General features: G+C 62.3%; 54 protein-coding genes and 1 pseudogene (1 of these 55 only partly in view). 28 read left to right on the forward strand and 27 right to left on the reverse strand.

Translation table 11 applies throughout. The annotated features are described in order from the left end of the window. Positions 1-119: 119 nt before the first annotated feature. From NKJ67_RS29760 to NKJ67_RS29785, 6 genes are all read right to left on the reverse strand, one after another. Positions 120-884 carry a YbaY family lipoprotein gene (locus tag NKJ67_RS29760; RefSeq protein ID WP_128310011.1) on the reverse strand — a complete coding sequence of 255 codons (765 nt, stop codon included), beginning with the start codon at positions 882-884 and terminating at the stop codon, positions 120-122. 110 nt (positions 885-994) lie between these two features. Next, positions 995-1,471, reverse strand: a complete 477-nt coding sequence (locus tag NKJ67_RS29765) for a molybdenum cofactor biosynthesis protein MoaE (RefSeq protein WP_127267617.1) — start codon at positions 1,469-1,471, stop codon at positions 995-997. A 1-nt stretch (position 1,472) separates the two neighbouring features. Beyond that, positions 1,473-1,730: a molybdopterin converting factor subunit 1 gene (gene moaD / locus NKJ67_RS29770; protein ID WP_127267618.1), complete on the reverse strand. Its 258-nt coding sequence runs from the start codon at positions 1,728-1,730 to the stop codon at positions 1,473-1,475. 1 nt (position 1,731) lies between these two features. Next, the gene (gene pgsA / locus NKJ67_RS29775; RefSeq protein WP_127331833.1) at positions 1,732-2,328 is read right to left on the reverse strand and encodes a CDP-diacylglycerol--glycerol-3-phosphate 3-phosphatidyltransferase; all 597 of its coding nucleotides are present in this window, start codon (positions 2,326-2,328) and stop codon (positions 1,732-1,734) included. Between the two features lie 97 nt (positions 2,329-2,425). Then, positions 2,426-4,489, reverse strand: coding sequence for an excinuclease ABC subunit UvrC (gene uvrC / locus NKJ67_RS29780; RefSeq protein ID WP_127267619.1), 2,064 nt, complete (start codon positions 4,487-4,489; stop codon positions 2,426-2,428). After that, entirely contained in the window at positions 4,486-5,250 is a 765-nt protein-coding gene (locus NKJ67_RS29785) for an SDR family oxidoreductase (RefSeq protein WP_127319023.1), read from the reverse strand. Before NKJ67_RS29785 ends, uvrC begins: the two co-directional genes overlap by 4 nt. A gap of 413 nt (positions 5,251-5,663) precedes the next feature. Here NKJ67_RS29785 and NKJ67_RS29790 point away from each other — a divergent pair, with 413 nt between their 5' ends. After that, complete coding sequence (locus tag NKJ67_RS29790) at positions 5,664-6,320, forward strand: outer membrane protein (protein WP_023812630.1); 657 nt, start codon at positions 5,664-5,666, stop codon at positions 6,318-6,320. A gap of 117 nt (positions 6,321-6,437) precedes the next feature. On the opposite strand, the gene NKJ67_RS29795 is transcribed toward NKJ67_RS29790, so the two are convergent. Beyond that, positions 6,438-7,034, reverse strand: a complete 597-nt coding sequence (locus tag NKJ67_RS29795; RefSeq protein ID WP_127319025.1) for a glutathione S-transferase family protein — start codon at positions 7,032-7,034, stop codon at positions 6,438-6,440. A gap of 418 nt (positions 7,035-7,452) precedes the next feature. On the opposite strand from NKJ67_RS29795, the gene NKJ67_RS29800 reads away from it, so the two are divergent. Then, positions 7,453-8,034, forward strand: a complete 582-nt coding sequence (locus NKJ67_RS29800; RefSeq protein ID WP_256745626.1) for a hypothetical protein — start codon at positions 7,453-7,455, stop codon at positions 8,032-8,034. Between the two features lie 465 nt (positions 8,035-8,499). Beyond that, complete coding sequence (locus tag NKJ67_RS29805; protein WP_127319031.1) at positions 8,500-8,805, forward strand: transcriptional regulator; 306 nt, start codon at positions 8,500-8,502, stop codon at positions 8,803-8,805. A 21-nt stretch (positions 8,806-8,826) separates the two neighbouring features. Here the strand turns inward: NKJ67_RS29805 and NKJ67_RS29810 are convergent. The 6 genes and pseudogenes from NKJ67_RS29810 to NKJ67_RS29835 form a co-directional block, all read right to left on the reverse strand. Further along, positions 8,827-9,140: pseudogene (locus tag NKJ67_RS29810) on the reverse strand (LysE family translocator); the annotation flags it as partial. A gap of 31 nt (positions 9,141-9,171) precedes the next feature. Continuing rightward, a complete protein-coding gene (locus NKJ67_RS29815; protein WP_352584835.1) occupies positions 9,172-10,008 on the reverse strand; it encodes an EamA family transporter in 837 nt (278 codons plus the stop codon). Further along, positions 10,005-10,586 (reverse strand): TetR/AcrR family transcriptional regulator, encoded by a 582-nt coding sequence (locus tag NKJ67_RS29820; RefSeq protein ID WP_127268685.1) that lies wholly within the window; start codon positions 10,584-10,586, stop codon positions 10,005-10,007. Before NKJ67_RS29820 ends, NKJ67_RS29815 begins: the two co-directional genes overlap by 4 nt. Before the next feature lie 133 nt (positions 10,587-10,719). Next, positions 10,720-11,172: a hypothetical protein gene (locus NKJ67_RS29825; protein ID WP_023813788.1), complete on the reverse strand. Its 453-nt coding sequence runs from the start codon at positions 11,170-11,172 to the stop codon at positions 10,720-10,722. A 193-nt stretch (positions 11,173-11,365) separates the two neighbouring features. Further along, positions 11,366-12,220, reverse strand: a complete 855-nt coding sequence (locus NKJ67_RS29830; RefSeq protein ID WP_256745630.1) for a 23S rRNA (adenine(2030)-N(6))-methyltransferase RlmJ — start codon at positions 12,218-12,220, stop codon at positions 11,366-11,368. 62 nt (positions 12,221-12,282) lie between these two features. Beyond that, entirely contained in the window at positions 12,283-12,888 is a 606-nt protein-coding gene (locus NKJ67_RS29835; protein ID WP_352584837.1) for a hypothetical protein, read from the reverse strand. A gap of 706 nt (positions 12,889-13,594) precedes the next feature. Here NKJ67_RS29835 and NKJ67_RS29840 point away from each other — a divergent pair. Then, positions 13,595-14,632 carry a UDP-glucuronic acid decarboxylase family protein gene (locus NKJ67_RS29840; protein WP_352584839.1) on the forward strand — a complete coding sequence of 346 codons (1,038 nt, stop codon included), beginning with the start codon at positions 13,595-13,597 and terminating at the stop codon, positions 14,630-14,632. Continuing rightward, a complete protein-coding gene (gene galE, locus NKJ67_RS29845) occupies positions 14,629-15,708 on the forward strand; it encodes a UDP-glucose 4-epimerase GalE (protein ID WP_127270642.1) in 1,080 nt (359 codons plus the stop codon). The genes NKJ67_RS29840 and galE overlap by 4 nt, the downstream gene beginning before the upstream one ends. On the opposite strand, the gene NKJ67_RS29850 is transcribed toward galE, so the two are convergent. Together NKJ67_RS29850 and NKJ67_RS29855 are read right to left on the reverse strand one after the other, a co-directional pair. Next, on the reverse strand, positions 15,662-16,090 hold the full coding sequence (locus NKJ67_RS29850; RefSeq protein ID WP_245470210.1) for a hypothetical protein: 429 nt from the start codon (positions 16,088-16,090) through the stop codon (positions 15,662-15,664). The two genes, galE and NKJ67_RS29850, sit on opposite strands and share 47 nt — an antisense overlap. Positions 16,091-16,439: 349 nt before the next feature. Further along, the gene (locus NKJ67_RS29855; protein ID WP_127270645.1) at positions 16,440-16,943 is read right to left on the reverse strand and encodes a DUF995 domain-containing protein; all 504 of its coding nucleotides are present in this window, start codon (positions 16,941-16,943) and stop codon (positions 16,440-16,442) included. Positions 16,944-17,271: 328 nt separating this feature from the next. Between NKJ67_RS29855 and NKJ67_RS29860 the strand changes: the two genes are divergently transcribed. The 3 genes from NKJ67_RS29860 to NKJ67_RS29870 all read left to right on the forward strand — a co-directional run bounded on the left by NKJ67_RS29860 (position 17,272) and on the right by NKJ67_RS29870 (position 21,058). Next, positions 17,272-18,897 (forward strand): ArnT family glycosyltransferase, encoded by a 1,626-nt coding sequence (locus NKJ67_RS29860; RefSeq protein ID WP_352584842.1) that lies wholly within the window; start codon positions 17,272-17,274, stop codon positions 18,895-18,897. 188 nt (positions 18,898-19,085) lie between these two features. Continuing rightward, complete coding sequence (locus NKJ67_RS29865; RefSeq protein WP_127270649.1) at positions 19,086-20,012, forward strand: lysylphosphatidylglycerol synthase domain-containing protein; 927 nt, start codon at positions 19,086-19,088, stop codon at positions 20,010-20,012. Between the two features lie 44 nt (positions 20,013-20,056). Beyond that, positions 20,057-21,058 (forward strand): glycosyltransferase family 2 protein, encoded by a 1,002-nt coding sequence (locus tag NKJ67_RS29870; protein ID WP_236383117.1) that lies wholly within the window; start codon positions 20,057-20,059, stop codon positions 21,056-21,058. Positions 21,059-21,319: 261 nt separating this feature from the next. On the opposite strand, the gene NKJ67_RS29875 is transcribed toward NKJ67_RS29870, so the two are convergent. Further along, a complete protein-coding gene (locus NKJ67_RS29875; protein WP_127267682.1) occupies positions 21,320-21,727 on the reverse strand; it encodes a hypothetical protein in 408 nt (135 codons plus the stop codon). Positions 21,728-21,982: 255 nt separating this feature from the next. Further along, positions 21,983-23,863: a glycosyltransferase family 2 protein gene (locus tag NKJ67_RS29880; protein WP_352584845.1), complete on the reverse strand. Its 1,881-nt coding sequence runs from the start codon at positions 23,861-23,863 to the stop codon at positions 21,983-21,985. A gap of 612 nt (positions 23,864-24,475) precedes the next feature. Here NKJ67_RS29880 and NKJ67_RS29885 point away from each other — a divergent pair. Together NKJ67_RS29885 and NKJ67_RS29890 are read left to right on the forward strand one after the other, a co-directional pair. Beyond that, the gene (locus NKJ67_RS29885) at positions 24,476-25,399 is read left to right on the forward strand and encodes a glycoside hydrolase family 26 protein (protein ID WP_127319805.1); all 924 of its coding nucleotides are present in this window, start codon (positions 24,476-24,478) and stop codon (positions 25,397-25,399) included. A 132-nt stretch (positions 25,400-25,531) separates the two neighbouring features. After that, positions 25,532-26,050: a DUF995 domain-containing protein gene (locus NKJ67_RS29890; RefSeq protein ID WP_127331777.1), complete on the forward strand. Its 519-nt coding sequence runs from the start codon at positions 25,532-25,534 to the stop codon at positions 26,048-26,050. Positions 26,051-26,107: 57 nt separating this feature from the next. On the opposite strand, the gene NKJ67_RS29895 is transcribed toward NKJ67_RS29890, so the two are convergent. Together NKJ67_RS29895 and NKJ67_RS29900 are read right to left on the reverse strand one after the other, a co-directional pair. After that, a complete protein-coding gene (locus NKJ67_RS29895; protein ID WP_023813773.1) occupies positions 26,108-26,557 on the reverse strand; it encodes a DNA polymerase III subunit chi in 450 nt (149 codons plus the stop codon). 28 nt (positions 26,558-26,585) lie between these two features. After that, entirely contained in the window at positions 26,586-28,097 is a 1,512-nt protein-coding gene (locus tag NKJ67_RS29900) for a leucyl aminopeptidase (RefSeq protein WP_256745850.1), read from the reverse strand. 352 nt (positions 28,098-28,449) lie between these two features. Between NKJ67_RS29900 and lptF the strand changes: the two genes are divergently transcribed. The 6 genes from lptF to rsmA all read left to right on the forward strand — a co-directional run bounded on the left by lptF (position 28,450) and on the right by rsmA (position 36,063). Next, positions 28,450-29,652, forward strand: coding sequence for an LPS export ABC transporter permease LptF (gene lptF / locus NKJ67_RS29905; protein WP_127267686.1), 1,203 nt, complete (start codon positions 28,450-28,452; stop codon positions 29,650-29,652). Beyond that, positions 29,649-30,734 carry an LPS export ABC transporter permease LptG gene (gene lptG, locus NKJ67_RS29910; protein ID WP_352584916.1) on the forward strand — a complete coding sequence of 362 codons (1,086 nt, stop codon included), beginning with the start codon at positions 29,649-29,651 and terminating at the stop codon, positions 30,732-30,734. Before lptF ends, lptG begins: the two co-directional genes overlap by 4 nt. Next, a complete protein-coding gene (locus NKJ67_RS29915; protein ID WP_352584848.1) occupies positions 30,734-33,154 on the forward strand; it encodes an LPS-assembly protein LptD in 2,421 nt (806 codons plus the stop codon). Before lptG ends, NKJ67_RS29915 begins: the two co-directional genes overlap by 1 nt. 99 nt (positions 33,155-33,253) lie before the next feature. After that, positions 33,254-34,183 (forward strand): peptidylprolyl isomerase, encoded by a 930-nt coding sequence (locus NKJ67_RS29920; RefSeq protein ID WP_127321184.1) that lies wholly within the window; start codon positions 33,254-33,256, stop codon positions 34,181-34,183. A 1-nt stretch (position 34,184) separates the two neighbouring features. Beyond that, positions 34,185-35,213: a 4-hydroxythreonine-4-phosphate dehydrogenase PdxA gene (gene pdxA / locus NKJ67_RS29925; protein WP_127268605.1), complete on the forward strand. Its 1,029-nt coding sequence runs from the start codon at positions 34,185-34,187 to the stop codon at positions 35,211-35,213. Positions 35,214-35,223: 10 nt separating this feature from the next. Continuing rightward, entirely contained in the window at positions 35,224-36,063 is an 840-nt protein-coding gene (gene rsmA / locus NKJ67_RS29930) for a 16S rRNA (adenine(1518)-N(6)/adenine(1519)-N(6))-dimethyltransferase RsmA (protein ID WP_352584850.1), read from the forward strand. 137 nt (positions 36,064-36,200) lie between these two features. On the opposite strand, the gene gmk is transcribed toward rsmA, so the two are convergent. The 7 genes from gmk to fabD all read right to left on the reverse strand — a co-directional run bounded on the left by gmk (position 36,201) and on the right by fabD (position 42,740). Beyond that, complete coding sequence (gene gmk / locus NKJ67_RS29935) at positions 36,201-36,857, reverse strand: guanylate kinase (RefSeq protein WP_013532512.1); 657 nt, start codon at positions 36,855-36,857, stop codon at positions 36,201-36,203. A gap of 3 nt (positions 36,858-36,860) precedes the next feature. Next, on the reverse strand, positions 36,861-37,751 hold the full coding sequence (locus tag NKJ67_RS29940; protein WP_256745642.1) for a YicC/YloC family endoribonuclease: 891 nt from the start codon (positions 37,749-37,751) through the stop codon (positions 36,861-36,863). A 155-nt stretch (positions 37,752-37,906) separates the two neighbouring features. Then, positions 37,907-39,157 carry an endolytic transglycosylase MltG gene (gene mltG / locus NKJ67_RS29945; protein WP_352584852.1) on the reverse strand — a complete coding sequence of 417 codons (1,251 nt, stop codon included), beginning with the start codon at positions 39,155-39,157 and terminating at the stop codon, positions 37,907-37,909. Positions 39,158-39,259: 102 nt separating this feature from the next. Beyond that, on the reverse strand, positions 39,260-40,522 hold the full coding sequence (gene fabF, locus NKJ67_RS29950) for a beta-ketoacyl-ACP synthase II (protein ID WP_127273339.1): 1,263 nt from the start codon (positions 40,520-40,522) through the stop codon (positions 39,260-39,262). A 34-nt stretch (positions 40,523-40,556) separates the two neighbouring features. Beyond that, positions 40,557-40,793 (reverse strand): acyl carrier protein, encoded by a 237-nt coding sequence (locus tag NKJ67_RS29955; protein ID WP_006203723.1) that lies wholly within the window; start codon positions 40,791-40,793, stop codon positions 40,557-40,559. A 210-nt stretch (positions 40,794-41,003) separates the two neighbouring features. After that, a complete protein-coding gene (gene fabG, locus NKJ67_RS29960) occupies positions 41,004-41,741 on the reverse strand; it encodes a 3-oxoacyl-[acyl-carrier-protein] reductase (RefSeq protein ID WP_127271122.1) in 738 nt (245 codons plus the stop codon). Between the two features lie 57 nt (positions 41,742-41,798). Next, positions 41,799-42,740 (reverse strand): ACP S-malonyltransferase, encoded by a 942-nt coding sequence (gene fabD, locus NKJ67_RS29965; RefSeq protein ID WP_352584854.1) that lies wholly within the window; start codon positions 42,738-42,740, stop codon positions 41,799-41,801. 252 nt (positions 42,741-42,992) lie between these two features. On the opposite strand from fabD, the gene NKJ67_RS29970 reads away from it, so the two are divergent. Beyond that, the gene (locus NKJ67_RS29970; protein ID WP_502905250.1) at positions 42,993-44,951 is read left to right on the forward strand and encodes an LTA synthase family protein; all 1,959 of its coding nucleotides are present in this window, start codon (positions 42,993-42,995) and stop codon (positions 44,949-44,951) included. A 41-nt stretch (positions 44,952-44,992) separates the two neighbouring features. On the opposite strand, the gene NKJ67_RS29975 is transcribed toward NKJ67_RS29970, so the two are convergent. Beyond that, on the reverse strand, positions 44,993-46,651 hold the full coding sequence (locus NKJ67_RS29975; protein ID WP_352584858.1) for a pilus assembly protein TadG-related protein: 1,659 nt from the start codon (positions 46,649-46,651) through the stop codon (positions 44,993-44,995). Positions 46,652-47,104: 453 nt separating this feature from the next. Between NKJ67_RS29975 and rpsF the strand changes: the two genes are divergently transcribed. The 11 genes from rpsF to radA all read left to right on the forward strand — a co-directional run. Further along, on the forward strand, positions 47,105-47,605 hold the full coding sequence (gene rpsF / locus NKJ67_RS29980; protein WP_013532520.1) for a 30S ribosomal protein S6: 501 nt from the start codon (positions 47,105-47,107) through the stop codon (positions 47,603-47,605). Beyond that, positions 47,605-47,853 carry a 30S ribosomal protein S18 gene (gene rpsR, locus NKJ67_RS29985; protein WP_006203718.1) on the forward strand — a complete coding sequence of 83 codons (249 nt, stop codon included), beginning with the start codon at positions 47,605-47,607 and terminating at the stop codon, positions 47,851-47,853. The genes rpsF and rpsR overlap by 1 nt, the downstream gene beginning before the upstream one ends. Before the next feature lie 219 nt (positions 47,854-48,072). Next, on the forward strand, positions 48,073-48,657 hold the full coding sequence (gene rplI, locus NKJ67_RS29990; RefSeq protein ID WP_023813757.1) for a 50S ribosomal protein L9: 585 nt from the start codon (positions 48,073-48,075) through the stop codon (positions 48,655-48,657). Between the two features lie 299 nt (positions 48,658-48,956). Further along, entirely contained in the window at positions 48,957-50,261 is a 1,305-nt protein-coding gene (locus tag NKJ67_RS29995) for a cyclopropane fatty acid synthase (protein ID WP_352584861.1), read from the forward strand. 69 nt (positions 50,262-50,330) lie between these two features. Further along, the gene (locus NKJ67_RS30000) at positions 50,331-50,654 is read left to right on the forward strand and encodes a YnfA family protein (RefSeq protein WP_127322260.1); all 324 of its coding nucleotides are present in this window, start codon (positions 50,331-50,333) and stop codon (positions 50,652-50,654) included. Position 50,655: 1 nt separating this feature from the next. After that, entirely contained in the window at positions 50,656-51,627 is a 972-nt protein-coding gene (locus tag NKJ67_RS30005; RefSeq protein WP_352584863.1) for a small ribosomal subunit Rsm22 family protein, read from the forward strand. 141 nt (positions 51,628-51,768) lie between these two features. Beyond that, positions 51,769-52,482, forward strand: a complete 714-nt coding sequence (locus NKJ67_RS30010; RefSeq protein WP_127267849.1) for a DUF1428 domain-containing protein — start codon at positions 51,769-51,771, stop codon at positions 52,480-52,482. 46 nt (positions 52,483-52,528) lie between these two features. Beyond that, the gene (locus NKJ67_RS30015; RefSeq protein WP_027037981.1) at positions 52,529-52,894 is read left to right on the forward strand and encodes a YciI family protein; all 366 of its coding nucleotides are present in this window, start codon (positions 52,529-52,531) and stop codon (positions 52,892-52,894) included. Further along, complete coding sequence (locus NKJ67_RS30020) at positions 52,891-54,120, forward strand: RNA polymerase sigma factor (protein ID WP_292138163.1); 1,230 nt, start codon at positions 52,891-52,893, stop codon at positions 54,118-54,120. Before NKJ67_RS30015 ends, NKJ67_RS30020 begins: the two co-directional genes overlap by 4 nt. A 226-nt stretch (positions 54,121-54,346) precedes the next feature. Next, a complete protein-coding gene (locus tag NKJ67_RS30025; RefSeq protein WP_127261333.1) occupies positions 54,347-55,837 on the forward strand; it encodes a replicative DNA helicase in 1,491 nt (496 codons plus the stop codon). Between the two features lie 222 nt (positions 55,838-56,059). Further along, positions 56,060-57,072, forward strand: partial view of a DNA repair protein RadA gene (gene radA, locus NKJ67_RS30030; protein WP_352584866.1) — the 5' portion only. The gene runs 391 nt beyond the window's last position; 1,013 of the gene's 1,404 nt are visible here — the first part of the coding sequence; its start codon is at positions 56,060-56,062; its stop codon lies beyond the right edge, outside the window.

Raw genomic sequence — 57,072 nt, forward strand, 5'->3', positions numbered from 1 at the left:
CGGTCTGTTCAGGGGCGGGTCGCTTCAACATGACCCAGTGAATCAAAAACCCCCAGCAAATGCCAGGGGTTTGTCAGCAGTCTGAAAGGCCGGCGTTTCGCCGGCCTTTTTCGTCGGGGTCAGCTCGCCGCGCTGAAGCGCAGGATCTCGCGGCCATCCTTGTCGACAATGATGAGCTTTCCGGCATCGACACGGTATGACGCCGCCTTGGCCAACGCATCGAACAGCGCCTTTTCCTCGGCCATCACCTCGGGCGCACAGGCCTTGTAGGTCGAGCCGATGTCTCTGATCGCGATCGTTTGCCCATCGAGTTTGGCGGTGGCGAAGTAGGTGTTGCAGGGGCCGCTGCCGCCCGCCTTGCCGGCCCCGCTGACCCTGAACGTCGCTTGCGGGGCAGCAATAGCGCCGATGCCGTCGATATAGTCGACCAGCCAGAGCTGGTCGAAGACGGAAGCCGTCGGCTCGGCACTCGGGGTGACCATCTTCAGCATGATGGTCTGCGGCACGTCGGCCAACGGATCGACCTGGTGGCGCATATCGGAGATGAACAGCAGCTTGTCGTCGACGGTGATGCGGGCTTGCAACGCGTAAGTCATCTGCGACCGGATGACCGAAGGATCGAATTTGATCTCGAAGCTGATCGGCACCTGGCCTGCCGGCTTTACTTGCTGCTCACCGATGATGGTGGCCGGCGCGTCGGCCAGCGACACGTCCGCCAGCTGGACGGAGAGCACGGCACTGGGCGGCAAGGCAATGCGCTCGCGATAGATCACCTCGCCTCTCACGGCCCTTTCGGCGGCAACAGACTGCTCCGGAACGGCCAATATGCCGACGACCAGAGGCACGAAACCGAAGATCAAGAACTCCGCGATCCTGTCCAGCATGACCATCTCCCTCACCCCGGGCTGCCAATGCCCCGGGCTGCCAATGCCCGGGCTTACCAATCCCGCCAATTGGCCAAAGGATTGCGGTCAATGCATGGCTGCGGCGGATCTTATTCGGACTGATACCAGCGTTGCGCGGCGTTTGCATCGGCTTCCTTGGCCTCGACCCAGCCACCCTCCGAGCCGTCAGCCCGATGCTCCTTCTTCCAGAAAGGCGCGCGCGATTTGAGATAGTCCATCAGAAAATTCGCCGCCTCGAACGCCGCATGGCGATGCGCCGAGGCTGCCACCACCAGCACGATGTTCTCGCCGGGCGCGATCTTCCCGTGGCGGTGGATGGCGGTGAGCCCCTGCAATGGCCAACGCTCGACCGCTTCAACAGCGATGCGGGCGATTTCCGCTTCGGCCATGCCGGGGTAGTGTTCGAGCTCGAGCGCTGAGAGCGCGCCCTGCTCGTCGCGGCAAAGGCCGGAGAAGGTCACCACGGCGCCGATATCGGCGCGGCCTTGCGTCAGTCTGGCGATCTCGGCGGCGACGTCAAAATCCTGGCGCTGAATGCGCACGACAGGCAAGACCGCGCCGCTCACGTCAGCCCCCGGTCATCGGCGGGAACAGCGCGATTTCGCGGGCGCCCGCGATCTTCTCGCGGTGCTCGACATGTTCCTGGTTGATGGCGACGCGGATCACGTCGGGATATTGCAGAGCGTGCTCGTAGCCATCGCCGCGCGATTTCAGCCAGCGCAGGAGATCGGTCACCGTCTCGATGCCCGCAGGCAGGTCGACATCCTCCTCAGCCATGCCGATGCGTTCGCGCACCCAGGCAAAATAGATGAGCCGTGTCGTCATCTCACTCGTCCATGATGTGCTTGAGGCCGGCGCGGAAATAATCGTAGCCGGTGTAGAGCGTGACCAACGCCGCGATCCACAGCAGAACCAGCCCGGTCTGCGTGGTCAGCGGAAAGACCTTGTCGCCCGCCGGTCCGGCCAAGAGGAACGCTATGGCGACCATCTGGATGGCGGTCTTCCATTTTGCCAGCTGCGTCACCGGCACCGAGACCTTGAGAGCCGCCAGATATTCGCGCAGGCCCGAGACGAGGATTTCGCGGCACAGGATGATGATCGCCGCCCACAACGACCAGCCGGCAATGCCCGCATGGCGATCGGTGTCGGCGGCCAGCAGCAGCAGGCAGGTGGCGACTAGCAGCTTGTCGGCGATCGGGTCGAGCATCTTGCCGATGTTGGAGGTCTGCTGCCAGGCGCGTGCCAGATAGCCGTCCAGATAATCGGTGATCGAGGCGAGCAGGAAGATGATCAGCGCCGACCAGCGGGCAAAGTCGCTCGACTTCAGATGTCCTTCGAGAAAAAAGCACAGCACCACCAGCGGCACCGCGACGATGCGGGCGTAGGTGAGCATATTGGGCAGGTTGAACGCGCGCTTGGCCATGTCTGGGAAACTCTTTCTGCCTGCCTACTCAAATCAGATGCGAATGTAGGGGGTCAACAGGCCAGATTCGACAGGCCAGATGAAAGTGCCGGATTTTTCAACTCTCGTGGAAGTGATTGTAGACCAGTTTCGCCACCTGTTCGGAAATTCCGTCGACTTTCCGCAGATCCTCGATGGCGGCGCGGCTGACCGCCTTGGCGGTGCCGAATGCCAGCAGCAATGCCCGCTTGCGGCCGGGACCGATGCCGCTGATCTCGTCGAGCGGGCTCTTGACCATCTCCTTCTTGCGGCGCGCCCGATGCGAACCGATGGCGAAACGGTGGACCTCGTCGCGCAGGCGCTGGACGAAATAGAGCACGGGATCGCGAACCGGCAGCGAAAACGAGTCCCTGCCTTTGACGAAGAAACGCTCACGGCCGGCATCGCGGTCCTGGCCCTTGGCGATGCCGATGGCCACCACCCGGTCCTCGATGCCGAGATCGGCGAGGATCTTGCGCACCGCAGTCATCTGGCCCTGGCCACCGTCGATCAGGATGACATCGGGCCAGGCCGGGAAGCTGCCGGAGATATCGTCCTCCATATCGTCCGCCGAACCATCAGCCGCATCCCCAGCCGGGACATCGCCATGCTCCTTCAGCAGCCGCGAAAAACGTCGCTCCATCACCTCGCGCATCATGCCGAAATCGTCGCCAGGTGTGATCTCGGTCGAGCGGATGTTGAATTTCCGGTACTGGTTCTTCACGAACCCTTCCGGTCCGGCGACGACCATGGCGCCGACCGCGTTGGTGCCCATGATGTGTGAGTTGTCGTAAACCTCGATGCGCACCGGCGGCTTGGCCAGGCCGAATGTCTCGGCGAAACCCGCAAGCAGGCGTCCCTGGGTGGAGGTTTCAGCCAGCCGGCGTCCGAGCGCTTCGCGGGCATTCTGCAAAGCGTTGTCGGTCAGGTCCTTCTTCTCGCCGCGCTGCGGCACGGAGATCGCGACCTTGCGGCCAGCTCGGGTGGAGAGCGCCTCGGCCAGCAGTTCCTGATCCTCGACGCCATGCGACAGAAGAATGTTCCGCGGCGTCGGCTTGTCGTCATAGAACTGCGCCAGGAACGAACCCAACACCTCGGCTGCTTCCAACGCCGGATCGGCCTTGGGGAAATAGGCGCGGTTGCCCCAGTTCTGGCCGGTGCGGAAGAAGAACACCTGGATGCAGACCTGGCCGCCTTCCTGATGGATGGCGAAGACATCGGCTTCGTCGACGGTCGCCGGATTGATGCCCTGGTGGCTCTGCACATGCGACAGGGCCGCAAGTCGATCGCGATAGATCGCGGCGCGCTCGAAATCGAGAGCTTCCGACGCCTGCTGCATGGCGGCCGAGATTTCCGTCTTCACCTTCTGGCTGCGGCCGGACAAGAAGTCCTTCGCCTCGCCGACCAGTTCCGCATAGTCCTGATGCGAGACCTCGCCGGTGCAGGGACCAGCGCAGCGCTTGATCTGATAAAGCAGGCATGGCCGCGTGCGGTTTTCGTAGAACGAGTTGGTGCAACTCCTGAGCAGGAAGGCGCGCTGCAGGGAGTTGATGGTACGGCCAACGGCACCGGCCGAGGCAAACGGGCCGAAATAATCGCCTTTGCGCGAGCGCGCGCCGCGATGCTTGTAGATGCCCGGCGAGACATGGTCGCCGGTCAAGAGAATGTAGGGAAACGACTTGTCGTCGCGCATCAGGACGTTGAATCGCGGCCGCAAGCGCTTGATAAGGTTGGCTTCGAGCAGCAGCGCTTCGATCTCGGTGCGGGTGACGACGAACTCCATCGTCGACGTTTCGCGCACCATGCGGCCGATGCGGGTGGTGTGGAAACGGCCTTGCGCGTAGTTGGTGACGCGCTTCTTCAGGCTGCGCGCCTTGCCGACATAGAGCACATCGCCGGCAGCGTTCATCATGCGGTAGACGCCGGGCGCATTGGGAAGCCGCTTGACCAGCGTCTGGATCACCTCGGCGCCGATCATGCCTTCCGCGTCGCCGGCATGCGGTGTCCAGTCGATGGCGGTGAAGGCGACATCGGGACCGACGGTTTCAACGATCTCCTCGACCGCCTCGTCCTCGAGGTCGATATCGGGGGGCAGATCGTCGGCGCCGCCGCGCGGCTTGCTTTTGTGGTCTACAGGACTCATTCCGTCATGCCTGTCACATCGGGCGTCTGCCATGCAAGATGCTGGCCGCCATCAAGCGCGATCATCTGGCCGGTGACCGAGCGCGCTTCCCAGAGATAGCGGATCGTGGCGCCGAATTCCGGCAATTCCGGGCCGCGCTTGAGGACCAAGCCATCCACCTGTGCGGCAAAATCGCTGTCGTCCTGACGCGCGTTCTTCAGTGTCGGCCCCGGGCCGATGGCATTGACGCGGATGCTGGGGCCGAGCGCTTGCGCCATCATCTGCGTTGCCGTCCACAGCGTCGATTTGGACAGCGCATAGGAGAAGTAGCGCGGCGTCGGACGCCAGACGCGCTGGTCGATCATGTTGACGATCAGGCCCTCCTGCCCTGCCGGCAACGCCCGGGCGAAATTCTGCGCCAGCAGCGCGGGCGCTTTCACATGGACGGCAAAGTGCCGGTCCCAGGCCCGCCAGTCGAAATCTCGAACCGAATCGTCCTCGAACAGCGACGCATTGTTGACCAGCAGCGGGATCGGTCCGAGCGCTGCTTGCGCCTGGCCGACGAGATCGTCGACGGCGTCCATATCGGTCAGGTCGGCGGCGACCACGGCGGCGCGGCCACCTCCGGCGATGATTTTGGCAGCCAACGCATCGGCCTCGATGCGCGAGCGGTTGCAATGGATGGCGACGGCAAAACCGTGCGCGGCGAGATCCTCGACGATCGCCCTGCCGATCCGCCTGGCCCCGCCCGTCACCAGCGCCGTGACAGTGGCTTTGCTCATATGGTGTCAATCCTCAATTTCGGCCCGAAAAAGCGGTGCCGGCGAAATATGGCCCGGCATGCGTTAAATGGTGTTCGCACCTTGGGCAGCATTGTGGCGAAACGGCCGTTTGGACATCCCGGCCCGCCCTGGACTCGGGCGCGCACGACCGCAATATAGGGTGCTGGAGTCCTTGCACCAAGCGGTGTGCAGCGCAGCATGGGATGGTTCCTGCCATTTCGCTGTTGCGAAGATGCAACGTCAAGGTTCTGCCTCATTCGTGCCGGGGAATGACCCAAGTTCAGGTTCGCTTCAGCCGCATTTTGACACGACATTTGGAACCGACGAACGCCAGATCCGTTTCACCCCCCGGACGGGTAGATGGCGATCGTGAGAAACAAGCCTGTGTCCTGTGGCTTAAGGAGTAAAGAACAATGCAAGCCAATCTCAAATTCGCACGGCCGCTGGCCGTTGCGCTTGGGCTCTTCGCCCTCAGCGGAACTGCCTATGCTGCTGACGTGGTTTCGGAAGAGCCGCCGGCACCTGCGCCGATCGCTGAACTTCCGGTCGCTTCGTGGGCTGGCCCCTACGCCGGTCTCAACGTCGGCTATGGCTTCAGCGGCCGGACCAAAGAAAAGGATTTCGACGTTGAAACCGATACCAAGGGTTTCGTTGGCAGTGTCTTCGGCGGCTACCAGTGGCAGCAGGAGAACTTCGTCTACGGCGCTGAAGCCGAACTCGGCTACAACGGCGTCAAGGGCGACGACAACGGCATCGACTCCAAGGCCGGCTTTGAAGGTTCGCTGCGTGCCCGTCTCGGCTACGCGGTCAGCCCAGAAATCCTGCTCTATGGCACCGGCGGTCTCGCCGGCAGAAGCCTGAAGGTGGAAGACACCGTCCTTGGGGCCAGCGATCGCGCAACGATGCTCGGCTGGACCGCCGGTGTTGGCACCGACATCAAGCTGACCGACAATGTCTTCGGCCGCGTCGAGTATCGTTACACCGACTTCGGCAGCAAGAGCTTCGACGGCATCGGCAAGGTCAAGGCCACCGACAACCGCGTCACCTTCGGCGTCGGTATGAAGTTCTAAGTCGTTCAAGCCACGACACGAAAAAGCCGGGCCTCGCGCCCGGCTTTTTTTGTGTCTGAGTGATTTTCCCGGTGATCGAATCGATAACCCGGGAAATCAATTCCGGGCAATCGGCTATCAACCAGGAATGCAGGGCTTCAGTTCTGGAAACTTCTCGTCGAAGCGTGCCGCCCATCGCGTCAACCGGGCGCGACCCTTCTCCCATTTTCCGGCAAAACGCAGCGAGAGATAGCCAAGGCAGGCGCGCAGCGCCATCTGGCCGGCGGTGATCTTCTTCGGCAGCTTCGGCGGGTTGGCATTCAGCAGGTCGAGTGCCGCCGTGATCTTCGCCCACTGGCGATCGAGCCAAGGCTGATAGACCATCTCCTCGGGCCGCGTGCGCCGTTCATAGACCATCGACAGCGCGCAGTCGCAAATGCCGTCGGCCAATGCCTCCAGCACTTCAGCCTCGAGCCGCTTGTCGGGATTGCGTGGAAAAAGCGCGCTCTTCGACAAACGGTTGAGATGCTGGGTGATGGCGCGACTGTCGTGGATGGAGCGGCCGTCGTCGAGCACCAGAACCGGGATCTTGCCGAGCGGGTTGGCGCCGATCAGTTCGGCCGGTTTGTCGTCCGTTTTGACCGCCACCGTTTCGATGTCGATGCCGGCATAGGCGGCTGCCATGCGCACTTTGGAACTGTAGGGAGAGGAGGACGCATAGAGCAGTCTGGGCATGATCGGTTTCCTGTTTTGCAGGCCGGCAGTGTTGACCGATCAAGCGCGATCGAGCAATGGCCAGAAGCGGAAAACCCGGCCGCCCAGCGAGCGGACTCATCGGCCGGGGCCGTTTGGCGAGCGCTCCATGAAGACGGTGCTTCATCACATAGTCGCCGAGTTGCCAGAATCGCAGGGATCACTCAGCCGACAGCCATGACCGAAGGGCCTCGCGCCGATATTTCATCAAGCGCATGAATGGCACAAAAAGCCCCACCGGACTCCGCCCTATGGCGAAGTCCTGGGAGCTGCGAAAAGATATCCTCCGTCCGCCTCTGTTCTCGCCTTCCGACTGCCAAACAACGAACGGGGCGCCTGTCAGGCACCCGCCCTTGACTGTTTCGGCACCGCCCCCGGCGAGGGAAGACGCGACTACTTCTTGCCGGCCTTCGCGGGTGCTGCCTTCGGCTTGGCCGCAGGTGCCGCTTTCTTCACCGGTGCTGAAGATTTCGCTGCCGCAGCCTTCTTTGCCGGAGCAGCCTTCGCAGCCGGCTTCTTGGCCGGTGCAGCCTTGGCAGGTGCAGCCTTGGCAGCCGGTTTTTTTGCAGGTGCTGCCTTCTTCGCTGCGGGTTTCGCCGCAGCCTTCGCTGCAGGCTTCTTGGCTGGTGCCGCCTTCGCCGCCGGCTTTGCCGCTGCCTTGGCGGGTGCTGCTTTCTTCACTGCCGGTTTCGCAGCAGCTTTCGCTGCCGGCTTCTTGGCCGGTGCTGCTTTTGCCTTGGCCGCCGCGGCCTTCGGCTTGGCAGCGGGTGCTGCTTTCTTCACTGCAGCTGCGACCTTCGCCGTCGCTGCTTTTGCGGGTGCTTTCTTTGCCGGTGCCTTCGACGCCGGCGCTTTGGATGACTGCTTAGCCATGCGATGCCCCTTCCGTTGTGCCGACGGCCGTAATGACCCGGCGCGCTCATGCATATCTGACTCGCGGCTTGCTAGCCAGCGAAGCAATAGACTGATTTTCGCAACTTAACTTTCGGTTACGATCGGCACATGATCGTGCTGATCGTCGCAGAAATTCACTGCTGATCTTCGACCATCGGCTAGAATGTGTCGCCGACATTCTCCACACTCCGCGGGAGCGCTCTTCTCGTGAAGCTCCGAAGATCAGCGAACAGCTTTGCGTGTCGATCTTCGTCCGCCAATATCATGACCACAGCCTCAGCGGTGCGATCATCTCATGCAGGCGGACGATCTATACTGCAATGCGCCAGCCGGCCAATGCATCACCTTGTCAAGCGCGATCGCAGACCCGATTGCTCGTGAATTGACAGACTACTCTATATGGCAGAGTATTCTGCACGGCATGCCGGAGTACTTCGATGTCCATCGCACAGGGGCAAATGGCGCTGTCGCCGTTCGAGATTGCCAAGACGGTCCGCCACGGCGGCGGCATGGTTGTCGGTGGCCTCCGGCTTGGCTGCACCGGAGCCGATCGATGAGTGCCGACGAAATCATCCACCAGAGCACTCGGCTCAGGATCATGGCCGCGCTGAACATGCTGGAAAGGCGCCAAACGCTGGACTTCACCGGGCTGAAGGCCATCGTGGACGTCACCGACGGCAATCTCGGCGCGCATCTCGATACGCTGGCCAGGGCCGGTTATGTCGACATCGAAAAGCTGTTCGTCGGCCGCCGGCCGCAGACGCGCGTCAGGGCGACGACCAGCGGACGGCGCGCGTTCCGCGGCCACGCCGCATTCCTGCGCAAGATCATCGATCAGGCGATGCCGCGCAGGAAATAGCGTGGCGACTGGGCAATCCGCTCAGCGCGCGGCAACAACGGCAACGCCGGCGCTGATCATCACACCGCCCGCCGCGCGGTCACCCGGCGTACGATCCTTGGCGTGCGCAACAGGCTGCGGGCGCGGCCGGCGAGGATGACATGAACGCCGATCACCACCGCTTCAACGGCCAGGATCACCATCGTCAGCACACCAAGATGAGCAGCATTGAGCGATGCGCCGACGCCGCTAGGCAACAGCGCGACGTAGAACAACGGCATTTTCGGATTGCCAAGATTGAGCGCGATGCCGGTGGCAAAAATCGTCAGCAGCCCTCGCCGTCCTGAGACGGGCTGCCGTCCAGAATCTTCGCGATCCGCATTTCCGTCACGACTGATAGCCGAGGCAGATGGCGCCGAGCGCGACGATAGCGCAGGCGCCGACCCGCCGCGGCGTCAGCATCTCGCCGAGGAACAGGCGTCCGATGAAGGCCGCGAAGACGACGCTGGTTTCGCGGATCGCGGTGATCGGACCTGCTGGTCCGAGCGCGAAGGCCGCGACCACGACACCGTAGGCCAGAAGTGCAAACAGGCCTCCGCCCAGCGCCTTCCAGGTTTCAGGCGCGCGCGGGTCGACAATGAGCCGGCCACGGCAGGCGACGAAGGCCGCCGGCAGCAACGCGCCGTAGATCAGCAGGACCCATGCAGTGTAGGCGCCGGCATTTCCCGCCGCCCGAACGCCGAGCGCATCGACCGTCGCATAGGCGGCGATGATCGCTCCCGTTGCCAATGCATAGAATATCGATGTCGTGGCGGCCCTGCCCCGTCCGAGTGAAAGGCCCATGATGCCGCCAGCGACCAGCGCGACGCCGACGGTCTGCGGCAGAGTGAGCTGCTGGTTGGCCAGGAAGAACCCGCCGAGCGTGACAAGCAGCGGCACGCTGCCGCGAACGATCGGATAGACCTGCCCCAGTTCGCCATATCTGTAGGCGGCCACGAGAAACAAGGTGTAGCCAACCTGCAGGCAGGCCGAGAGCACGATATAGAACCAGGCCGGCGCGGCCGGAAGGTCGTGGAAGAAGGCGAAGGGGATGGCGAGCGCCGTGCTTGAAAAGCTCATGACGGTGACGGTCCACAACCTGTCGGCCCCCGTGCGCAGGAACGCGTTCCAGCTTGCGTGCAGGATCGCCGCAAACAATGCGAGCCCGATGACCAGCGGGCTCATTGCGGCCGGCGCGAGGCGGCGACGATGCCCATGGCCGCCTTGCGGGAGTCGCGAATGGCGGCTTCTGCCTGCCCCATCTGCGCCAGCAAGGTCGCACCTTCGATCAGCATAAGCAGCGTCGCCGCCACGCTCTCGGCGCGGCCGTGCGGCATCATCTCTTCGAGGATAGACTGCATGCGCCGCTTGAGGCCGTTCTTCTGCCTGACAACGGCCTCGAAAATCGGGTGCCCGGGATCGCCGAACTCGGCCAGCGCATGTGCGAACAGACAGCCATGGAAATCCGGGCTGCGGAACCAGCGTGCATGCCAGTCGAAGATTTTTCCGATTTTCTGCTCCGGCGGAACGTCCTCTTGGGCGAGCCGGTCGAGTTGGCGGTCGAAACGCATAGCGCGATAGTCGAGCACCTCGACGATCAGTTCGTCCTTGCTGGGAAAGTGGCGATACATCGTCATCTTGGCCACATCGGCTTCGGCGATGATCCGGTCGATACCGGTGGCATGGAAGCCGGCGCGCTTGAACAGCACGTAGGCCGTGTCAACGACGTGTTGGCGCTTGCCGGAAGCGGACGATGGCGTCATGGAGATTACCTAGTAGTGAGACAGGTCTGTCTCGCCTGTATGCGACGGATCGAACCTGCTGTCAACGGCACGAAAAAACGCCTGCGGCCGATCAGGCCACAGGCGCGAAAGAGATTGGAAGGGGAAACGGGGTCTAGCGCAGAATGCGGCAGCGGCCGTTGTAGACCATCCAGCGGTCGAAGCCCGAGACGCAGAATTCGACATTGTCGCCGATCGAGGCAAAGCCCTGGCCTTCCTCGATCAGGTACCAGATGGTGCGATCGCGGCCGTCGGACAGGCTGACGGTGGCGCCGCAATAACGGCGACCGATCGGCCAGGTATCGTTGGCCGCCAGATAGCGATGCTGGTGGATGCGCCGGAAATCGGTGATCTGCACGTCAGGCAGATGCGGCACGTGATGCACCTGATAGGAAAAGCGGCTGGTGATCTTGTTCAGTACCCAGGGCTGACCGCAGACCCCGCTGTCTTCATCGGAATAGACAGTAAGATCGGCGGCCTGCACGGTCTGGGTGATACCGAGAGGCGCGGCAAGCGGGGTGCAGAGCGAAATCAGGGCGGCAAGGGCGGATTTGGCGAAGCGAGTCATGGCAGCCTCTCAAGGTCGATTGCGCGCACTGTGCGGATTCGCTCGGCGGCGGTCAAGCGGTTGCGTTGACAATGGTTTCCCAGTTTGAAACCGCTTTTTGACCAAAGCCGAATTTGCACGCACCGGAATGGCTCTGGCACGTTCATATCCAGACCCAAAGGAGCACGGTCACTGGGTCGTCGATGAGCCCGCCTCAAGCCTGCTCGCCGGCCAGCCATTCCAAAGACCAGTGCGCCGGTCGCCCCACCGCAAGCAGCCTGTGCAGGGCCGGCAGCAGCGTCCGCATCTCGCCCTCCAGCGTGAACGGCGGGTTGACCACCAGCAGACCGCTGCCGTCGAGGCTGGGTTCCGAAGAGGCCGGCCTGATCTCGAACTCGATGTCGAGCAGCTTCGGAATGCCGGATTGCTTCAGCGCCTTGCGGAAGGCGATGATCGCCTTGCGGTCCTTGATCGGATACCAGAGCGCGTAGATGCCGCCGGGCCACCGCTTGTGCGCCCTTATCAGCCCGTCGACGAGGCGTTCGAACTCACCCGCTTCCTCGAATGGCGGATCGATGAGGACAAGGCCGCGCTTTTCCTTCGGCGGCAGATGCGCGCCGAGCGCCAGCCAGCCATCGAGCTCGATGATCCGGGCCTGGAAATCGCCGGCAAAGAACGTCCTCAGCCTCGCGGCGTCCTTGGGGTGCAACTCGATCGCCGTCAGCCGATCCTGCTTGCGCATGAGATGGCGTGCAATCAGCGGCGAGCCCGGGTACTTCTGGATGCCACCCTCGGGATTGAGCGACCGTATTGTCTCCAGATAAGGCGCGAGCAGCGCCGCCACCGGAGCGGCGAACGGGGCATCGATCAGCCTGCCGATGCCGCCTTGCCACTCACCCGTCTTCTGCGCCTCGGCGGACGACAGGTCGTAGCGGCCGATGCCGGCATGGGTGTCGACGACCCGAAACGCCTTATCCTTCTGCTTCAGATACTCGAGCAAGCGCGTCAGCACGACATGCTTGACGACGTCAGCGAAATTCCCGGCATGATAGGCGTGGCGGTAGTTCATGGTTTTGTGCCGTTATGCATGTCGTTGTCCCAAAACCGCTGCACACTTTTGGGCGACATGCATCAGCCCCTGCCCCAACGCGGCGGTGGCGGCTGCGAGTTGGGATTTTCCGGCCGGCCGCCACGAGTGCGCAAAGTCAGCAAGAATCCGATCAGGCCGATCGCCATCAGCGCGAAGCCGACCGGCCGTGCACGGCTGTCGATCTCGCCGGCGCCGGAGCGCAGGATGAGATCGACCGCCCGCATCGGTATGTCGTCGGCATCACCCGGTCCGACGGTGAAGATATAGGGGCCAGGGCTGACGGTCGCGATCACGCCGGCCTCGTCGCGAAAGATCTTGTCGGGCAGTTGCGGACTGACCTGGCGAGGGTTGTCGGAATGGTTGAACTGCAGCGTCGAGGCGAGCACCGTGCGGCCATTGCTTGCAGCGGTCAGCGTCAGCACGGTGCGCTGCTGCGAAACGATGCGCTCTGCTCTTGCGGTCAGGTCGACCAGCACCCGCACCGGCGCGTCGCGGCCGGAGAGCGGCACCGTCAGCGGCTTGAAGCGGCCCTGCTCATAGACCCGCCAGGTGCCGATCTCATGGCCGGAGAAGTTGCTCACCGCCCAGGGATAGACGACACCGATGCCGGCGCCGACGAGCAGGATCAGGACAAACAGAAAGCGCATTCAGATCACCATGGCGTATCGTGACCTTGCCAATAGCGCCCCGACGGCCAAAAGGCGATGGCCAGTTGCGGGCAGCCACCTGGAGGTGGGCCGTGCGGGTGCGAGCGCAACCAGATTGGCGGCGTGGCCGCGCAACAATTCAAGGTTCTACCTATGCGCTCAAAAATTAAGCCGAGTATTTCGCGCGCTGCGCTGACATCGCTGTCGGCTCATTCTCGGTCGTCCTTGCTGTCAAGTTTCGATTCTACCTCAAGGGACAGCTTCCGCGTCCGGTCATACATTGTCGTCGATCGAGCCAATATGCTGATTAGTAAAGAGGATTTTCCGTATGCGCCGTGTTTCAGCCCGAGAGACGCTCGCCCCCTCATGTTAACCATCCGCGAGCGCACTTGGTTAAGAAATCACTAATTTAGTTGACTATAATTTCCACAGGTATATTTTCGATATGTTGGGATGTGCAATTTGGGCGAGCAATCGGCGATGGTGACACCGAGCGGGTGACCGCGTTTTCGGGGCGCAGAGAATGCTGAGCGGCAGCACGGAGGTCGTGTAGTCGTACCAGCTTCGCGAAAGCCAAAGAACAATTAACGCACATCAGTGATGGCGATTCCGCAGACGCGGAGGTTTGCCACGTTCTCAGGAACGTGGCCGGGCGATGCTTTGTCCCGGCCCCGGCGGTAGCGTGTGCGGTGCGTGCGAGGAAAGCATGGGTAAGCTTGTCAAGGTTCTGAAACTGGAATCCGGCAGCCAAAGGGGCGCCAACCAAAGCCGACGACGCGCCCTTGTCGCCGGAGGAGCGGGGTTTTTAGGATCGCATCTGTGCGAACGTCTTTTGCGGGACGGATACGACGTTGTCGCGCTGGACAATTTCCACACCGGCAAAAGATACAATCTCAACACCTTTCTGCGGAACCCGAGCTTCACCTGTATCGAGCACGACATCGTCGATGCACTGCCTTCGGATCTTCAGTGCGACGAGATCTACAATCTCGCCTGCCCCGCCTCTCCGCCGCACTACCAGGCAGACCCGATCCACACCTTCAAGACAAGCGTGCTTGGATCGCTGAACCTTCTGGAACTCGCGCGACAGAACAACGCCAAGATATTCCAGGCCTCTACGTCCGAAGTCTATGGCGATCCCTTCGTGCATCCACAGCCCGAGAGCTACTTCGGCAACGTCAACACGCACGGACCGCGTTCCTGCTACGATGAAGGCAAGCGCTCGGCCGAAACCCTGTTCTTCGATTATTCGAGAACCTATGGCCTCGATATCCGTGTCGCCCGCATTTTCAACACCTACGGGCGCCGCATGCAGCCCGACGATGGGCGTGTGGTTTCGAACTTCATCGTCCAGGCGCTGCGCGGCGAGGACCTGACCGTCTATGGCAGCGGCCAGCAGACGCGCTCCTTCTGCTATGCCGACGATCTGATCGAGGGCTTTGTCCGGCTGATGAACGCGCCGAGCGCGCCCACCCACCCGGTCAATCTCGGCAACCCTGCCGAATTCACCATCATGGAACTGGCGACGCTGGTCGTCGATTACACCAACGCCCGATCGAAGATCGTGCATCGGCCGCTGCCCGTCGACGATCCCAGGCAGCGCAAGCCGGACATCTCTTTTGCCAAGGCCAATCTCGGCTGGGAGCCGAAAATCAGCTTGAGCCAAGGGCTCGCGCGCACCGTCGAGTATTTTGACACCCTGCTCTACGGAAACCGCATTGCCAGAGGAGCTGCCGCCTCATGAGCCGGCCGGCAGTCCTGGTGACGGGTGGAGCCGGCTTCATCGGCAGCCACACCTGCAAGCAGCTGGCCTCCGCCGGCTACATGCCGGTGGTTTTCGACAATCTGAGCCGCGGCAACGAGAGATCCGTCGCCTGGGGCCCGCTTGTCGTCGGCGATATCCGGGATCGGGATGCATTGAAGCGGGCGATGGAAACGCACCGGCCGACGGCTGTGATCCATTTTGCGGCGCTGGCCTATGTCGGAGAGTCCGTTCGCGAGCCGGCCGAATATTATTCAACCAATGTGACAGGCACCATCGCGGTGCTCGATGCCGCACGCGCTTGTTCGGTCGAAAACATCATCTTCTCCAGCAGCTGTGCGACGTACGGCGTGCCGGAAGTATTGCCCGTTCGCGAGACCTCCTCGCAAAATCCGATCAGCCCTTACGGGCGCTCCAAGCTGATGGGCGAACAGATCATCGGCGACTATGCTTCCGCGTATGGAATGAAATTTGCTATCCTGCGCTATTTCAACGCTTGTGGCGCCGATCCCGACGGCGAGCTTGGTGAGTGGCATTCGCCGGAAACCCACCTGGTTCCCAGAGTGCTCATGGCCGCATCGGGCATCATCGACGCGATCGAGGTTTTCGGCACCGACTACGACACGTCGGACGGCACCTGCGTAAGGGATTATATCCACGTCACCGATCTGGCCCGCGCCCACCTGAAAGCGCTCATGCATCTCGAGGGTGGCGGGCAAAGCCTGGCGGTCAATCTCGGCACCGGGCGAGGCGTCTCCATCAAGGAAATCGTCAAGGCGGTCGGCCGAATGACGTCAAGACCGGTACCGGCAGTGTTCAGAAGCCGGCGCGCCGGAGATCCGGCGGAGCTCTACGCCGATCCGGGAAGCGCACGCGAACATCTTGGCTTTGTGCCGGAACTTTCAGACATCGACACGATTGTCAGGACGGCCGCTCCTTTTTTCGGACTGAAGACCAGGCCAATGAAACTGCCGCCAGCCAGGGCGGCAACGTCGGTCGCCGCTCGACGGGTCAGAGATAGCGGGGGCGACAGCTCGCGCGCTGGCCAAACCCGCTAGGGCTGCAGATATAAGGCGAGCCGCCCGAGAACGTGCCGCCATCGCCAGGATTGAACGAGATTTTCACCGGCGCCGGCGTGCTGGCTCTGATCCGTTGCGGTGGTGCAAAGGCGTAGGCACTTTCGGTTCCTGTTGTGCTTGTCATCTGGATCGGAAGGTCGGCCCGGAGCGAGCGCACGAGAAATCCGGCCTGCACGGGCTGGCTGCGGATGGCGTGGACCACAGGCTTGACGAGGACCGAATTGGTTTCGGTCGCATCCATACTCTGACACCCTGCAACCACAGAGATCATCGCCGCGGCCGCAACGATAGCCACGATATTTCTAATAGATACGATATTTTTGCTTGGGTTGACTGCACCCATCGCTGAATTGTTCATCATGTGTCCCTTGCTATCAAGTATAAGCCAAGGGCGCATCGCGACATACTATGCTTCGCCGCTCTCACGCCGCATGAGTGACCACTCGCACATCACACGTAAATATTAGACATCACTAATTATTAAATTTCATCAAAACCGTATGGTAGGGCCCATCGTCTCGTCGTTCTGTCAGATAAAGTTGGATGCCATCAACCAGCGATCCGCGCGCCTACGGCTCCAGCCGAACTGCTTGATGTCTTACCATAAGCGATTCGCCAGATCCCTGACAGGTGCCTTGCAATTGCAGTCCGCTCTCGAAAGCGGGATTGAGTGATTTTGTTCAACTCGTCAGGATGGGTCGGCTGCGTACCTAATTTTTGGAATCGACCAGCTTGCGGGTCTCTTCGAACTGCGCGCCCTTCGGGTTACCGACTTCGAATTTCCGGTATTCGTCGGAAGCATCCTCGGGAGATCGCTTGAAACTGTACCATTCCCCATCCGGATCCTCGCGTTTCTCGATGTTCCCGCCCTGAATCCGGTGGCTGTAGCAGGTGCGTTTTTGCTTGCCGGTGTAGCCCTTCGACCGCCAGGCGAGTTCCATGCACATCTTACCGTTGCTGGTGACCAGCCATCTGCCCGCCGCGAAAGATGCCGTGTCCGGCCCGGACGTCCAGGCCTCGAGGCGTCGATTGCCCTGTGCGAAATAGGCTGCTCCGTTTTTCCACACCCATGTGCGATCGGCGTAAAGAAGCGACAGCTCGTAGGCAGTCGGAACGGTGGCGACAACCGCTTGCGCCGGTCCGCTGTCTTTGGCGGCAGCCGCGTGCGCTGTTCCCGAAAGCGCCGTCTGGCCGCAGAGAGCCAGGAGAAACATAAGCTGCGTGCAACTTGCGAACCGACGGGGTCTGTGTTGCCGACGGTCGACGCAAAGCGGCGGCAATCTGGTCAGATCTGTCGGTACAATTGGCGTGCGCATGCCTGTTTGGCCCAAGGTAGCACTATCAGCGCTCTGACAGCCTAGGAAACTATTTAACAGTCGCGAGAACGGTGATGTCAACCTTCGCCAAGCGGATAAACAACAACTATTCGAGACACACGCAGCCGCAATCGTCAAAATTAAGAATTGCGTCGTATATTCCTCCACCTCCGACAATCGCGCTCAAAAGCAACATCCGCAGACGTTAGGGAGGACGCGGTTTCAAATGACGGACGACCCGGAGTTGAATCAGGCCGAAGGTCAGCAATACCTGCAGTCAAGCGACCGGGAGATGGCTGCTAGCAGCACCCTGAGCCCCAACATGGCGATATTGCTGGGCATCCTGTTCATTGCGGTCGTGTTCAGGTTCCACAACATCACCTTGCCACTCGTCGATGCCTTCAGCTGGCGCGAGGTAAGCACGGCAATGATGGCCGACAATTTCCAGCAGCGCAGCTGGAACATCTTCTTTCCGGAGGTCAGCTGGACCGGACCCGGGCCAAGTTATCAGGGCCGCGAGTTCCAGATCGTCAGCTATCTGACCGCCCTGCTCTATCAACTCTTCGGCTGGCACGACTGGTTCGGCCGCATGGTAGCGGCCTTCTTCGGTCTGGTGACGGTGTTTTCGCTGCACAGGCTAACGGCGTTATGCTGGGACGAGACCCACGCTCACGCCGCGGCGCTTGCCTACGCGCTGATGCCGGCGGCGATCATGATCGACAGCTCGTTTCTTCCCGATCCCGCGATGCTGGCCCTGGTGACGCTCGGCGTCTGGCTGTTCGCGAAATACTGGGCCGGCGGCAGCGGCTGGCTCCTGCCGCTTGCCACGGCGAGCTTCTCGCTCGGCGTGCTGGCAAAGCCGCCGGGCCTCGCCGCCGGCGCCGTCATCTTCTACCTCATGGTTTCCTGGGTTCTTGAGAACAAGCGAAAGCAGGCGGCCAAGGTCTTCCTGTTGGGGCTTTTGAGCTTGGCCATCATCGGCGCCTATTTCAGCTGGGCCATTTATCTCGGCCGCAGCTATCCGCCGTTTCATGTCGCGGGCAGCGGCTATATCTGGGATTCCGGTTTCTGGACATTCTTCAGGAACAGCTTCTACTTCAAATCCGTATGGAACACCTCAGTCTGGTGGTTCTACGGCTATCCGTTCATGGTGCTGATCGCGATCGGCTTCTGGCTGCCGCCCAGACCCGTCGAAGACCCCAAGCAACGCACTCTTTCGGCCATCCCTTATGTTTGGCTGGCTGCGGCCATCGTCATCTATCTGGCGGCAGCGCGCGAGATCACCAGCAATCCCTGGAATTACCACATCTTCCATGTGCCATTCGCGATGTTCTGCGGCCGCGGCGCGTTTCTCCTGGCAACGCTTGCATCGGGACCCGTTTTGTCCCCGGCGGTCGTGCTGCGCGCGATCTGCATCGCGGCCGTCACGCTGGTCTGGTCGACTTTTCCCCTTGTCAGAACAATGAAGACGCCGATCGCCATGAATGGCAAGCTGCTTGGCGACGAACTGGCGCGGTTAGCGCAGCCGGGCGACCTCGTCGTCGCCATTGCGCCCGAGGTCGGCGATCCCGTCGCCGTCTACTACAGCAGAGCGCGCGGCTGGGTGTTCCCGCCTGGCGGCGGCGATGTCGAATGGTCGAAATTCGTAGCGGACGATGCCACCGCGATCGCGCAGCTCGAGGAATTGCGCGCGCAAGGCGCGGACCTGTTCGGCACGGCCAAGAACGCCGCCGACAAGCAGGACCGGCTGTTCCTCGAGCATCATGACGGGGTCATCGACTATCTCGACAAGACCGCAACCAAGCTTGTGGATTCGGACGATTTGCTGGTCTATAGGATCAGCCGTCCATAGAACCGCGACAGTCTGGGGCTGTGGGCCTTGGACAGGATATTGTCCCGACGGTTCGGCGGTCGCGTTCTCCTGCCGAAACTCGGCAAGCCGGTGGGCCAGGCGAACCGATCCCCGATGGCGGTAGGGATACTCGGGCACCACGCGGTGCTGCCATTTGAACTCGGCGGTGGAAACCGGCGGAGAATTGGTTGAAAAGAGCAATCTCAATAATCGTGACCCTGGCCCTACTAGCGTGGGTCGCCAGCGACTCGCGCTGGAAGATGGTGGGCGATGCTTTCGCGAGCATCACGCCCGGCGCTTTCGCGGCCGTGGCGCTTGCGCTGTTCGTCACCTACGTGCTGCGCGCGCTGCGCGTCTGCGACGAGTTCCGCGAGGAGGTGCATGGCCGTTTCGGCGCCTGCCTGCGCGTCATTCTGATCCACAATGCGATGATCAACGTCGTGCCCTTCCGCGGCGGCGAGACGGCATTTCCCCTGCTCCTGCGCCAGGTCTTCGGCATACCGATCATGCGTGCCAGCGCCTCGCTGCTGTGGTTCAGGCTGCAGGACGCCTTCGTCGTCGGCGTGCTGGCCCTGGCTGTGTGGCCGGGCCTGCATCCGGCGATAAGAATCGCGGGCGTGGCCGCGGTAATCGCTGCCGCCTGGTACCTGCCGCGCTGGGCGCGTGCGCCGCATGACTGGGCAGGCCGCGGCAAGATCGTGGCGAAACTCGGCAGGCTGCGCGATGTCTTCACCGAGGCGACCGGCCGATCGCGTTATGGCTGGTGGTGGACGATCGCCAATTGGTCGCTGAAGCTCACTGTGCAGGGATGGTTGCTGGCAATGCTACTGGGGACATCCTTTTCGACCGCCTTTCCAGGCGTCGTCGGGGCCGAAGGCGCCGCCATACTACCGGTGCAAGGCGTCGCCGGCTTCGGCACCTACGAAGCGGGTGCAGCGGCGGCGCTGCTCACCTCCGGCATTGCCATGAAGAGCGGCCTTCAGGCAGCGCTGGCATTGCATCTGTTCATCTTCTGCTCGGCAATCGCCACGGGTGCGATCGCCTGGCTGTTTCCCTCGAAATCGACACTGCCGGGGAACCCGGCCGTCGGCCCTGCAAGGAAGCCATCCCTATGAGCGTATTGCCCCTCCCTGCTTCGGGACTGCCTGACGGCGCGGTGATGCCGGACCATACACTGTCCATCGTCGTGCCCATGTACAACGAGGCCGAGAACGTCGAACCGCTGCTGGTGCGGATTCACCAGGCGATGGAACGCTACGGCCAGCCGTGGGAGGTCGTGCTGGTCGATGACGGCAGCACCGACGCGACGGTGAGCGAGATCAGGCGCCTGGCGGCGCATTACGGCCCGCATGTGCATGCGGTCGAGCTGGTGCGCAACTACAAGCAAACCGCCGCGATGCAGGCCGGTATCGACGCAGCGCGCGGCGACGTCATCGCCACGATCGACGGCGACCTGCAAAATGATCCCTACGACATTCCGCGTATGGTCTACCGCCTGTTGAGCGAGGATCTCGACCTGGTGGTGGGCTGGCGCAAGGATCGCCAGGAAGGTTTTTTCATGCGCAGGCTGCCCTCGCGCATCGCCAACGCGCTGATCGCGCGCGTCACCGGGGTGCGCCTCAAGGACTATGGCTGCAGCCTCAAGGTCTATCGCGGCAACGTCATCCGCAGCGTCAAGCTCTATGGCGAGATGCACCGCTTCATCCCGGCATGGCTGGCCACGGTGACGACCCCCAGACGCATCGCGCAGGAAGTGGTGACGCATCACGCCCGCATCCATGGCCAATCCAAATACGGCATTTCGCGCACCTTCAGGGTCGTGCTCGATCTAGTCTTCATGTACTTCTTCATGCGTTATCGCACGCGGCCCGGGCACTTCTTCGGCGGCATCGGCATCGTGCTTGGCGCTCTGGGTTCGCTGATCCTTGCCTACCTGCTTTGCCTGAAGCTGCTTTTCGCCGAAGACATTGGAACGCGACCGATGCTGTTCACCGGCTTCTTCCTGCTCATCGCCGGGGTGCAGATGGTGACGTCGGGCGTACTGGCTGAAATGCTGGCACGGGTCTATCACGAAGCGAATGGAGCATCGGCCTATGTCGCGCGGCCACAGCCGGCGCGCAGTGACAATGACGGCTGGCTCCGCCCGAGCCGGCCATCATGAGGTGATCGGGACGCCATCGAGGCTCTCCGTCCCCAGCGTTGACCGGGGCAGTGGCTTCATCGATAGCTTGCTGGGAGGGATTTTGGTTTCAGGCCGACGGCGGACTGGCAGGGTTCATTGATCCCAGGAATGGCGGCCTGAGGGCAAGAGGCAAGGCGCAACGTCTGCGCCAACCTCTCGCCCTCGACTCGCGCCCCCTGGCGAATACAAGAGCGGCGGATCCTTCATTCAAATCGCGCCGCCACTTTTAGGTCTGATGGTCTAGTAGCGCGAACGGCAGCTGGCGCGCTGGCCGAAACCGCTCGGGCCACAAATCCAAGGCGAACGGCCAAGGAACGGGCCGCCATTGCCCAGACGGTAGGAGACCTTCACCGGCGCCGGCCTTCCGACCCGCTGCGGCCGCACGAAGGCCGCATAGGCCTCCTCCCTCGTACGCGTCACCATGGTCGTCTGTGTGAGCGGCTTGCGGTTGAACAGATGCAGCCGCTTCTTCTTGACGTCGTGCACCTTCTTGCCGAGCGTATGCACCACGGACTTTGTGCCGATCGAGCTGGTCTTGGTCGCGTCCTTGCTCTGGCAACCTGAGAGTATCGAGATCAATGCAACGGCGGCAAATGCACAAGCATATTTCGCGCCGATCCTTGCCCTTCTTTCCATACCTTTGTTCATCATTGTCCCCTACCACGAATATAATTCGTTGCAGCGCGGAGATCTATTTGCTTTTTTGGCTTCCGCGCCACGCGAGCAGCCTATCGCCGCTCACATCATGGATTGTATATTAGGGGAAACTTATTAAAGATCATGCAAACGACACGATGAACGCGGCCTTTCGGCAATCGATCGGATATAATTAAAGTTTGATCTTTTGGGCTCGTGCCTGCAGCCGTCCAGAGTGCCGGCCCGCTACGCGGACGCCTCCAGCATTCAGCGCCGCGTTTCCCAACCTGGATCGAAGTAGAAATTGCGGCCACCGATGTTGCCCTGGCCGGCGCCGGAAACCACATAGGCGATGCGCACGATGCGCAGGCCACCGGCGCCCTGCTGCAGTCCGTAGACGCCTTCCATGCCGCGATCGTAGAAGCCCGCGGCGGGCACGATCAGCGCCAGCACGGCAAGCGACCCCTGAAAGGCGACTTTCGCCGCATTGGCGCGCAACGGAATCCTGTTTTCGATGACGTGCCTTACGACAATCACAACAACCAGCAGCCCGTAGAGGAAGGCGTTGAAGGCGGCGAACCAGTAGAAGCCGGTGGCATCGAAGGGGTGCTCAACGAGCAGGACAGGCAGTGCCGCGCCGATGGCCAGCGCCACATAGGGAGTGAGGGCGCGAGCCGGCAGAAGGTGCTTGGGGCCGCTGCCCTTGGGCGTGACGCGGAAATCGACGAATGATTTGGTCAGATAGTCGCGGATCGACGACAACGTGCCGGCCAGCACCCAAGGCCAACGCGCGAAGAAGAGGAACAGCGTGCCTTCCCAGCTGATCGTCTTGGCCGTCATCGGGCGCGAGAGGCCGAACGCCTTCAGCAGCATCACCAGGCCAACCAGCGCGACCGCGTTCGGCAGATAGTAGAACAAAAAGTCGAGATACATGACATTGGCGAAGTTGCGCCCGGTAGACAGCGCATAGACCGGCATGACGTACATCAGCAACGCAAAGACGGCGAACAGCGGATACCAGAGCTGGCAAAAGAGGAATTGGAATCTCAGCCGCGGCGACAGCTTTGGGAGATAGCTCGGCGAATATTCGAGCAGGATCGTCATCAGACTGCGCGACCACTGGAATTCCTGGGTGATGAGGTCGGCGAAGGTCTGCGGGCCATCGCCATGGGCGATGGCGTCGAGCGCATGCACGCCGTGCCATCCGGCCGCGTTGATCAACATGGAGGTGGAGTGATCTTCCGCCAGTTCAGGACCGAGACCGCCCGCCTGCTTCAGCGCCTTGGTCCGCACGGCATAATGCGAGCCGATGCAGAGCGGAGCTCCACCGCCCGTATGGCCGGACTGCAGCGGTCCGTGAAACATCCCTTCCGGAAACAGCCTGCCGCGCGCCGCCCAACTCTCGGCGGCGTTGTTGTCGCAGATGCTCGGCGCCGAGACATAGCCAACCGAGGGATCGGCGAAGGGAAACAGGATCTCCCTCAGATAGGTTGGCGTCGGTACATGGTCCGCATCCATCTGGGCGACGAAATCGTAACGCTCGTAGCCATAGTGGTCGTAGAAGAACGCCAAATTGCCTTCCTTGCAGCGCGTCCGGCGTGGCCATGTCGTGCGGTGATAGTCTTGCCTGCCGCGCCGCGTCGAAATCATCACGCCGTGAGCGTCGCACCAGCGAACTGTCTCTTCGGAGGGATCCTCGTCGGCCAGCCAGGTATCGTGCGGGTAATCCTGTGCCAGCATCGCTTCGAGCGTGCGCGCAACGACGGCAAACGGTTCGGAGGGGGCCTTGGTGACCACCATCGCGACCCGCGAACGCTTCGGGATCGTGTGAAGCTTGGACGGTTTTTTCGACGCATGCACGTTCAATAGAAAGTACAACGGCATGAGCGTGTGCCATACCAGGATGAGTGTTGCGAACGTGTATGGCCCGAGATGTTCGACATGCTCCGGCTTCAGCCACCAGATCCAGAAAAACCCGAGTGTGCAGAACCAGAAAGCCAGCGCCAGTCTCAGGATCCATTGCTGAAAGGCCGACAGCACGGGCACCAGAAAGGGTCCCTTCTGCGCAGTGACTGCCAGAGCCGCCTCAGATCGATGCGCCCGTCGGCTCTTATGGCCGACGACGCCATCATGCACGGAAGCACTCATACACTTACTCGCCCGCCACTTTGGGCTTCCGCCGACAAGGTGGCTGGAAGCTCCCAAAATCCCAGCATTAGAATTAGCTAATGCTTTCTTAGCGTCAACTAAATTAATTGTTTGTTGAATATGATTCTTGAGATTTGGTTAACCTAACGCGTATCGGGGGAGGAATAGCCGCTACCGAGCAGTCAGTCTGGCGGCGAGCCGGCAAACTCTTCGGTGCTGGAAATTCACCGACGGGTCGAGGCAGTCGGAGGGGATCCGGCCAAAGCCTTTAACCATGTTGCGGTCGTCAAGGTTAAGCAACCGTTAATTGTGCTTGACTCTTGGCCCTGACCGGCTCTTAAATTAGCCAGGGATGATATATCGGGATTTTGACGCGAATTTGTGAGTATCGCGGCGAACTTTCTCTCGAACGCCCCCCTGTATAGGGGCTTGAGAGGTAATTTTGGGTGGCTCTGTGCCAGGTTCGCACATCCGCCAATGGGGTCGCTCCGAAATCCCGCAGATTCTGCCAAATAGAGCCGATCGGTTTTTGGGTAGTCGTGTCGATCAGGCATCGATGCGCACGGGCGAAGCCTTAACTTCCGAAAGAGGTTGGGGCCATGGGAGATCGACATGAAATACTCCACAGTAAAAGCACTCGCAATCGCGCTGGCATTGGGCGGAAGCGCCGCGTTCCCCACGGCAGGAGGCGCTGGCTCGGTAGCCGCGACGGACCCCGTCCAAACGAGCAGCGCCGCCTCGGCGTTCGGATCCTATGATCCCTACGGCGACTTCAGCGCCGACAAGAGTGCCAGCATCGAAGAGCTGTTCCTGCCTTGGGAAGACGTCGACCTGTCGACGCTGCCGCTTGCCGACGCCTATGCGCTGCAACGCGGACGTTCGCTGCTGATTACGGTTGAACCGTGGACCTGGTCGAAGGACTGGCGCATCACCCCGCCCGAATTGCGCGACGGCATTTTGAGCGGCAAATATGACGCCAACATGCAGGCAATCTGCGGCCTGGTGGGACAGATGAAGAGCCCGGTGACCATTCGCTGGGCTCAGGAAATGGAAGACAAGAACGGCCGCTTCACCTGGGCCAACTGGGCTCCCAAGGACTGGATCTCCGCTTACAAGCGCGAGGTCGATATCTGCCGCAAGGCTGCCCCCGCCGCCAAGTATATGTGGTCGCCCAAGGGCGAAGAGGGTCTGGAAAAATACTACCCCGGCGACGACTATGTCGACGTCATCGGCCTGTCGGTGTTCGGTCTGCAGAAAAAGGATAATGACGAGGCCGGTCATGACCGTACCTTCGCTGAGCTGCTGAAGCCCGGCTATGACCGCGTTGCAGTATTCAACAAGCCGATCGTCGTTGCGGAACTCGGCTATGTCGGAAAGCAGGACTATGTCTCGAAATGGCAGGAAGATTCCCGCAAATCCTACGCGGAGTTCCCGGCGCTGACTTCGGTCGTCTACTTCAACCAGAAGGAAGTGTGGCCGTGGCTGGGTGGCTATGGTCTGCCCGACTGGAGGGTGACCCAGCACGTCCTGCCGTAGACGCATCGTGCTGATCGATCCCGACGCGATCGGGATCGATTTCCAATCTCCTGTTCGATCATGCTCCATCTCGAACCAGCGGTTCGGGATGAGGGTTGAGGCGTGGCGTAAATCAGTCTGTGGAGAAGTTTCGTGAAACGGGTAGTGGGAAATTATCTCGGAGCGGCATTCGCCTGCTCCGTTCTTGTTCTTGCCTTTCAGGTTCCTGCGACGGCCAAGACGGCGACAAGGATCGCCGAGCAGGCGCAAAAAGCCACAGTCGTTCCTGACGAAGGCGTCTACCAGATTTATCAGAACCATTCGTGGCTGTGGGGCAAGAAGGGCGCCGGGTTCTTTGCCGTCAAGCAGAGGCAGTTCGATGCCTGGACTCACGACAAGGGCAAGTCGGGCTATGGCGACGGCATGTGGTTCATTCCCGGCGGCGGCAAGCTCTGCTACCGCGCGCAATGGCATGGCTCCTGGGGGGTGAAGGGCTCGATGACCTGCTTCGAGCATCGCCAAGTGGGCAAGGTTATCTACAAGCGTAAATCGCCTGATGGCGAATGGTACGTTTTCAAGAGCCCGCGTCGAAACCGGTCGGACGAGTCGATGAAATTGAAATACGGCGACTACGTCACAACGAAAATGAACCGGATCAAGGCCAAGCAGTAGATATTGTCGTGACACGCCACAGGTCAAGCATGTCGCCTGACGTTCAGGCGACCTGCCTTAAGCCTTGCGCTCCCAGCGGCGATCTGGCGTCTGTTGCCAGTAGGTGACGGCGTGGCCAGCGCTCTTCATCACCTTCCAGTGCCCTCGCGCCGCCTCGAGTTGGGCGGCATCGTGGCCATCGAACAGGAACACCGCGCGCTCGTAGCCGCCAAGGTCAGGCGGCACCGCACCGTCGACCAGGAACCTAATCTTGGCGTCGTTGGGATTGCCGTCGCCGGTGGTCAACAGAATCGGCTGTTCACCGGGATGAGCCTCACGATCGGTTGCGTGCGCCAGGAACGAATCGTCGCGGAAGGTCCACAGATGCTGGTCGAGCGCATCGCGGCGTTCCTCCGTGCCTGTCTGCACCACGGCGCGCCAGCCACGGTCGACGCTGCGCTCCAGGAGGCCTGGCAGCGCATCCTCCAGCGTCGATTCAGTCAGGTGGTAGAACAGGACGTCGGCCATCGCTTCAGCCTATAGTGATTGAACCCGTTCACTGCTCATAATTATCGCGCACCAGCCGGTCGAGCAGCCTGACGCCGAAACCGGAACCCCAGGACTGGTTGATCTCGTTCGACGGCGCCCCCATCGCCGTGCCGGCAATGTCGAGATGAGCCCATGGCGTATCCTTGACGAAGCGCTGCAGAAACTGCGCCGCAATGGTGGCGCCGCCAAAACGGCCGCCGATGTTCTTCATGTCGGCGTTCTTGGAATCGATGAGCTTGTCGTATTCGGCACCGAGCGGCATGCGCCACAGCCGTTCCTGCGTCGCCTGCCCCGCCGCCGACAACTTTTCGGCCAGCTCGTCATTGTTGGAAAACAGGCCGGCATAATGTTGGCCGAGCGCCACCATGATGGCGCCGGTCAGCGTCGCCAGATTGACCATGAATTTCGGCTGGAAGCGGTCGTTGCAGTACCACAACGCATCGGCCAGCACGAGGCGGCCCTCGGCATCGGTATTGAGCACCTCGATGGTCTGGCCCGACATCGAAGTGACGATATCACCGGGACGCTGGGCATGACCGTCGACGGCATTTTCGACCAGTCCGATGATACCGACGACATTGGCTTTCGCCTTGCGGGCCGCCAGCGCATGCATCAAGCCGGTGACGGCGGCGGCACCGCCCATGTCGCCCTTCATATCCTCCATGCCCGAGGCCGGCTTTATGGAATTGCCGCCGGTGTCGAAAGTGACGCCCTTGCCGACGAAGGCGATCGGGCTGTCCTTCGGCTTGCCGCCGTTCCACTGCATGATCGCCATGCGGGCGCCGCGCGGCGAGCCTTGCGCGACACCGAGCAGCGAGCCCATACCGAGCTTCTTCATTTCCTTCTCAGCCAATATCTCGACCTTGACGCCTAGCGCCTCGAGTTCCTTGGCGCGGGCAGCGAACTCGACCGGCCCAAGCACGTTTGCCGGTTCGTTGACGAGGTCGCGCGCCAGCAGGACGCCGTCTATCACCGCCTCGGCATCGGCGAAGGCCTTCTTCGCAGCGGCCGGATCGGCGGTGTGGATGGTCACCTTGACCGACTTCTTCGGCTCTGCCTTGCTGTCGTCCTTGTCCTTCCTGGTCTTGTACTTATCGAAGGAATAGCTGCGCAGGAGAATGCCCGCGGCAAGGTTTGCCGCGTCCTTCGCACTCGGCGAAGCGCCGGCCACATCGAGGACCACCGCCACTTCGGTCGCCTTGCGCAGCGACGCGGCAACGGTGCCGCCAAGCTTCAGCCACGCATATTCGTCCAGTCCCGACACCTTGCCGGTGCCTATCGCCACCAGTCTGTCGAGCGACGCTCCCTGCGGCGCCAGAACTTCCACCGTACTGGCGAACTTGCCCATGAACTCAGCCACGGGAAAGGCCCGCTCCAATGTCTTGCCGGGATCGCCGGCCTTGGCGACGTCGCTCAGGCCGCCCTCATCCGCCGCGAACACGAAGACAGTGCCCTTCTTGTTTACCGCGCTCTGGGACCCGGAAAATTTGGCGAAGGCGATCGACGGTCTTTGATTCATCATGTCCTGCTTTCAGGGAATGCGCGACTTTTGGGGAAGCGGTTCGAAACGATGCGCGACATTTGGTCGTTTTCCGGCATTTGGCAAGACTTTGCCGAATTGGCATCCCATATGACCTATGGAATCGATGACGATTCGTCGCGGCACGGCCCCGCTTTTTGCCGCAACCTGTTGTTAACCATCGATGTTCGCCCTTTCTTATCCATTCCCGCCGACACTCCGCCCAGCCGGGGGGCGTAATGTGGGACAGAACCCGGATCGACCATCTGATGGAGCCAGTTGTGCAGGCGCTGCCGGACAGCTACCTTGTTCGGTGGCATGATGCCGTTCGAAAAAATCGAGAAAAGCCTTCATGAAGGTCGTTGAACGCTACATCATGCGCCGCGCTTTCGTGGTCTTCATGGCCGCTCTTGTGTGGACGCTGGCGATCGTGTGGACGACACAGGTGCTGGCAAAGATCGATCTGGTGACAGACAGCGGCCAGTCGGCGTTGACCTTCTTCGAAGTCGCCGCCCTCATCCTTCCGTCCATCATCCCGATCGTGGTGCCTTTTGCGCTGGTGGTAGCAGTCGCACAGACACTCAGTGTGATGAATTCGGATTCCGAACTCGCCGTCGTCAACGCCGCGGGGGCCTCGCGCTGGACGATCGTACGGCCGATCATGTTGCTGGCGCTCGCCGCCGCCGTTTTTTCCTTTGCCGTCGACAACGGCATCGACCCTTACGCACGGCAGAAGAACCGGGCACTGGTGGCCTCGTCGCGCGCGGATCTGTTGTCGTTGATCATCCAGGAAGGCACCTTCCGCAAGATTGACGACGGGCTGTTCCTGCAGATCGGTGAGCGCCTTCCCGACAATCGGCTGGGTGGCATTTTCGTCGCCGATTCGCGCGAGGAAGGCGTCAACCTCGTCTACTACGCCAAGACCGGCAGCATCGTCGAACGCGGCGGTGAAAAGGTGCTGATGATGAATGACGGCGTCATCCATCGCAAAACGCTGACCGGCGATCTCTCCGTCATCCGCTTTACCTCCTATGCCTTCGACATGTCGGCCTTCATGGCGGCGGCTTCGGCGGTGACGCTCCTGCCCAAGGACCAGACGACGCAGTACCTGCTCAACCCGGGCGCCAACGACAAGTACTATCAGCAGAACCCCTACGAATACCGGGCCGAGGTCAACCAACGGTTCTCGGAATGGACCTATTCCATGGTTTTCGCGCTGATCGCGCTTGCGGTTGCCGGGGATGCGCGCTCGCACCGCGAGGCGCGCGTCAATCCGCTGATCACGGCGATCACGATATCGCTGTTCGTGCGTTGGCTGGGCTTTTTTGCCGCCAGCAAGGCGGATGAGGTCCCGCAATATGCGTATATGGTCTATGGCGTGCCGATCGTGGCTTCCGCGGTGGCGATCTGGTTCATCGTCTCCAACCGAACACTGGAACTGCCGGTGACCTGGGCGGACTGGATGACAAACTTCGCCACGCGCATCGCTGACAGCTGGAATGCTTTCAAATTGCGTTTGTCCAGGCGCGGCGCATCAGGGCAAGGGGTCGGCTGATGGGCTGGACACTGGGCCGCTACTTCTTCTTCCGCTATGTGACGATCACCATCTGGTTCTTCATCGGCCTCCTGGCATTGGTGTTCCTGATCGACTTCACCGAGCTGTCCGGCCGCACCACCGGCCTGCCCGGCTTCACCTACGGCACGGCGGTAGCCATTTCAGGCCTCCGTATGCCGATGATCATGCTGCAGACGGTGCCGTTCGTCGGTCTCTTCTCGGCGATGGCGACGCTGGTGTCGCTGAACCGGCGCTACGAGTTGGTCATCGCGCGTTCCGCCGGTGTTTCCGCCTGGCAGTTCCTCTTGCCCTGCTGCATCGGAGCCTTGCTGTTCGGCGTCCTGTCGGTTGGTGTCATCAATCCGCTCGCCGCGCACGCATTCTCCTGGTCGGAGCAGATCGAAACCCAGCTGCGTTCCGGCAAATCGAATACGGTCTCGGCCGATGCCGCGCCCTGGATCCGGCAGAAAACCGGTTCGGGCGACACCATCATCGGTGCGCGGGCCATCCTGAACCAGGGCCTGGAAATGGCCGATGTCGTATTTTTCATTCTCGACCCGCAAGGCAACATCGTCGAGCGCAAGGACGCCGCCCGTGCCTTCCTGCGCGACGGCTATTGGGAATTACAGGACGTCAAGACATTCCAGAACGGCACGATCCAGGCATCGGCAACCGATCGCGTACCGACCAATCTAAAGCCCGAATTCGTGCAAGAGCGGCTGGCGCGCCCCGAAACCATCCCCTTCTACGACCTGCCCGGAAAGATCGAGGTTGCCCGCTCCTTCGGCCTCAAGGCAAATGCTTTTGCCATGCAGTTTGATTCGCTCGTGGCGTTGCCGTTCCTTCTCGTCGCCATGACGCTGATCGCGGCAACGGTTTCAATGCGATTTGCTAGGATGGGACAGTCGGCGACGATGATTCTGGGTGGCATCATCGCTGGCTTTCTGCTTTATGTCGTTTCGGTGCTGGTGAAGGCATTCGGCGTGGCGGGATTCGTGCCGACTGTCGTAGCCGCCTGGGTACCGGTCATGGTGGCTATGTTCTTCGGGGTGACTTTCCTGCTATACAAGGAAGACGGCTAGTGAGGGAGGCGTTTTTGCCCAGCAACAGGCAGGCCGGTTTGGCGCGCCTCTATGCGGCGACCGCCTTGGCGTGCGTGCTTGCCTACGCCGTTCCGGCACCGGCGCTTGCGCAGGACGTCGGCGACATGGCGACATCGGTTCCAGCCGGCTCGCAAATGCTGCTGGCGGCCGATACGCTGGTCTACAACAACGACAACCAGACCGTGACCGCCGTCGGCGGTGTGCAGATCGACTATGGTGGCAATCGCCTTGTCGCCCAGCGAGTCGAATACAACCGCAACACCAAGCGGATGGTCGCGAGCGGCAACGTCGAAGTCATCAACAGCGACGGCACCAAGATCAATTCGCAACATATCGACATCACCGATGACTTCGCCGACGGCTTCGTCAATGCGTTGCGGGTCGAAACCATCGACAAGGCCTATTTCGCCGCCGAAAGCGCAGAACGCATGGGCGGCGTGCTGACCACCTTCCACAATGGCGTCTACACTGCCTGCGAGCCGTGCGAGGATAAGCCGGATAAAGCGCCGACCTGGCGCGTCAAGGCCAAGAAGATCATCTGGAACGGCGAGAAGAAGACGGTTCGCTTCGAGAATGCGAATTTCGAGTTCTTCGGTTTTCCGCTTGCTTATCTGCCTGCATTCGAAATTGCCGACCCGACGGTGAAGCGCAAGAGCGGCTTCCTGATCCCGAGCATCATCTACAAGAGCGATCTCGGCGTCGGCGTGAAAGTCCCCTATTATCTCGCATTGGCGCCGACCTACGACCTGACGGTCACCGGCACCGGCTATACCAAGCAGGGCTTCCTCGGTGAGGCCGAGTGGCGTCAGCGCTTCGACAATGGCGAGTACAGCTTGAAGATCGCCGGGATACACCAGCAGAATCCCGACGCCTTCCTCGACACCACTGCCTTCCCATCCAGCTCTGGCCACAACGTCAATTCGGGCAGCGCCGGCGACCCCAACAAATTCCGCGGCATGATGGGTACCCAGGGGCAGTTCGCCATCAACTCACGCTGGAACTTCGGCTGGGACGTGCTGCTGCAGACCGATAAGAACTTCTCGAACACCTACGGCATCGACAAGTACAATAGCAGCGTCCACCAGTCGTCGGTCTATTTGACGGGTCTCAACGGCCGCAACTATTTCGACGTGCGCGCCATGCATTTCGATGTGCAGGAAGATACGCCTGACGACAACGCCTCTGCGCGAAGCGGACAACAGCCCTGGGTGCTGCCGTCGCTCGACTATGCCTATATTCCTGATGCGTCGGTGGCCGGCGGCCAGTTGTCGCTCAATGTCAACGCGCGTGTCATCCGCCGCGACGAGCTCGATGATACTTTCTCCACCCCCATACAGCGTGTCCCTGGTATCGAAGGCGAATCCGGCCGTCTCACCGCCGAGGCCGAGTGGAAGCGGAGCTTCGTCACCGATGGCGGGCTGGTGCTGACACCATTGCTCGCGCTGCAGGGCGATGTGGACTACCTCAACGCGTCGTCGGCTTCGCTAAACGCCGTCAACCAGATGGCAGCAAATTTGAGCGAGCAGGCCGATATGCGCTCGTCATTTGCCCGTTACATGGCAACCGCAGGCCTCGAGATGCGTTGGCCGGTGCTGTTTTCCATGGCCAGCGGGTCCAGCCACGTTATCGAGCCAATGGCGCAGGTCTTCATGCGCCCGAACGAGCAATATGTCGGCGGTCTCGCAGTACCCAATGAAGACGCCCAAAGCATGGTCTTCGACGCGACCACCTTGTTCGAACGCGACAAGTTCTCCGGTTACGACCGCGTCGAAGGCGGTTCGCGCGCCAATGTCGGCTTCCGCTATTCCGGCTCGTACAACAATGGCTGGGGCACCAATGCCATTTTCGGCCAATCCTATCAGATCGGCGGCGAGAACTCGTTCGCCGCGCCGGATCTGGTCAATGTCGGCGCCAACTCCGGCCTCGACACGGCCAAATCCGATTATGTCGGCCTGTTCGGCATCAACAGCCCCAACGGCTTCGCGGCCTCGGTCAGCGGCCGTTTCGACGAACAGAGCTTCGAGGTTCGCCGCGCCGAGGTGAAGGCCGCCTATTCCGGCCTGCCTGTGTCGCTGAGCGCCAAATACGCCTTCATCCAGGCCCAGCCACTGTACGGCTTCACCACCGACCGCCACGAGGTCACGCTTGGTGCATCGACGCATCTGGCCGAAAACTGGCGCGTCTTCGGCACAGGAACCTACGACCTGCAGCAAAGCCTGCTGGTCAAGGACGGTGTCGGCTTCGCCTACAACGATTCCTGCTTCACTTATCTGATGACCTACTCGCAGTCGCGCGATCTGAACACCAGGGAGGTGTCGCAGACCATCGGCTTCAATCTGTCGTTCCGCACCCTCGGCGAATTCGGCTCGTCGACCAGTGCCATCGACACGATCCAGTAACAATCGGCGACATCGTTTCGCCGCATAGGGCTGGCACGGATTTCGCGCACCTGGAAAGATGAAATTGGGCGGGACCGGGATAGAATTGGGATACCAACGATGAGGAAATACCTCTTTTCAGCAGGTTTCGCGTTGCTCGTGGCGGCGACGTCCGTGTCGATCACTGCAATGACGCCGCCGGCTTTCGCCAGCGAGATCAAATACGTCGTCAACAACATTCCGGTCACCACCGGTGACATAGCCCATCGCGCCGCCTTCCTGAAGCTGCAGCGCAAGAAGGGCGATGCCGGCCAGGAAATGATCGACCAGACGCTTCGTATGGCCGAGGCCAAGCGGCTTGGCATCCGCATCAGCGACGCACAAGTCGAGGCGGCGTATCAGCGCTTTGCCTCGAGCAACAAGATGCAGCTCAGCCAGCTTGACGGCGTCATGGAGAAGTCAGGCGTCACCAAGAGCCACTTCAAGGAATTCATCCGCGCCCAGATGGCCTGGAACCAGGCTTTGAGCGCGCGCTACCGTTCTGGCGACGGCACCGGTGCCGTCAGCGAGCAGGATCTCGTGAGGAAGATGCTCGAAAAAGGCGGCGCCAAACCGAGCGCCACCGAATACATGCTGCAGCAGGTCATCTTCGTGGTGCCGGCAGCTGAACGCAGCGCGACGCTGGGCAAACGCAAGCGCGAGGCCGACGCCATGCGCGCCCGCTTCAACGGCTGCAAAACGACGCGCGAATTCGCCAAGGGCCTGATCGACGTCACCGTTCGGGATCTGGGCCGGGTGCTGGCGCCGCAGCTGCCGCCGGACTGGGCCGAGCAGATCAAGGCGACCAAAGTCGGCGGTGCCACCGCCACGCGCGAAACCGAACGCGGCGTCGAATTCATCGGCATCTGCTCGTCGCGCGAAGTGTCCGACGACAAGGTCGCCCAAATGGCGTTTCAGGCCGAAGGCTCCGGCGGCGACAAGGATGCCGACGCGCTCAGCAAGAAATATGTCGACGAGCTGAAGGCAAAAGCCCGCATCGTCAAGCGCTGACGTGAGCAACGCAGTGACTGCGCTCGCGTTGAGCGCCGGCGATCCGTCCGGCATTGGGCCGGAGATCGCCATCGCCGCCTTTATGGCGCGCGAAGCTGCCGCCCTGCCCCCCTTCTACCTGCTCGCCGATCCGGCGCTGATCGCCTCCCGGGCGCGCCTGCTCGGCATTTCGCTGCCGGTCGTCGAAACGACATCAGCGCAAGCGGCGCAGGTCTTTGCCCGCGCCTTGCCGATCGTTCCACTGACTGCCCGCTGCATCGACAGTCCCGGCCGGCCGGATCCGGCCAATGCGGCCGCCACCATCGAGGCCATCGACCGCGCCGTCGCCGATTGCCTTGCCGGCGAAGCCTCGGCCGTGGTCACCTGCCCCATCGCCAAGAAGCCGCTCTACGACGCCGGCTTTCGCTTCCCCGGCCACACCGAGTATCTGGCGCATCTGGCGGCCCGGCACAGCGGCGTCGAGGCGATGCCGGTGATGATGCTGGCAGGACCCGACCTGCGCACCGTTCCCGTCACCATCCACATCGCGCTGGCCGAGGTGCCGAAGGCACTGACCACCGAGCTGATCGTCGCCACCGCGCGCATCACCGCCGCCGACCTTACCGGCCGCTTCGGCATCGCCAAGCCACGGCTGGCGATTGCCGGGCTCAACCCGCATGCCGGCGAAGGCGGCGCCATGGGCCTCGAGGACGAGCGGATCGTGCGCCCGGCGGTCGACATCCTGCGTGCCGATGGCATCGACGCTTTCGGCCCTTTGCCGGCCGACACGTTGTTCCATGTCCGGGCGCGGGCGGGCTACGACGCGGCCCTTTGCATGTATCACGACCAGGCGCTGATCCCGGCCAAGGCGCTGGCTTTCGACGAGGCGGTCAATGTCACGCTCGGCCTGCCCTTCATCCGCACCTCGCCCGACCACGGCACGGCCTTCGACATCGCCGGCAAGGGTGTGGCGCGGCCCGACAGCCTGATAGCGGCGCTGAAGCTTGCCCGGCGGCTGGCCGACACGAACACGAAGGCGGTTGCGGTATGAGATCTCGGGCATGAGCATCGACGGGCTGCCGCCGCTGCGCGAGGTGATCGAGCGTCATGGGCTGCAGGCAAAGAAGGCGCTCGGCCAGAATTTCCTGCTCGACCTCAACCTCACCGGCAAGATCGCGCGCACCGCCGGCGACTTGTCCGATGCAACCGTGATCGAGGTCGGTCCCGGTCCCGGCGGGCTGACCCGCGCCCTGCTTTCCAACGGCGCGCGTCACGTCATCGCCATCGAGCGTGACGAACGCTGCCTAGCGGCCCTTGCCGAAGTGTCCGATCATTATCCCGGCCGGCTGGAGGTTGTTTCCGGCGATGCGCTGAAGACGGATTTCGCAGGCCTTGCCAGCCGAGCGACCGGCAATGGCGGTCCGGTCAAGATCGTGGCCAACCTGCCCTACAATATCGGCACGGAGCTGCTGGTGCGCTGGTTGACGGTCAGCGACTGGCCGCCTTTCTACACCTCGATGACTTTGATGTTCCAGCGCGAGGTGGCCGAGCGCATCGTCGCGCCTGCCGGCAGCGACAGCTATGGCCGGCTGGGGGTTCTTGCCGGCTGGCGGACGGAGGCGAGGATCGCCTTCGACGTACCGCCACAGGCATTCACGCCGCCGCCAAAGGTCACCTCCTCGGTGGTGCATCTGGTGCCGCGCCCGACGCCCCTGCCCGCCGAGGTGAAGAAACTCGGCCGCGTCACAGAAGCCGCTTTCGGCCAACGTCGCAAGATGCTGCGGCAGAGCGTGAAAAGCCTCGGCGGCGAGGCCCTGCTCGAACGAGCCGGCATCGATCCGACACGCCGCGCCGAGACGCTCAGCGTCGAGGAATTCGTGCGGCTGACCAATGCGGTGTAGCTCTCTTCTCCCCGTTTACGGGGAGAAGATGCCGGCAGGCAGATGAGGGGGCAGCACGAACCTTGAAATGCCAGAACCGTCCCTCATCCGGCCCTTCGGGCCACCTTCTCCCCGTGAACGGGGCGAAGGAAGAGGTCTCAGCCCGTCTTCTCGTCCAACAGTCCAGAGACGAAATCGAACAGGCCTGGCCGGCGGTCGCGTCTTAGCCGCTCGGCGACGACGATGCCGCGCACTTCGGCGAAAGCGCGGTCAAGGTCATCATTGACGATGACGAAATCATATTCCTTCCAGTGCTCGATCTCGTTGCGGGCGTTTTTCAGCCGCGTCTCGATCACCGCCTCCTGGTCTTCAGCGCGACGTTTCAGCCGCGCCTTCAACTCCTTCATCGATGGCGGCAGGATGAAGATCGAGACAATGTCGGCGCGCATCTTCTCCTTGAGCTGCTGGGCGCCTTGCCAGTCGATGTCGAACAGCATGTCGCGCCCCTCGGACAGCGCCAGTTCGGCCGGTTCGCGCGGCGTCGCATAGCAATTGCCATGCACCTCGGCCCACTCCAGCAGCGCGTCGGAATCACGAAGCCGCTCGAATTCGCGCATCGTCCGAAAATGATAGTGGACGCCTTCGATCTCGCTTCCACGGCGCGGCCTGGTGGTGACCGAGACCGACAGTTCGAGGCTGGAATCGCTTTCCAGAAGATTGCGCGCGATCGTCGACTTGCCGGCGCCGGACGGCGACGACAGGACGAGCATCAGGCCCCGGCGGCGTATGCGGGACCCCAAATCCTTGGCAACCATCGGCTACTCCAGATTCTGGATCTGTTCACGAAACTGGTCGACCACCGCCTTCAGGTCCAGGCCGATCGCGGTGATGGCTGCGGCATTCGATTTGGAACACAGCGTATTCGATTCGCGGTTAAATTCCTGTGCCAGAAAATCGAGCTTGCGACCGACCGCGCCGCCGCCCACCAGCAGTGCCCGGCCGGATGCGACATGCGTTTTCAGCCGGTCGATCTCTTCGCGAATATCGGCCTTGGTGGCCAGGAACGCCGCCTCCATATGCAGTCGGGTGGCATCCAGATTGGCGGAAGCGTCCATCAGCAGCCTGACCTGCTCGGCGATGCGTTCGCGGATCACCGCGGTCTCGCGGGATGGATCAACTTCTGCCCGCAGCGTCAGCGCCTCGATCGTGTCGATATGACCCGACAACAGCAAAGCCAGCGCGGCTCCTTCGCCCTGCCGTGCCTGTTCGAGCCCGTTCAAGGCCACTTCGAGCGCGGCCATGATCGCGGCATCGAGCGTGGCCCTCGCCTCCTCGGTTTCGACGGTTTCAGGAATGTCGAGCACGCCGCGCAGCGAAAGCAATCCATCCGACGTCGCCGCAGCAACGCCGAATTGCTCCTGCAGCCGCTTGGCGAGCCCAGCAAGGTCCTTCAGGAAGGCTTCGTTGACGACCGGCTGCGCCTGCGCGCCAACGGCACGGCCGATGGTCAGCGTCGCCTGGAAATTGCCGCGTGCAAAACGTTTCTGAAGTATTTGCCGGACAGCAGGTTCCAACCGCTCGAAGCCTTGCGGCAGCCGCAGCCGTACCTCGACGCTCTTGCCGTTGACGGACTTGACCTCCCAGGCGATCGAGGTGCCTTCGTGCTCGGCGACGGCACGTGCAAAACCGGTCATGCTCTGCAAATTCATATCGCCCACACGTCCCTGGCACATCGCCCTGAACCGGCTTTCCGGACAGAGCGAGTGCGGCTTGAAAAAGACTGCGCCGCAGGCGCGCCGAAACCGGACGCGCGGCGCTCTTCCAAATGTCAGGGCGTTGCCTGCCGGGCAACGCCTTTCTTCATTTACTGGGCAGCGCCCGCGTCACCGCCGCTGTCGTCGGCACCGTCAGCCGGCCCACCGCCAGCGGGTTTGACGGCCTTGCTGTCGCCGGTGCCAGTCGTCTTGGCGGCTTTGGCGGCATCATCGGCCTGCTTCTTCAGCAACGCGCGATAGCGGGCGACGTTCTCGTTGTGCTCGTCCAGCGTCGCGGCAAAGACGTGCCCGCCGGTGCCGTCGGCAACGAAATAGAGGTCGGCGGTCTTCGACGGATTGGCCACCGCCTCCAGCGCTGCACGACCCGGATTGGCGATCGGCGTCGGCGGCAAGCCATTGATCACATAGGTGTTGTAGGGCGTCTGTCTCTGGATGTCCGACTGGTAGATCGGCCGGTCCGCCGGCTTTCCCTTGCCGCCGAACAGCCCGTAGATGATGGTCGGATCGGATTGCAGGCGCATGCCCTTGGCAAGCCGGTTCAGGAAGACGGCGGCAACTCGCGAACGCTCGTCACCCTTGCCCGTCTCCTTCTCGACGATCGAGGCCAGCGTGACGAACTCCTCGACGTTGGCCAGCGGCAGGTCAGGCGCGCGCCGCTGCCAGACATCGTCGACCAGCTTCTTCTGATCCGCCAGCAGCTTATCGACCATCTGCTGGCGTGTCGCTCCGCGCGTGAAGCGCAGCGTGTCGGTGGCGAGGCTGCCCTCCGGCGGCGTGGTTGCCGGCATGTCGCCGCTCAAGGCATTCTCCTCGGCGATGCGCTGCAATGCCTGGTCGACCGTCAGTCCTTCAGGAATGGTCAGCGAATACATCACCGACTTGCCGCTCTTCAGAAGCTCCATGATATCGCGCATGGATGCCCTGGGCTTGATCTCGTACTCGCCGGCTTTCAGCGCGGAATCATTGCCGAAGGCCCGCACGCCAAGGCGGAATACCCGGGCGTCGCTGATCAACCCGCGGCGTTCGAGCTGGTCGGCGATATCCTGGACGCCGGTGCTCGGCTTGACCAGGAAGGTGTCGCCATTGGCCGAAGGTCCGGGTTCGGTGAATTCCTGCTTGCCGAAATAGACCGCGACGCCAGCCGCCAGAACCACCAGCATCACCGAGGAGATGACGAAGTTCATGAACACGACGACCTGGCTGCGTGACGCACGCGAGCGCTTCGGCGGCGGCGTGCCAGCCTCCGGCCGCAACGCTTCGCTGGCCGTTTTCGGCACGATCGGGCCGGATGTCGGCGGCCGTTGCCCGAATTCTCCGTTGCCTGCCGGATTTGTGTTCATTTCGCCCTACCGTTTGATCGCCCAACGAATCCCCAGCGGCAGAGTAGGGGCGAATATGGCAAAATTGACGGCACGCCGAAGCGCCGCCCGGCAGCCGGACGATCAGCCATTGTAGCGCTGGAAGACCAGCGACGCGTTGGTCCCGCCAAAGCCGAAGGAATTGGACAGCGCCACGTCGATCTGGCGGGCACGCGGCTTGTTCGGCACCAGGTCGATCGCGGTTTCGCGTTCCGGGTTGTCGAGGTTGATGGTCGGCGGCGCGACATTGTCTCTGATAGCAAGGATCGAGAAGATCGCTTCGGCGGCACCCGCCGCCCCAAGCAGATGGCCGATCGACGACTTGGTCGACGACATCGAAATCTTCGATGCGGCATTGCCGACAAGCCGCTCGACCGCGCCGAGCTCGATCGTGTCGGCCATGGTCGAGGTGCCGTGCGCGTTGATGTAGTCGACATCGGCCGGCGTCAACTTGGCCCGGTTCAGTGCCGCCGTCATGCAACGGAAGGCGCCATCGCCATCCTCGGCGGGCGCGGTGATGTGATGCGCGTCGCCGGTGAGACCATAACCCGTCACCTCGGCATAGATCTTGGCGCCGCGCGCCCTGGCATGTTCGAGCTCCTCGAGCACGACAACGCCGGCGCCCTCGCCCATAACGAAGCCGTCGCGGTCGCGATCATAGGGTCGCGACGCCGTTTGCGGCGAATCATTGCGTTCCGTCGACAGTGCCCGGCATGCGGCAAAGCCGGCGATCGACAGCCGCGTCACCGGCGCTTCGGCGCCACCGGCGACCATCACGTCGGCATCGCCCCACATGATCAACCGGGCAGCATCGCCAATGGCGTGCGCGCCGGTCGAACAGGCCGTGACGACGGCATGGTTCGGGCCTTTCAGTCCGTGCCGGATCGAAACCTGCCCGGAGACGAGATTGATGATCTGGCCCGGGATGAAGAAAGGGCTGATGCGGCGCGGGCCGCGCTCCTTGAGGATCATCGCGTTCTCGGCGATGCCCTCGATGCCGCCGATGCCGGAGCCGATCAGGACGCCGGTGGCACACCGCTCTTCATGCGTCTTGGGTTCCCAGCCGGAATCCTTCAGCGCCTCGTCGGCGGCGGCAATCCCGTAAAGGATGAAGTCGCCGATCTTGCGCAGTTCCTTGGGCTCGAGCACGGCCTCGGGATTGAAGGTGGCATTGCTGCCGTCACCACGCGGAATGACGTGGGCGATCTTGCAGGCAAGATCCTCCACCTCGAACTCAGTGATGCGCTTGGCAGCGCTGCGGCCGGTCAGAAGCTCCTTCCAGCTGTGCTCGAAGCCCATGCCGAACGGCGACAGCAACCCAAGGCCCGTGACGACGACACGCCTCATCGCAGGTCCTCCCCGGTGATGACTGCGGAAAGCGTCAGGCCGAAGCCTTGTCGATGTACTTCACGGCATCGCCAACGGTCAGGATGGTCTCAGCCGCATCGTCGGGAATCTCGACGCCGAATTCTTCTTCGAACGCCATGACGAGTTCGACCGTGTCGAGGCTGTCGGCGCCCAGATCATCGATGAAGCTCGCCTGCTCCGTCACTTTGTCGGCATCGACGCCAAGGTGCTCGATGACGATCTTCTTGACGCGCTCTGCGGTGTCACTCATTTGGGCATCCTCGTCTTTTGTTTGTCTGTCTTCGTTAGCGGGCAGAATGCCGCTAATCAAGCTGAAAGATGGTCCTGCCGGAAACGCAACGACTACGGACCGGTTTTTGCCCGAACCGCCGGGTTGCGGGCCGCATTACACGAAAAATAGCTGAGGTCCAAGCCGAAATGGTCTCTTTTCACAACCCGCCGGCGTTGCTGCCGAACCTCGTCAAATCATAGCCATGCCGCCATTTACGTGGATGGTCTGGCCAGTGACGTAGGCGGCTTCGTTGGAGGCGAGATAAGCGACGGCGGACGCGACTTCAACGCTGGTGCCCATGCGCCGCGTCGGGATCGCCGCCATGATCGCCTCTTTCTGCTTGTCGTTGAGCTTGTCGGTCATCGCCGATTCGATGAAGCCCGGAGCGACGCAGTTGACGGTGATGTTGCGGGTGGCGATCTCCTGTGCCAGCGATTTGGAGAAGCCGATCATGCCGGCCTTTGAGGCGCAGTAATTGGTCTGGCCGGGATTGCCGGTGATGCCGACCACCGAGGTGATGTTGATGATGCGGCCATGGCGGCGGCGCATCATCGGGTGGGTGAGTTCGCGGGTCAGCCTGAACACGGCGGTCAGGTTGACCTCGAGCACGCTGTCCCAGTCGGCATCCGACATGCGCACGAACAGGCCGTCCTTGGTGATGCCGGCGTTGTTGACCAGGATGTCGACGCCTTCGAGATCGGCTTCGGCTTTCTGGCCGAGCGCCTTGACCTCCTCACGGTTGGACAAATTGGCCGGGAACAGCTTGACCCGGTCGCCAAGCTCGCTAGCCAGCGCTTCCAGTTTCTCGACGCGGGTGCCATGCAGGCCGACGATCGCGCCCTGCGCATGCAACATCCTGGCGATCGCCTCGCCGATGCCGCCGGATGCGCCGGTGACGAGCGCCTTGCGGCCAGTCAATTCGAACATTTTTGTCTCCTGATTGAGAAGAGAACACCCTTTACAGGGATGGGATCAAATGACGCTTTATGCAAGCGCCGCCATGGCCGCCTCGACGTCAGCCGCGGTGCCGACCGACGCGGTGGCGACATCGCGGTTGATGCGCCGCGCCAATCCTGAAAGCACCTTGCCGGCGCCGATCTCGTAAAGCGTGGTGACGCCGTTTGCGCCGAACCATTCCACCGTCTCGCGCCAACGCACGCGGCCGGTTATCTGTTCGACCAGGCGGCGGGCGATCTCGTCTGGATCGCTGGTCGGGCTGACCGTAACATTGGAGAGGACGGGAACCACCGGCGCGTTCTTTGCCACGCCGGCCAGGGCTTCGCCCATGACGTTCGCGGCCGGCGCCATCAGCGCGGAATGGAAGGGCGCGGACACCTGCAGCATCAGCGCGCGTTTGGCGCCTTTCTCGGTGCACAGTTTCGCGGCCAGTTCGACCGCGGCCTTGGCGCCGGAGATGACCAGTTGGCCACCGCCATTGTCGTTGGCGATCTGGCAGACAGAGCCTTTGGCGGCTTCCGCGCAAGCGGCTTCGACATCGGCCTGTTCCAATCCGATGATCGCCGCCATGGCGCCCTCGCCGGCCGGCACCGCCGCCTGCATGGCATTGCCGCGTATGCGCAGCAACCGGGCGGCATCGGCAACCGAAACGAAGCCGGCAGCGGCCAACGCCGAATATTCGCCCAGCGAATGACCGGCGACATAGGCGATCTTGCCTTTCAGCGAGAAGCCGCGCGATTCCAGCGCCCGGATCGCGGCCAGCGACACCGCCATCAGCGCCGGCTGCGCGTTGGCGGTCAGCGTCAACGTCTCTTCCGGCCCTTCCCAGATCAGCTCCGACAGATTTTCGCCGAGCGCATCGTCGACTTCCTGGAAGACCCTGCGCGCTTCGGGGAAGGCGTCGGCGAGATCCTTGCCCATGCCGACCGCCTGGCTGCCTTGTCCGGGAAAGGTGAATGCAACGGCCATGCGAGGGCTCCAAAGGGCTGGTTTTGCTTGCCTGAAGACGGGTTTTTCTTGCCTGTGACGCATGGCGGGGCGCCAAGTCAAGCCCGGTTCGACCCTGCCCGGCGGCAGCCTCGTCCGCCGAGTGCCTGTTGCGAAAGGGTTTTTGGCGATCACTCCTGATGAAAACCGCTCACGATTCGTTTGCTGGCTCTTCTTATTTCCGTTACAGGCGCTAGCTTTGCGTGACAATTCCATGACAATCGAGTGACGTGCTTGTCGCCGGGTGGGGAAGTTAAAGTGGCAAAGAGTTACAAACGCACCGGCAAGGCCGCGCCACAGTTCCTGGAAGACGACCCCTCCACCGGCTATCTGCCGGGCAGGAGATGGCCGGTCGTGCGCTATGGGCTGATCAGCCTGGCGATCGCCGCTATCCTGGTGTTTGCCATCGAACTGATCGTGCGCGGCGACTTTGCCGGAACCATCTCCTTCTTCCTGCAGCCGTTCAAGCCGGGCTGGACCACCATCGTCGTGTTTGCGCTGCTCCTGATCGGCTTCGATGCGGTGCTCGGCCGCAGCCACCAGAGCCTGATGATCGTCGCGCCGCTGACCTTGTCGCTTGCTTTCGTCGGTCACCAGAAGTCGCACTATCTCGGCGATCCGCTCTATCCGACCGATTTCCTCTATGCCCGCCAGATCTTCGCGCTGCTGCCGCTTTTGGTACGCGAACGGCCGATGACCGCGCTTGCCATGGTCGTCGGCATCGTCGCCGGCCTGTCGCTGCTCGTCTACGGCTGGCGGCTATGGCGCCGCAAGGTTCCCGCACTCAGCCGCAAGGGGCGCCTTGCGCGGCTGACGCTGGCAGTGCCGCTGCTCGCCTTCTTCGTTTCGATCATGGACTACGCCACCTTCTCCTGGACCAGGGATCGGCTGCAGATCATCCCGATCATGTGGGACCAGAAGGAAAACTATGCCTCCAACGGCTTTGCGCTGGCCTTTGCCCTCAACGTGCCGATGGCGCATGTCTCGGCGCCGCCGGGCTATTCCGACAAGGCGATCGCAGCGATAGCCAGGCCTGATGTGACCGCCTCGGTGCCGGCCGAGAAGCCGGACATCATCATCGTCATGAGCGAATCCTTCTGGGATCCGACCAAGTTGCCTGGCGTCACCATCACGCCAGATCCAATCCCCAATGTGCGGGCGCTGCGCTCGGGCTCGATGTTCTCGCCGGAGTTCGGCGGCATGACCGCCAATATCGAGTTCGAGGCGCTGACCGGCTTCTCCAACGCGTTCCTGCCGGCAGGCAGCATCCCCTATCAGCAATATGTGCGCACGCCGACGCCTTCGCTCGCGACCTTCCTGAAGAGCCAGGGTTACCGGGCGCGCGCCATCCATCCCGGCACCAACTGGTTCTGGAACCGTGGCGCGGTCTATGCCGATTTCGGCTTCAACGATTTCAAGTCGGAAGAGACGCTGCCGCCAATGCAAAAGCGCGGGCCACTGGCATCGGATGCGGCGATGACCGACGAGATCATCAGCGAGGCCGACGCCAGCGACGAGCCGGTGTTCTTCTTTGCGGTCAGCCTGCAAAACCACGGTCCCTACGAGCCGAACCGCTATTACAATCCCACGCATAAGGTGCAGGCGCCGATCAGCCAGTGGGCGCGCGAATCGCTACTCAGCTACGCCGAGGGCTCAGCCGATGCCGATCGCGGCCTCGAACGCCTCGTCGAATGGGCCAAGAAACGCTCCCGCCCCACCGTAATCGCCTTCTTCGGCGACCATCTGCCGCCGCTGGGGCCGGTCTATGTCGAAACCGGCTTCCTCAAGGACAACGTCGCGCCGCGCAAGGAAGCGTCGCCCGAGGCTGCTCTCGAGCATCACGAGACGCCGCTGGTCATCTGGTCGAACCGCACCGGGCCGGCTGAGCAGATGGGTGCCGTCAGCCCAGCCTTCCTGCCCTATCATATCCTGAAAACGGCCGGGATCAGCCATCCATACTACACCGGCTTCCTGGGCGAGATGAGCGAACGCTACCGTGTCGTCGACCGCAATCTTCTGCTGACGCCGGCTGGCGAAGCCACCCCCGATTGGGCGCGGCAGAAGGAGATCGATCCGGCGATCCGCGATTTCCGCCTGCTGCAGTACGATATGATGTTCGGCAAGCGTCAGGCAGCGCCTGACTTCTTCCCCGAAACGGTCGACAAGGACAAAGTTGTCGCCCATACGAGTTGAGCCCAACGATCCCTCAGGCTCGTCTGTGTCGGATCGCGCGTTCAGTTCGTCAATTGCAGCTTCGAGAACTTGTTGGCGATCTGCTGGAAAACGTCCGGCAATTTGGTCGGATCGTTAACTGCATAATAGCCGCTCGGATCAGAAGCGCAGGCGCTGTAAAGCGCGCGGTTGGCTGCGGTGTCGGATTGCAGCACCATGGTGTAGATTTGCACGCCCTCGTTCTTCAATTGCGTGCAAACGTTTTTGGTCCAGCCGTCGACATTGCGCGCAGCGGTCGTCTGGTTATCTGATCCGAAACGGCCGCCGGCCAGATAACCATACGATGTGTAGTCAGATTTCGTCGGCTGTTGGCTGGCGCCATAGACGACGTTCTCGCCGTCGGTGAGCAACAGCACGATCTTGCTGATGCCTGGCGTCTTCCACGGCGCTCCATCGGTGTAGGGCTCGGCGGGCGACAGCACCCGCATACCCCATGACAGGCCCTCGGAGACATTGGTGCCCGAACCGTTCCACTCGGTCATCTGACTGGCAGCCTTGCGCAGCTTGTCGAAATCGTCGGTCAGGGGGACCACCGGGGTCGGACACGCACGGTTCGGACCGATAGTGATGGGAGAGCCGATCTCGGTGATGAGTTCCTTGGCGGGCGCAACATATTTGGCGATCTTTTCCCTGGCAGCCCTGTCATCGGGCGACAGAAGTTCGATGAGATTGCCGAGCAGGTTGCTGAGATCGATGCCCAGGATGTTGATGCCCGACTGGGCAAGCCTGGTTTTGTCGCTGACATCGTTGAGATAGGAGTTGTTGTAGTATTTATCCGAATTGCCATAGGAGCCAGACGGCTTTTGGGCGTCTTCGGGATCGTCCGGTGCAAAGTACGGCACGAACAGCGTGTCGGGCTTGGCCGTGTCGGGTGGCGTGTCGGAGATATTGTAAGCGCCTGGCCGCGCCTCGACACAACCCTTCCATCCGGTGCCATTCCATCCGGCATCGGTCCATCCGGTCTTCTTGAGCTGTTTGAAAAGCGCCATGTGGTTCGGCCGCTTGCCGTCGATGTCGGGAAAATTGACGCCGTTGGTTGAGGACTTGCCGTCCATGTCGATCCAGGACGGGTCGAAGCCGTCGCCATTGACGTTGACGGCCGTCACGAAAGGAACCAGCGAGGCGCGGATCTTGCGCGTCGGCGATTTCGCCGCTTCGAGCGTGTCGAGCAACGATTTTGTCGCCGTCCTCAGCGCCGTCATGCGCGCGCCGGCCATCGAGCCGGTGTTGTCCAGTACCAGCACGACTTCGAGCTGGTTGTTCGATTCGACCGCCGAGGCATCGACCACGATGTGCTTGCTGTCGCCGAACAGGAAGGCGAAGTTGAGATTGACGTCCGCCGAGGCAACCGCCTTTGTCTTGACGAAGTTGACGCCCTTGTCGACAGTCAGCGTCGCCTGCGCATTGCCGAGCTCGCCATGACCGACGATGTTGGCCTGGAAATAGCGGTTGAAAGCGTCATTGCGGGTGATGTCGAGATCGCCAAGGTGCGAAGAAGCAAGATTTGCCGAATCGAGAGCGTTCTGCAGATTGCTCTTGGCCCGCATAAGGGTCGAGACATCGGTTGCGAAAGCGACTGCCGTCAGGATGACCGGCAAACCCAGTCCCAGCACAAGCGTGAAATTGCCGCTCTTCGAGCGCCAGAATTTGTTGAAAAGCATCCTTACCCCCGGAAATGCTTGCCGCTTTTGCGCGGTTGTCCGGGCTTTTGCGCCTTCCATGATGAATCGACCGTTGATGGCCAGGCTTCAACTCCACACAACCTGCTGGTGTGGTTAAGACGTGGTTGCCGGAAACCACAACTCCGACCGTTGCTGCTCCCCGATCATCGGCTATGACACACGGGAATGCCGCTTGCGCTTGCTTTGCGGCCGGATTGCTGTATAGACGCCCGCAATCTGCCGGTCCTTGCTGGGGGCTGAACGGAGGGCCGGAGGTTTTTCAGAACCTTCGTGTGAAGCCGGAAGTGCTTCCGCCTCCCGTGTCTCCGCTCTCGACCGTCTCGTCATGCTCCTTTCTTCCCCCTGCCCCTTCGAGGGTTTGCGGGTCAGAGAAGTTGCAGAGGCTTTTGCCGCCGGGAACCGGGAGAGAAACGAAGAAAGGCATAGGACATAATGGCTCTTTACGAACATGTGTTTCTTGCCCGGCAGGACCTCTCGCAGCAGCAGGTCGATGCGCTTGTCGAACAGTACAAGGGTGTCATCTCCGCTAATGGCGGGTCCGTCGGCCGGGTCGAGAACTGGGGACTGAAGTCCCTCACCTACCGGGTCAACAAGAACCGGAAGGCTTACTACACGCTGATGGACCTGAATTGCCCGGCGGCCGCGCTCAACGAGATGGAGCGCCAGATGGGCCTGTCCGAGGACGTGCTGCGTTTCCTGACCATCAAGGTCGAGGCGCATGAGGAAGGCCCGTCGGCCATGATGCAGAAGCGCGAAGAGCGCTCGGAACGCGGCGGCTTCGGCGACCGTGACCGTGGCGATCGTGGTCCGCGTTCGTTCGGCGATCGTGATCGCGGCGACCGTGGCGATCGTCCGCCGCGCTCGTTCGGCGACGCTGGTGCCGATCGTGGTCCGCGCCGTCCGCGCGAAGGCTTTGAAGGGGGGGCAGAATAATGGTCGACATCAATCAGATCCCGACCCGGCGCCCGTTCCATCGCCGCCGCAAGACCTGCCCGTTCTCCGGCGCCAACGCGCCCAAGATCGACTACAAGGACGTGCGTCTGCTGCAGCGCTACATTTCTGAGCGCGGCAAGATCGTGCCGTCGCGCATCACCGCCGTCAGCCAGAAGAAGCAGCGCGAACTCGCCAAGGCGATCAAGCGCGCCCGCTTCCTCGGCCTGCTGCCCTACGTGGTTCGCTAATATCTCAAATGCGGGCGGTTCGCCGCCCGCTCTTCTCCCACGGCGACGGGCGCCGCAGGGCCGAACATCAAATCCCGGGTTGAGGTCAAAACCTCTAACTGCCGCAACAGGCAGGACAGCGACACCAGCGCCAAAGGCGCTCAAGCTTCCTGACCTGTTCCCAAGACATTCGGCGTCGATCTCATCGATCGATTGGCGCCCAACCGAAGGAACAAAACCATGGACGTCATTCTTCTCGAACGCGTTTCCCGTCTCGGCCAGATGGGCGATACCGTCAAGGTCAAGGACGGCTTCGCCCGTAACTTCCTGCTGCCGCAGGGTAAGGCGCTGCGCGCCAACGAAGCCAACAAGAAGAAGTTCGAAGGTCAGCGCGCCCAGCTCGAAGCCCGCAACCTCGAGCGCAAATCGGAAGCGGCCCAGGTCGCCGAAAAGCTCGACGGCAAGAGCTTCATCGCCGTTCGCTCCGCCGGCGAAACCGGACAGCTTTACGGTTCCGTTTCGACCCGCGACATCGCCGATCTGCTGACGGCGGAAGGTTTCTCGATCAATCGCAACCAGATCCTGCTCAACCAGCCGATCAAGACCATCGGTGTCACCAATGTGGCGATCGCGCTGCATCCGGAAGTCGAGGTCACCGTCACGCTCAACATCGCCCGCACGGCCGACGAAGCCGAGCGCCAGGCCAAGGGCGAGACTCTGACCACCGCCGAAGCCATCTATGGCGACGACATCAACGACAACGCCCGGCCGGAGAACTTCTTCGATCCGAACACCGAGTTTGAAGGCGGCGAAGACAACGCCTGATCATCCATAGCAAAGAGGTTGAAGCTGCGCTCCGATCTCGATTGAAGCGTGCTTCGATCACTTTGCCGTCATCCAGCCATGCTGGACCAATGCCCGGGCCTCTCGCCCGGGCATTTTTGTGCCAAATGGAACTTTTCGAACCCCTATATATTGTTGCAGACTATGGCGTCGCGCGTCCTTTGGCCGCGCAAAGCAACGCTGTGCGACTTTGGTTCGGCGCAAGATCTTCGGCGAAATCGGAACCGATTTTCGCGGTCACGCGCCAAGGCAGCCTGTCTGGCCGAGAGGGGACATTGGTCATGAATATCCTGTTGAAGCGCGTTCTCGACCGCCTGGTGCGTACCGGCAATCTCAAGGTGACCGGTCCCAAGGGCTCGGCTGTGGTTTTCGGCGACGGCAGCGGCGAACCGGTGCACATGCACATCAAGACCCCGCATGCCGAGCGCGCCATCACCTTCGATCCGATGTTGGCGGTGCCTGAAGCCTACATGGACGGCGAACTCGACATTCTCGAAGGCGGCGTGCTGGGCGTGATGCGCATCGCCTTCCAGAACATGGGCAGCGGCGGCATCGACGCCACCTGGTCGAAGGCCATCGAAGGCTTGCGCCACGCCTTCCGCCGGCTGCAGCAGATCAACACCGCCTCGCGCTCGCGGCGCAACGTGCAGCGACACTACGATTTGTCGGGCGACCTCTACCGGCTCTTCCTCGACGAGGACATGCAATATTCCTGCGCCTATTTCGAGCAGCCGGACATGACGCTCGACGAAGCGCAGGCCGCCAAGAAACGCCACATCGCCGCCAAGCTCCGGCTGAAGGCCGGCCAGACGGTGCTCGACATCGGCTCCGGCTGGGGCGGGCTTGGCCTCTACCTCGCCAAGGCGTTCGACGTCGACGTGCAGGGCGTGACGCTGTCGACCGAGCAGCATGGCGTAGCCACCGACCGGGCGCACGCGCAAGGGCTGGAAAGCCGTGTGCACTTCGAGCTGAAGGACTACCGCGAACTCAACGAGCGTTTCGACCGCATCGTCTCGGTCGGTATGTTCGAGCATGTCGGCGTCAACCATTACCGCACCTTCTTCGACAAGAGCGCGACGCTGCTCAAGCCCGATGGCGTGATGCTGTTGCACACGATCGGCCGTTCCGGCGTACCGTGGGCGACCAGCGCCTTCATCCGCAAATACATCTTCCCGGGCGGCTATATCCCTTCGCTCTCGGAAGTCATGCCGGCGATCGAAAAGTCGGGCCTGGTCGTCACCGACGTCGAGATCCTGCGGCTCCACTATGCCGATACGCTGAAGCACTGGGGCGTGCGCTTCGCCGCCAATCGCGACAAGGCCAAGGCGATCTATGACGAGCGTTTCTGCCGCATGTGGGAATTCTATCTGGCGGCCTCGGAAGCTGCCTTCCGCTGGCAGGATCTGGTGATCTTCCAGATCCAGATCGCCAAGAAGAACGACACGCTGCCGATGACACGCGACTACATGGCCAAATGCGAAAAAGCGCTTGAGATGCGCGACATGGGGCATCGTGAAACGGCTCCCGTCAAAAAGAGCCCGGCCGCCAAGCCGGCTCGCCGCCGCAAGGTTGCCGACCAGGAATAGCATTGCCGCTTGCCATTGCCGGCGCCTGCACTGAAAAAGGTCCCGTGACTGTCGCGGGACCTTTTTTTCATGACCTACGTCCTCTATGCCGCCGCCGCTCTGGCCGAGATCGCCGGCTGCTTTTCGTTCTGGGCCTGGTGGCGGCTGGATAAGTCGCCGCTTTGGCTTCTTCCCGGCCTCGCCTCGCTTGCCCTGTTCGGCTTCCTGCTGGCGCTGGTGGACATGTCAGCCGCCGGCCGCGCCTACGCCGCCTATGGCGGCATCTACATCGCGGCGTCGCTTGGCTGGCTGTGGCTGGTGGAGGGCGTTCGCCCCGACCGCTGGGATCTTGCCGGTGCCGCGCTCTGCATTGCCGGCGCTTCGGTGATCCTTCTCGTCCCGCGGGGCGCGTGAGATGGAGTTGCCGGCCTCCCTTCGCCAAGGTGTCGAGCGCCTGCTCGAAAACATTCCGCTGGCGGTAATCAAGCAAGCGGCAAAAACGCTGTCCGACCGTTACCGTGCCGAGTTGCGCGACGGCCGTTTGCACATGGCCGAGGATCTGGCCGTGAAAGCCTATTTGGCGACGCGGCTGCCGGCGACCTATGCCGCGATCCGCGCCAGCCTCGACGCGCTGAGCGACGCAAAGCCCGCCTTTCAACCCAGGAGCCTGCTCGATGTCGGCGCCGGCCCTGGCACGGTGCTTTGGGCCACGACCGACCTGTGGCCCGATCTCGAACAGGCAGTGTTGTTCGAAGCCAGTGCCGCGGTGCGCAAAGTCGGCGAGACGCTTGCCGGCGACACAATTGTCGCCCAGACCAGATGGCTGGCCGGTGATGCCACCATCGACCTTGCCGACATCGAGCCGGCCGATCTGGTCACGTGCGCCTATGTGCTCGACGAAATCGCTCCCGCATCACTGCCGAAGCTCATCGACCGCCTCTGGCAACTCACCGCCGACACGCTGCTTGTGGTCGAGCCGGGCACCCCCGCCGGCTGGCAGCGCATCCTTGCCGTGCGCCGGCAGCTGATCGAGGCGGGCGCGCATGTGCTTGCGCCTTGCCCGCATCAGGCGCCCTGCCCGCTCACCGCGCCCGACTGGTGCCACTTTTCCCGCCGCGTCGCCCGCTCGCGCCTGCACCGGCTGGCCAAGGACGCCGACGTGCCGTGGGAAGATGAGAAATTCATCTATGTCGCGGCTTCTCGCGACGGACTCACATCGCACCAGGCGCGGGTTCTTGCGCCGCCGAAATCCGGTTCCGGCAAGGTTCTGCTCAAACTTTGCCGGGACGACGGCACCGCCGCCGAGCGCTTGTTCACCAAGCGCGATGGCGCCGACTTCAAGCTGGCCCGGCGGCTGGACTGGGGCGACAGGCTGGTTTCCGAATAGACAGCAGCAGCGTTTGCGACCGCCTCGAAGAAAAATTTCGAAGCGATGTCGAATCCAGGCCGTGCCGTTCGACCATTGGCGTTCTCGGACCTTTCGAGACGCCAAGAGTGTCAAACGGCATCAGCCAATAGGAGAAACGCAATGAGCTATATCGCAGGATTTGTCGCCGCGGTGCCCGCCGCCAACAAGGAAGCTTACCGCAGGCATGTCGCCGAGGTGGCATCGGTGCTGAAGGAGTTCGGCACCACCCGCATGGTCGAAGGATGGGGCGACGACGTGCCCGGCGGCAAGATCACCGACTTCAAGGGAGCCGTGAAGGCAAAGCCGGATGAAGTCATCACCTTTTCATGGCACGAATACGCGGACAAGGCGGCGGCGGACGCGGCCTATCAGACGATGATGAGCGACCCGCGCATGGCGGAGATCGGCGCTTCCATGCCCTTTGACGGCAAGCGCATGATCATCGGTGGCTTCACGCCCTTCATCGACCTGAACACGACCGGCAAGACGGGCTATATCGATGGCTCGCTGGTGCCGGTGCCGGCCGCCAACAAGCAGGCCTACCTTGCCGTAGCGACGAAGCAGGCCGCGGTGATCAAGGAACACGGCGCAACCCGCGTTGTCGAAGCGTGGGGCGACGATGTTCCCGACGGCGAGGTCACCGACTACCGTGGCGCCGTGAAAGCGACGGGCGACGAGGTCGTCGTCTATGCCTGGGTCGAATGGCCGTCGAAGCAGGTGCGCGATGACGCCTGGAAAAAGGTGATTGCCGATCCGCGCATGTATGCCGACACCATGCCCTACGACAACCAGCGCCGGGTCCATGGCGGCTTTGCGCCGATCCTCGACGCCTGATCCCAAGAACCCTAGTTTTCGACAATCCTGGAAAAGGAAACCCACCATGCGTTACGCCTGTCTCATCTATTACCACCCCAAAACATTGTTCGGCGGCAGCCCGGAGGCCAATGCCGTGCTGGCCGAGTGCTCCGGATATGACGAGGTGCTCAAAGCCAGCGGCCACTTCGTAACCGCCGAGGCCCTGGTGCTGCCCGAGGAGGCAATGACCGTGCAGGTCCGCGACGGCAAGATGTCGACCGTCGACGGCCCGTTCATGGAGACCAAGGAGATCCTGGGCGGCATCATCGTCATCGAGGCCCGCGATCTCAACGAGGCGGTGCGAGTGGCGAGCGGCCATCCACTGGCAACGATCGGCTTTGTCGAAGTTCGCCCGGTCGTCGACTTCAGCCAGCCGCCGCCGGTCCTGTGAGCACCACCAGCCCCCGCGATGCCCTGGAGGCGGCCTACCGCACCGAGGCGCGGCGCGTGCTGGCGACCTTGATCCGCCTGCTCGGCGGTTTCGACGCGGCGGAGGAGGCCTTGCATGAGGCCTTCACTGCTGCCGCCGAGCAATGGCCGCGCCAGGGTGTGCCGGCCAACCCCTATTCCTGGCTGGTCTCGGCCGGCCGCTTCAGGACCATCGATCGCTGGCGCCGGGAAGCACGGCTGGCCGGGGCTCTGCCCGAACTCACGGCGCTGGCCGAGCCGACACGGGAGCCGGCCATGCCGGAAGACATCCAGGACGATGAATTGCGGCTCATCTTCGTCTGCTGCCATCCGGCGCTGGCGCCGGATGCACGCATCGCCCTGACCCTGCGCGAAGTGGGTGGTTTGACCACCGAAGAGATCGCCCGCGCCTATCTGACGCCGACACCGACCATTGCGCAACGCATCGTGCGGGCCAAGGCGAAGATCCGGGACGAGGCGATCCCCTACGAGGTGCCCGACCGCGCCGACCTGCCGGTGCGTCTCGAGAGCGCGCTGCAGGTGATCTACCTGATCTTCAACGAGGGTTACGCGGCCACCGAGGGGCCGAACCTGACGCGGGCCGACCTGTGCGCCGAGGCGATCCGGCTCGGCCGGCTGATGGTCGAACTGCTCGACCAGCCGGAGGCGCAAGGGCTGCTTGCCCTGATGCTGCTGCACGAGGCGCGGCGCGCGACGCGGGTCAATGCCAGCGGCGACCTTGTCCTGCTGGAGGATCAGGACCGCACGCTGTGGGACCGTTCGCTGATCGCCGAGGCCGACGGCCTGATCGGTCGGGCGATCGCCTCGCGCCGCATCGGACCGTATATCCTGCAGGCGGCCATTGCTTCCGTCCACGCCGAGGCGGCAGGCACGGCGGAGACCGACTGGGTACAGATCGTCGCGCTTTACGATGTGCTCGGCCGCGTCGACCCCTCACCGGTCGTGGCACTCAACCGCGCCGCGGCCATAGGCATGCGCGACGGCCCGCAGGCCGGACTGGCGGAAATCGAGGCGGTCATGGCACAAGGCGGGCTGGACGGCTACCATCTGGCGCACGCGGCGCGAGCAGACATGCAGCGCAGGCTTGGCTTGACCGAAGCGGCAAGGACCTCCTACCGGCGGGCGATCGAGTTGACCCGGCAACCGGCGGAACGCCGGTTCATCGAGGGGCGACTCGGTCAGCTTTGAGCGGGATGGCTGCACAGGGCACCATTCTTGTTTTCTCGTTTTGTTCTCCCTATAGATGCGCTACAATCGTTCTTTCGATTCGAGTCAATTGTGATTCTTTCCACCGAAAAAACTCGGCTGTGAATCGCGGGTATCAAAGCTGATTGGACAGGCACTGGTGCAGATAAGTCAGCATGGACTTGTCACGTTCTGATATCGAAAGGCCGGGATCGAAATCGGGGATATCATGGCAGAAGCAGCGCGAAAATTCGGCGTGGCGGAAACACCGCTTTATCGTGAAGCGCCCAACAACATCGAGGCCGAGCAAGCGCTGCTCGGCGCCATCCTCGTCAACAACGACGCCTTCTATCGCGTCTCGGACTTCCTCAAGGCCAGCCATTTCTACGAGCCGCTGCACCGCAAGATCTTCGAGGTGGCGTCCGAGTTCATCCGCATGGGCAAGGTCGCGACGCCGATCACGCTGAAAACCTTCCTGCCCGCCGACGAGAAGGTTGGCGACATGACGATGGCGCAATATGTCGTGCGGCTGGCGGTCGAGGCTGTGACCGTCGTCAACGCCACCGACTATGGCCGCGCCATCTATGACCTTGCGACGCGCCGCGCGCTGATCACGGTCGGCGAGGACATGGTCAACATCGCCTATGACGCGCCGGTCGACATGGCGCCCGGCGAACAGATCGAGGATGCCGAGCGGCGGCTGTTCGAGCTGGCCGAAAACGGCCGCTACGACGGCGGTTTCGAAAGCTTTTCCGATGCGTTGAAGAATGCCGTGGACATGGCCAGCGCGGCCTATATGCGCGATGGCCACCTGTCCGGCATTGCCACCGGCCTGCGCGATCTCGACCATCGCATGGGCGGGCTGCAGCCGTCGGATTTGATCATCATCGCCGGCCGCCCAGGCATGGGCAAGACGTCGCTGGCAACCAACATCGCCTACAACATCGCTGCCGCCTATGAGCCCGCCCAACAGGCCGACGGCTCGGTCAAGGCGGCCAATGGCGGCGTCGTCGGCTTCTTCTCGCTCGAAATGTCGTCGGAGCAGCTGGCCACCCGCATCATCTCCGAGCAGACCGAGATCCCATCGTCGAAGATCCGGCGCGGCGATCTGACGGAGGCCGATTTCGGCAAGCTCGTCGCCTACACGCAGGAGAACCACAAGCGCCCGCTCTACATCGACCAGACGGGCGGTATTTCCATTGCCCAGCTCGCGGCTCGCGCGCGCCGCCTCAAGCGCCAGCGCGGGCTGGATCTGATGGTTATCGACTATATCCAGCTGATGCAGGGTTCGTCCGCCAAGGCATCGCAGAACCGCGTCCAGGAAATCACCGAGATCACCACCGGGCTGAAGGCGCTCGGCAAGGAGCTGGGTGTGCCGATCATCGCCCTCTCACAGCTCTCGCGTCAGGTCGAAAGCCGCGACGACAAACATCCTCAGCTGTCCGACCTGCGCGAATCGGGTTCGATCGAGCAGGACGCCGACGTGGTGCTGTTCGTGTACCGCGAGGAATATTACATCAAGAACAAGGAGCCGGAGAAAGGCACGCCCGAGCATCTCGCCTGGGAGACGAAGATGATCGAGGTCCAGGGCAAGGCCGAAGTGATCATCGCCAAGCAGCGCCACGGACCGACCGGCACAGTCAGCCTTGCCTTCCAGGGCGAGTTCACCCGCTTCTCCGACCTCGCCGAGGAGCATCATCTGCCGGAAAGGTTCGAGTGACCTATTGAGACAGGTCTCGTTCCTTGGCGCCCCCCTCTGTCCTGCCGGACATCTCCCCCTCCAGGGGGGAGATTGGATGTCATCGATCCTTTCGCCAATTTTTGGCGTTGAAAAGAAGGCGCAAGGGCTGAAGCTGCAAATCTCCCCCCTCGAGGGGGAGATGGCCGGCAGGCCAGAGGGGGGCGCTGCCCCGCCAGCCTGTCACCGCGTGGCATCTCTCTGATGGCCAAATCCCGGGTCCAATTCATCTGCCAGAGCTGCGGATCGGTGCATCAGCGCTGGGCCGGCAAATGCGATGCCTGCGGCGAGTGGAACACGCTGGTCGAGGAAGGCACGTCCGGCGGCATCGGCTCAGGACCAGCCAACACGCGCAATGCCCGCAAGGGCCGCGCGGTGGTGCTGACCACGCTGTCCGGCGACATCGAGGATGCGCCGCGCATCATTTCGGGCATCGGCGAACTCGACCGCGCCACCGGCGGCGGTTTCGTGCGCGGCTCGGCGCTGCTGGTCGGCGGCGATCCTGGTATCGGCAAATCGACGCTGCTCACCCAGGCGGCCGCGGCACTGGCGTCAAAGGGCCACCGCATCGTCTATGTCTCGGGCGAAGAGGCGGTCGCGCAGATCAGGCTGCGGGCGCAGCGGCTTGGCGTCGCATCTTCTCCGGTGGAACTTGCCGCCGAGACCAATGTCGAGGACATCCTGGCGACGATCGCCGACGGCAAGCGGCCTGATCTCGTCATCCTGGATTCGATCCAGACGCTGTGGACCGACCTTGCCGATTCGGCACCGGGCACCGTCACACAGGTGCGCGCTGCCGCCCAGGCGATGATCCGCTATGCGAAATCCACGGGTGCTGCGATCGTGCTGGTCGGCCATGTCACCAAGGAAGGCCAGATCGCCGGGCCGCGTGTCGTCGAGCATATGGTCGACGCCGTGCTCTACTTCGAGGGCGAAGGCGGCCATCACTATCGCATCCTGCGTACGGTGAAGAACCGTTTTGGACCGACCGACGAGATCGGCGTCTTCGAAATGTCGGACAAGGGCCTGCGCGAGGTTGCCAATCCGTCCGAGCTTTTCCTTGGCGAGCGCCATGCAAAATCGCCCGGGGCCGCGGTTTTCGCCGGCATGGAGGGGACAAGGCCGGTGCTGGTCGAGATCCAGGCACTGGTCGCACCCTCCTCGCTCGGCACGCCGCGCCGCGCCGTCGTCGGCTGGGACGGCGCCCGGCTGTCTAT

The sequence above is a fragment of the Mesorhizobium sp. M0088 genome, assembly GCF_040322895.1.
GTDB lineage: Bacteria > Pseudomonadota > Alphaproteobacteria > Rhizobiales > Rhizobiaceae > Mesorhizobium.

Bases quoted from the DNA above. Each gene is read 5' to 3' on its own strand.
- NKJ67_RS29855 (WP_127270645.1), bottom strand. From the start codon at position 16,943: ATGTTTCTCCTGGCTCTCTGCGGCCAGACGGCGCTTTCGGGAACAGCG.
- NKJ67_RS29815 (WP_352584835.1), bottom strand. From the start codon at position 10,008: ATGAGCCCGCTGGTCATCGGGCTCGCATTGTTTGCGGCGATCCTGCAC.
- NKJ67_RS29825 (WP_023813788.1), bottom strand. From the start codon at position 11,172: ATGACTCGCTTCGCCAAATCCGCCCTTGCCGCCCTGATTTCGCTCTGC.
- NKJ67_RS29895 (WP_023813773.1), bottom strand. From the start codon at position 26,557: ATGGCCGACGTCCTGTTCTACCACCTGACTGAATCGACGCTGGAGGAT.
- rsmA (WP_352584850.1), top strand. From the start codon at position 35,224: ATGAGCATCGACGGGCTGCCGCCGCTGCGCGAGGTGATCGAGCGTCAT.
- rpsF (WP_013532520.1), top strand. From the start codon at position 47,105: ATGGCTCTTTACGAACATGTGTTTCTTGCCCGGCAGGACCTCTCGCAG.
- NKJ67_RS29995 (WP_352584861.1), top strand. From the start codon at position 48,957: ATGAATATCCTGTTGAAGCGCGTTCTCGACCGCCTGGTGCGTACCGGC.
- uvrC (WP_127267619.1), bottom strand. From the start codon at position 4,489: ATGAGTCCTGTAGACCACAAAAGCAAGCCGCGCGGCGGCGCCGACGAT.
- NKJ67_RS30000 (WP_127322260.1), top strand. From the start codon at position 50,331: ATGACCTACGTCCTCTATGCCGCCGCCGCTCTGGCCGAGATCGCCGGC.
- mltG (WP_352584852.1), bottom strand. From the start codon at position 39,157: ATGAACACAAATCCGGCAGGCAACGGAGAATTCGGGCAACGGCCGCCG.
- NKJ67_RS29975 (WP_352584858.1), bottom strand. From the start codon at position 46,651: ATGCTTTTCAACAAATTCTGGCGCTCGAAGAGCGGCAATTTCACGCTT.
- NKJ67_RS29900 (WP_256745850.1), bottom strand. From the start codon at position 28,097: ATGAATCAAAGACCGTCGATCGCCTTCGCCAAATTTTCCGGGTCCCAG.
- rpsR (WP_006203718.1), top strand. From the start codon at position 47,605: ATGGTCGACATCAATCAGATCCCGACCCGGCGCCCGTTCCATCGCCGC.
- galE (WP_127270642.1), top strand. From the start codon at position 14,629: ATGAGCCGGCCGGCAGTCCTGGTGACGGGTGGAGCCGGCTTCATCGGC.
- NKJ67_RS29860 (WP_352584842.1), top strand. From the start codon at position 17,272: ATGACGGACGACCCGGAGTTGAATCAGGCCGAAGGTCAGCAATACCTG.
- pgsA (WP_127331833.1), bottom strand. From the start codon at position 2,328: ATGGCCAAGCGCGCGTTCAACCTGCCCAATATGCTCACCTACGCCCGC.
- NKJ67_RS29885 (WP_127319805.1), top strand. From the start codon at position 24,476: ATGAAATACTCCACAGTAAAAGCACTCGCAATCGCGCTGGCATTGGGC.
- NKJ67_RS29840 (WP_352584839.1), top strand. From the start codon at position 13,595: ATGGGTAAGCTTGTCAAGGTTCTGAAACTGGAATCCGGCAGCCAAAGG.
- NKJ67_RS30025 (WP_127261333.1), top strand. From the start codon at position 54,347: ATGGCAGAAGCAGCGCGAAAATTCGGCGTGGCGGAAACACCGCTTTAT.
- NKJ67_RS29850 (WP_245470210.1), bottom strand. From the start codon at position 16,090: ATGATGAACAATTCAGCGATGGGTGCAGTCAACCCAAGCAAAAATATC.
- NKJ67_RS29870 (WP_236383117.1), top strand. From the start codon at position 20,057: ATGCCGGACCATACACTGTCCATCGTCGTGCCCATGTACAACGAGGCC.
- NKJ67_RS29760 (WP_128310011.1), bottom strand. From the start codon at position 884: ATGCTGGACAGGATCGCGGAGTTCTTGATCTTCGGTTTCGTGCCTCTG.
- lptF (WP_127267686.1), top strand. From the start codon at position 28,450: ATGAAGGTCGTTGAACGCTACATCATGCGCCGCGCTTTCGTGGTCTTC.
- fabD (WP_352584854.1), bottom strand. From the start codon at position 42,740: ATGGCCGTTGCATTCACCTTTCCCGGACAAGGCAGCCAGGCGGTCGGC.
- NKJ67_RS29835 (WP_352584837.1), bottom strand. From the start codon at position 12,888: ATGCGCTTTCTGTTTGTCCTGATCCTGCTCGTCGGCGCCGGCATCGGT.
- NKJ67_RS29920 (WP_127321184.1), top strand. From the start codon at position 33,254: ATGAGGAAATACCTCTTTTCAGCAGGTTTCGCGTTGCTCGTGGCGGCG.
- NKJ67_RS29955 (WP_006203723.1), bottom strand. From the start codon at position 40,793: ATGAGTGACACCGCAGAGCGCGTCAAGAAGATCGTCATCGAGCACCTT.
- NKJ67_RS29875 (WP_127267682.1), bottom strand. From the start codon at position 21,727: ATGAACAAAGGTATGGAAAGAAGGGCAAGGATCGGCGCGAAATATGCT.
- NKJ67_RS29880 (WP_352584845.1), bottom strand. From the start codon at position 23,863: ATGAGTGCTTCCGTGCATGATGGCGTCGTCGGCCATAAGAGCCGACGG.
- rplI (WP_023813757.1), top strand. From the start codon at position 48,073: ATGGACGTCATTCTTCTCGAACGCGTTTCCCGTCTCGGCCAGATGGGC.
- NKJ67_RS29940 (WP_256745642.1), bottom strand. From the start codon at position 37,751: ATGAATTTGCAGAGCATGACCGGTTTTGCACGTGCCGTCGCCGAGCAC.
- fabF (WP_127273339.1), bottom strand. From the start codon at position 40,522: ATGAGGCGTGTCGTCGTCACGGGCCTTGGGTTGCTGTCGCCGTTCGGC.
- NKJ67_RS30015 (WP_027037981.1), top strand. From the start codon at position 52,529: ATGCGTTACGCCTGTCTCATCTATTACCACCCCAAAACATTGTTCGGC.
- NKJ67_RS29820 (WP_127268685.1), bottom strand. From the start codon at position 10,586: ATGACGCCATCGTCCGCTTCCGGCAAGCGCCAACACGTCGTTGACACG.
- NKJ67_RS29785 (WP_127319023.1), bottom strand. From the start codon at position 5,250: ATGAGCAAAGCCACTGTCACGGCGCTGGTGACGGGCGGGGCCAGGCGG.
- NKJ67_RS30005 (WP_352584863.1), top strand. From the start codon at position 50,656: ATGGAGTTGCCGGCCTCCCTTCGCCAAGGTGTCGAGCGCCTGCTCGAA.
- NKJ67_RS29805 (WP_127319031.1), top strand. From the start codon at position 8,500: ATGAGTGCCGACGAAATCATCCACCAGAGCACTCGGCTCAGGATCATG.
- gmk (WP_013532512.1), bottom strand. From the start codon at position 36,857: ATGGTTGCCAAGGATTTGGGGTCCCGCATACGCCGCCGGGGCCTGATG.
- NKJ67_RS29830 (WP_256745630.1), bottom strand. From the start codon at position 12,220: ATGAACTACCGCCACGCCTATCATGCCGGGAATTTCGCTGACGTCGTC.
- NKJ67_RS30010 (WP_127267849.1), top strand. From the start codon at position 51,769: ATGAGCTATATCGCAGGATTTGTCGCCGCGGTGCCCGCCGCCAACAAG.
- moaD (WP_127267618.1), bottom strand. From the start codon at position 1,730: ATGACGACACGGCTCATCTATTTTGCCTGGGTGCGCGAACGCATCGGC.
- fabG (WP_127271122.1), bottom strand. From the start codon at position 41,741: ATGTTCGAATTGACTGGCCGCAAGGCGCTCGTCACCGGCGCATCCGGC.
- NKJ67_RS29795 (WP_127319025.1), bottom strand. From the start codon at position 7,034: ATGCCCAGACTGCTCTATGCGTCCTCCTCTCCCTACAGTTCCAAAGTG.
- NKJ67_RS29790 (WP_023812630.1), top strand. From the start codon at position 5,664: ATGCAAGCCAATCTCAAATTCGCACGGCCGCTGGCCGTTGCGCTTGGG.